The organism is Mesorhizobium sp. M0408, from assembly GCF_040321495.1.
Lineage (GTDB): Bacteria > Pseudomonadota > Alphaproteobacteria > Rhizobiales > Rhizobiaceae > Mesorhizobium.
On the sequence record NZ_JAMYRO010000021.1, the window covers coordinates 57,672 to 102,284 of the forward strand.

Annotated in this window: 43 protein-coding genes (1 of these 43 cut by a window edge); 25 read left to right on the forward strand and 18 right to left on the reverse strand. The window is 62.8% G+C overall.

All coding sequences use genetic code 11. The annotated features are described in order from the left end of the window. From NKI67_RS23430 to NKI67_RS23460, 7 genes are all read left to right on the forward strand, one after another. On the forward strand, nt 1–2,377 hold the final stretch of the coding sequence (locus NKI67_RS23430; protein WP_352647037.1) for an alpha-2-macroglobulin family protein. It extends 3,098 nt beyond the left edge of the window; 2,377 of the gene's 5,475 nt are visible here — the last part of the coding sequence; its start codon lies off the left edge, out of view; the stop codon is at nt 2,375–2,377. A 214-nt stretch (nt 2,378–2,591) separates the two neighbouring features. Further along, nucleotides 2,592–4,682, forward strand: a complete 2,091-nt coding sequence (pbpC, locus tag NKI67_RS23435; RefSeq protein ID WP_023675842.1) for a penicillin-binding protein 1C — start codon at nt 2,592–2,594, stop codon at nt 4,680–4,682. A gap of 42 nt (nt 4,683–4,724) precedes the next feature. Then, complete coding sequence (locus tag NKI67_RS23440) at nt 4,725–5,423, forward strand: M15 family metallopeptidase (protein WP_352647040.1); 699 nt, start codon at nt 4,725–4,727, stop codon at nt 5,421–5,423. 218 nt (nt 5,424–5,641) lie between these two features. After that, nucleotides 5,642–6,670 carry a sulfate ABC transporter substrate-binding protein gene (locus NKI67_RS23445; protein ID WP_023675840.1) on the forward strand — a complete coding sequence of 343 codons (1,029 nt, stop codon included), beginning with the start codon at nt 5,642–5,644 and terminating at the stop codon, nt 6,668–6,670. Nucleotides 6,671–6,688: 18 nt separating this feature from the next. Further along, nucleotides 6,689–7,540: a sulfate ABC transporter permease subunit CysT gene (gene cysT / locus NKI67_RS23450; protein ID WP_023675839.1), complete on the forward strand. Its 852-nt coding sequence runs from the start codon at nt 6,689–6,691 to the stop codon at nt 7,538–7,540. Then, nucleotides 7,533–8,417 carry a sulfate ABC transporter permease subunit CysW gene (cysW, locus tag NKI67_RS23455; protein WP_352571774.1) on the forward strand — a complete coding sequence of 295 codons (885 nt, stop codon included), beginning with the start codon at nt 7,533–7,535 and terminating at the stop codon, nt 8,415–8,417. The genes cysT and cysW overlap by 8 nt, the downstream gene beginning before the upstream one ends. 131 nt (nt 8,418–8,548) lie before the next feature. Continuing rightward, nucleotides 8,549–9,589 (forward strand): sulfate/molybdate ABC transporter ATP-binding protein, encoded by a 1,041-nt coding sequence (locus NKI67_RS23460; protein ID WP_352647042.1) that lies wholly within the window; start codon nt 8,549–8,551, stop codon nt 9,587–9,589. 14 nt (nt 9,590–9,603) lie between these two features. Here the strand turns inward: NKI67_RS23460 and NKI67_RS23465 are convergent, their stop codons facing one another. Then, the gene (locus NKI67_RS23465; protein ID WP_502894632.1) at nt 9,604–10,002 is read right to left on the reverse strand and encodes a type II toxin-antitoxin system VapC family toxin; all 399 of its coding nucleotides are present in this window, start codon (nt 10,000–10,002) and stop codon (nt 9,604–9,606) included. Then, nucleotides 10,002–10,274 carry an antitoxin gene (locus NKI67_RS23470; RefSeq protein WP_352571771.1) on the reverse strand — a complete coding sequence of 91 codons (273 nt, stop codon included), beginning with the start codon at nt 10,272–10,274 and terminating at the stop codon, nt 10,002–10,004. The genes NKI67_RS23465 and NKI67_RS23470 overlap by 1 nt, the downstream gene beginning before the upstream one ends. Nucleotides 10,275–10,559: 285 nt before the next feature. Here NKI67_RS23470 and NKI67_RS23475 point away from each other — a divergent pair, with 285 nt between their 5' ends. Together NKI67_RS23475 and NKI67_RS23480 are read left to right on the forward strand one after the other, a co-directional pair. Further along, nucleotides 10,560–11,546, forward strand: a complete 987-nt coding sequence (locus tag NKI67_RS23475; RefSeq protein WP_352571770.1) for a sulfate ABC transporter substrate-binding protein — start codon at nt 10,560–10,562, stop codon at nt 11,544–11,546. Between the two features lie 247 nt (nt 11,547–11,793). Continuing rightward, nucleotides 11,794–12,243: an RrF2 family transcriptional regulator gene (locus NKI67_RS23480; protein WP_352571769.1), complete on the forward strand. Its 450-nt coding sequence runs from the start codon at nt 11,794–11,796 to the stop codon at nt 12,241–12,243. Here the strand turns inward: NKI67_RS23480 and NKI67_RS23485 are convergent. From NKI67_RS23485 to NKI67_RS23515, 7 genes are all read right to left on the reverse strand, one after another. Continuing rightward, nucleotides 12,240–12,719, reverse strand: coding sequence for a gluconokinase (locus NKI67_RS23485; protein ID WP_352571768.1), 480 nt, complete (start codon nt 12,717–12,719; stop codon nt 12,240–12,242). The genes NKI67_RS23480 and NKI67_RS23485 overlap by 4 nt on opposite strands. A gap of 71 nt (nt 12,720–12,790) precedes the next feature. Beyond that, complete coding sequence (locus NKI67_RS23490) at nt 12,791–13,777, reverse strand: ABC transporter permease (RefSeq protein WP_352647045.1); 987 nt, start codon at nt 13,775–13,777, stop codon at nt 12,791–12,793. Next, complete coding sequence (locus NKI67_RS23495; protein WP_023675830.1) at nt 13,774–14,754, reverse strand: ABC transporter permease; 981 nt, start codon at nt 14,752–14,754, stop codon at nt 13,774–13,776. Before NKI67_RS23495 ends, NKI67_RS23490 begins: the two co-directional genes overlap by 4 nt. Next, the gene (locus NKI67_RS23500) at nt 14,751–16,292 is read right to left on the reverse strand and encodes a sugar ABC transporter ATP-binding protein (protein ID WP_352647047.1); all 1,542 of its coding nucleotides are present in this window, start codon (nt 16,290–16,292) and stop codon (nt 14,751–14,753) included. Before NKI67_RS23500 ends, NKI67_RS23495 begins: the two co-directional genes overlap by 4 nt. Before the next feature lie 79 nt (nt 16,293–16,371). Next, entirely contained in the window at nt 16,372–17,496 is a 1,125-nt protein-coding gene (locus NKI67_RS23505) for a sugar ABC transporter substrate-binding protein (protein WP_352571765.1), read from the reverse strand. Between the two features lie 296 nt (nt 17,497–17,792). Then, complete coding sequence (gene gntR, locus NKI67_RS23510; RefSeq protein WP_352571764.1) at nt 17,793–18,821, reverse strand: HTH-type transcriptional regulator GntR; 1,029 nt, start codon at nt 18,819–18,821, stop codon at nt 17,793–17,795. 173 nt (nt 18,822–18,994) lie between these two features. Further along, nucleotides 18,995–20,227, reverse strand: a complete 1,233-nt coding sequence (locus tag NKI67_RS23515) for an MFS transporter (protein ID WP_352647049.1) — start codon at nt 20,225–20,227, stop codon at nt 18,995–18,997. A gap of 174 nt (nt 20,228–20,401) precedes the next feature. Here NKI67_RS23515 and NKI67_RS23520 point away from each other — a divergent pair, with 174 nt between their 5' ends. The 5 genes from NKI67_RS23520 (at nt 20,402) to NKI67_RS23540 (ending at nt 24,154) form a co-directional block, all read left to right on the forward strand. Next, nucleotides 20,402–20,689 (forward strand): DUF3175 domain-containing protein, encoded by a 288-nt coding sequence (locus NKI67_RS23520; RefSeq protein ID WP_352505533.1) that lies wholly within the window; start codon nt 20,402–20,404, stop codon nt 20,687–20,689. A gap of 119 nt (nt 20,690–20,808) precedes the next feature. Beyond that, nucleotides 20,809–21,720, forward strand: a complete 912-nt coding sequence (gene iolE, locus NKI67_RS23525) for a myo-inosose-2 dehydratase (protein WP_352505532.1) — start codon at nt 20,809–20,811, stop codon at nt 21,718–21,720. Between the two features lie 199 nt (nt 21,721–21,919). Then, on the forward strand, nt 21,920–22,126 hold the full coding sequence (locus tag NKI67_RS23530; RefSeq protein WP_023675823.1) for a LacI family DNA-binding transcriptional regulator: 207 nt from the start codon (nt 21,920–21,922) through the stop codon (nt 22,124–22,126). A gap of 4 nt (nt 22,127–22,130) precedes the next feature. Continuing rightward, nucleotides 22,131–23,597, forward strand: a complete 1,467-nt coding sequence (gene mocR, locus NKI67_RS23535) for a rhizopine catabolism transcriptional regulator MocR (protein WP_245274662.1) — start codon at nt 22,131–22,133, stop codon at nt 23,595–23,597. Between the two features lie 191 nt (nt 23,598–23,788). Beyond that, complete coding sequence (locus tag NKI67_RS23540; RefSeq protein WP_031211544.1) at nt 23,789–24,154, forward strand: GFA family protein; 366 nt, start codon at nt 23,789–23,791, stop codon at nt 24,152–24,154. Nucleotides 24,155–24,185: 31 nt separating this feature from the next. On the opposite strand, the gene NKI67_RS23545 is transcribed toward NKI67_RS23540, so the two are convergent. Together NKI67_RS23545 and NKI67_RS23550 are read right to left on the reverse strand one after the other, a co-directional pair. Next, on the reverse strand, nt 24,186–24,629 hold the full coding sequence (locus tag NKI67_RS23545) for an SRPBCC family protein (protein ID WP_023675820.1): 444 nt from the start codon (nt 24,627–24,629) through the stop codon (nt 24,186–24,188). A 168-nt stretch (nt 24,630–24,797) separates the two neighbouring features. Next, nucleotides 24,798–26,042 carry a DegT/DnrJ/EryC1/StrS family aminotransferase gene (locus NKI67_RS23550; protein ID WP_352647051.1) on the reverse strand — a complete coding sequence of 415 codons (1,245 nt, stop codon included), beginning with the start codon at nt 26,040–26,042 and terminating at the stop codon, nt 24,798–24,800. A 361-nt stretch (nt 26,043–26,403) separates the two neighbouring features. Between NKI67_RS23550 and NKI67_RS23555 the strand changes: the two genes are divergently transcribed. The 5 genes from NKI67_RS23555 to NKI67_RS23575 all read left to right on the forward strand — a co-directional run bounded on the left by NKI67_RS23555 (nt 26,404) and on the right by NKI67_RS23575 (nt 31,662). Continuing rightward, complete coding sequence (locus NKI67_RS23555) at nt 26,404–27,378, forward strand: polysaccharide deacetylase family protein (protein WP_352647053.1); 975 nt, start codon at nt 26,404–26,406, stop codon at nt 27,376–27,378. A gap of 67 nt (nt 27,379–27,445) precedes the next feature. Continuing rightward, nucleotides 27,446–28,414: a rhizopine catabolism ABC transporter substrate-binding protein gene (locus NKI67_RS23560; RefSeq protein ID WP_352647056.1), complete on the forward strand. Its 969-nt coding sequence runs from the start codon at nt 27,446–27,448 to the stop codon at nt 28,412–28,414. 148 nt (nt 28,415–28,562) lie between these two features. Next, nucleotides 28,563–29,678: an ABC transporter permease gene (locus tag NKI67_RS23565; RefSeq protein WP_352647079.1), complete on the forward strand. Its 1,116-nt coding sequence runs from the start codon at nt 28,563–28,565 to the stop codon at nt 29,676–29,678. A gap of 32 nt (nt 29,679–29,710) precedes the next feature. Further along, nucleotides 29,711–30,523, forward strand: a complete 813-nt coding sequence (locus tag NKI67_RS23570) for an ATP-binding cassette domain-containing protein (RefSeq protein WP_352647081.1) — start codon at nt 29,711–29,713, stop codon at nt 30,521–30,523. Between the two features lie 32 nt (nt 30,524–30,555). After that, complete coding sequence (locus tag NKI67_RS23575; RefSeq protein ID WP_352647059.1) at nt 30,556–31,662, forward strand: Gfo/Idh/MocA family protein; 1,107 nt, start codon at nt 30,556–30,558, stop codon at nt 31,660–31,662. Nucleotides 31,663–31,687: 25 nt separating this feature from the next. On the opposite strand, the gene NKI67_RS23580 is transcribed toward NKI67_RS23575, so the two are convergent. Together NKI67_RS23580 and NKI67_RS23585 are read right to left on the reverse strand one after the other, a co-directional pair. Then, on the reverse strand, nt 31,688–32,461 hold the full coding sequence (locus NKI67_RS23580) for a FadR/GntR family transcriptional regulator (RefSeq protein WP_352647061.1): 774 nt from the start codon (nt 32,459–32,461) through the stop codon (nt 31,688–31,690). A gap of 30 nt (nt 32,462–32,491) precedes the next feature. Beyond that, entirely contained in the window at nt 32,492–33,493 is a 1,002-nt protein-coding gene (locus NKI67_RS23585; RefSeq protein ID WP_352647063.1) for a LysR family transcriptional regulator, read from the reverse strand. Between the two features lie 110 nt (nt 33,494–33,603). Between NKI67_RS23585 and NKI67_RS23590 the strand changes: the two genes are divergently transcribed. Together NKI67_RS23590 and NKI67_RS23595 are read left to right on the forward strand one after the other, a co-directional pair. Continuing rightward, the gene (locus NKI67_RS23590; RefSeq protein WP_352647066.1) at nt 33,604–34,218 is read left to right on the forward strand and encodes a nitroreductase family protein; all 615 of its coding nucleotides are present in this window, start codon (nt 33,604–33,606) and stop codon (nt 34,216–34,218) included. Further along, a complete protein-coding gene (locus NKI67_RS23595; RefSeq protein ID WP_352647068.1) occupies nt 34,215–35,072 on the forward strand; it encodes an EamA family transporter in 858 nt (285 codons plus the stop codon). The genes NKI67_RS23590 and NKI67_RS23595 overlap by 4 nt, the downstream gene beginning before the upstream one ends. A 540-nt stretch (nt 35,073–35,612) precedes the next feature. On the opposite strand, the gene NKI67_RS23600 is transcribed toward NKI67_RS23595, so the two are convergent. Both NKI67_RS23600 and NKI67_RS23605 read right to left on the reverse strand, forming a co-directional pair. Then, the gene (locus tag NKI67_RS23600) at nt 35,613–35,810 is read right to left on the reverse strand and encodes a hypothetical protein (protein ID WP_352453264.1); all 198 of its coding nucleotides are present in this window, start codon (nt 35,808–35,810) and stop codon (nt 35,613–35,615) included. A 79-nt stretch (nt 35,811–35,889) separates the two neighbouring features. After that, nucleotides 35,890–36,306: a hypothetical protein gene (locus NKI67_RS23605; protein ID WP_352453263.1), complete on the reverse strand. Its 417-nt coding sequence runs from the start codon at nt 36,304–36,306 to the stop codon at nt 35,890–35,892. Between the two features lie 739 nt (nt 36,307–37,045). Between NKI67_RS23605 and NKI67_RS23610 the strand changes: the two genes are divergently transcribed. Beyond that, nucleotides 37,046–37,534, forward strand: coding sequence for a nucleoside deaminase (locus NKI67_RS23610; protein WP_352647071.1), 489 nt, complete (start codon nt 37,046–37,048; stop codon nt 37,532–37,534). Nucleotides 37,535–37,625: 91 nt separating this feature from the next. On the opposite strand, the gene NKI67_RS23615 is transcribed toward NKI67_RS23610, so the two are convergent. Then, complete coding sequence (locus tag NKI67_RS23615) at nt 37,626–38,522, reverse strand: NAD-dependent epimerase/dehydratase family protein (protein ID WP_352647073.1); 897 nt, start codon at nt 38,520–38,522, stop codon at nt 37,626–37,628. 145 nt (nt 38,523–38,667) lie between these two features. On the opposite strand from NKI67_RS23615, the gene NKI67_RS23620 reads away from it, so the two are divergent. After that, nucleotides 38,668–39,606, forward strand: a complete 939-nt coding sequence (locus tag NKI67_RS23620) for an NAD(P)-dependent oxidoreductase (protein ID WP_352647076.1) — start codon at nt 38,668–38,670, stop codon at nt 39,604–39,606. Nucleotides 39,607–40,353: 747 nt separating this feature from the next. Here the strand turns inward: NKI67_RS23620 and NKI67_RS23625 are convergent. Both NKI67_RS23625 and NKI67_RS23630 read right to left on the reverse strand, forming a co-directional pair. Next, nucleotides 40,354–41,133: a FadR/GntR family transcriptional regulator gene (locus NKI67_RS23625; RefSeq protein WP_023675806.1), complete on the reverse strand. Its 780-nt coding sequence runs from the start codon at nt 41,131–41,133 to the stop codon at nt 40,354–40,356. Nucleotides 41,134–41,281: 148 nt separating this feature from the next. Next, complete coding sequence (locus NKI67_RS23630) at nt 41,282–42,271, reverse strand: sugar-binding protein (protein WP_023675805.1); 990 nt, start codon at nt 42,269–42,271, stop codon at nt 41,282–41,284. Between the two features lie 426 nt (nt 42,272–42,697). Between NKI67_RS23630 and NKI67_RS23635 the strand changes: the two genes are divergently transcribed. Both NKI67_RS23635 and NKI67_RS23640 read left to right on the forward strand, forming a co-directional pair. Continuing rightward, on the forward strand, nt 42,698–43,438 hold the full coding sequence (locus tag NKI67_RS23635) for an ATP-binding cassette domain-containing protein (protein WP_023675804.1): 741 nt from the start codon (nt 42,698–42,700) through the stop codon (nt 43,436–43,438). Between the two features lie 34 nt (nt 43,439–43,472). After that, nucleotides 43,473–44,471: an ABC transporter permease gene (locus NKI67_RS23640; RefSeq protein WP_352458732.1), complete on the forward strand. Its 999-nt coding sequence runs from the start codon at nt 43,473–43,475 to the stop codon at nt 44,469–44,471. Nucleotides 44,472–44,613 lie beyond the last annotated feature (142 nt).

A 44,613-nucleotide genomic window follows, 5' to 3' on the forward strand; every position in this document is an offset into this window, starting at 1 on the left:
GACACGTATGCCGGCGCGCGCCATCGGCGTCAAATGGCTGAAGCTCGATCCCGGCTCGCGGAAGCTTGCCGTCAGCTTGGCGCCGCCGGACAAGACCATGCCGCGCCAGCAGCTGTCGATCCCGGTGGCCGTAGCCGGCGTGCAGCCCGGCACCAACGCCTATGTCATGGTCGCGGCCGTCGACGTCGGCATCCTCAACCTGACCAACTACAAGGTTCCGGATCCGGAGAACTGGTTCTTTGGCCAGCGCATGCTCGGTCTCGAGGTTCGCGACATCTATGGCCGGCTGATCGACGGCTCGCTGGGCACAACCGGTAAGCTGCGCACCGGCGGCGACGGCGCCAACATGCAATCGCAAGGCAGTCCGCCGACCGAAAAGCTGGTCGCCTTCTTCTCCGGCCCGGTCCAGCTCGACGCCGACGGCAAGGCGCGGATCGACTTCGACATTCCGCAGTTCAACGGCACCGTGCGCGTCATGGCCGTCGCCTGGACAAAGGAAGCAGTCGGCCATGCCCAGTCCGACGTCATCGTTCGCGATCCGGTGGTGATCACCGCCGGCCTGCCGCGATTCCTGGCGCCCGGCGATTCCGCCGTCATGCGGCTCGACATCGCCGACACCGACGGCCCCGCTGGCGACTACAAGCTGACCATCGACACGACGGGCGACCTGTCTACCGGCAGTGCCGCCTTGCCTGAAAAGCTGACGCTGGCCAAAGGCAAGCGGCAGACGCTGACCGTGCCGTTGATTGCGCAGACCGCGGGCAACGCCTCGATCACCATCAAGCTTGCGCATGCCGACGGCACCGCCGTCGAGCAGACGCTCTATGTGCCGGTGCGCCCAGCGCAACTGCCTGTGACCACCCGCATGGTCGTCGACCTCAAGGGCAATGGCGGCGCGCTGCGCGTCGACAAGGAACTGCTGGCGGCAAGCCTGCTCGATGGCGCTTCGGTCAGCGTCGGCGTTTCGCAGGCGGCTGCCTTCGATGTACCGTCGCTGCTGATGACGCTCGACCGCTATCCCTATGGTTGCGCCGAACAGACCACCAGCCGCGCCATGCCGCTTCTCTACGTCAACGAGATGGCTTCCGGCATCGGCATGGCCAGCGACCCCGATCTGCATGGCCGCGTCCAGGACGCCATCTACAAGGTGCTGAGCTATCAGGCCTCGGCCGGCAGCTTCGGCCTGTGGGGTCCGGGTTCCGGCGATCTGTGGCTCGACGCCTATGTCACCGATTTCCTCACCCGGGCGCGCGAGCAGAAATACGACGTACCGGCCCTGGCGATGAACCAGGCGCTGAGCAATCTGCAGAACGCGATCGGCTACGATCAGGACGTCCAGGATCGCGGCAGCGAGATCGCCTATGCGCTCTATGTGCTTGCCCGCAACAAAAAGGCCTCGGTCGGCGATCTGCGTTATTATGCCGACACCCAGCTCGAAGCCTTTACCAGCCCGATGGCCGTCGCCCAACTGGCGGCGTCTCTCGCGCTCTACGGTGACACCCAGCGCTCGGAGGCAACCTTCCAGGCCGCGCTGCAACTGGCCAAGTCGACGCCCGAATATGACTATTACCGGTCCGACTATGGCTCGCCACTGCGCGACGGCGCGGCGATCCTGGCGCTTGCCGCGGAAAGCAAGCCGGTGCCGACCATCGTGCCGGCGCTGATCCAGCTGGTGACCAGGGAACGCGCCGACGCCAGGTGGACCAGCACACAGGACGAGTCCTGGATGCTGCTGGCCGCCCGCGCGCTGAAGGCCGGCAATGATTCGATCGCGCTCACCGTCAACGGCGCACCGCATGCCGGCGGCTATTCGGACCAGATCGCCGGTGGCGACCTGGCCGACAGTCCGCTGACCATCGTCAACACCGGCAGAAATCCGCTGCAGGCGGTCGTCACCACCGTGGCCTCGCCGATCCAGCCTCTGCCAGCCGGCGGCAACGGCTTTACCATCAGCCGTACCTACTACAAGCTAGACGGCACAGAGGCCAACGTGACGGAGGTCAAGCAGAACGAACGCTATGTCGTCGTGCTCAAGGTTTACGAGCAGAACACCTGGCCTTCGCGACTGCTGATCACCGACCTGTTGCCGGCCGGCTTCGAGATCGACAATCCGGGCCTGGTCTCCAGCGCCCAATTGACGAACTTCTCCTGGCTGGCGCAGACTGATGCCGCCCATCTCGAATTCCGCGACGACCGTTTCGTCGCGGCTTTCAATCCCAACGACGGCGATGGCGACCCCAACATCACACTCGCCTACGTCGTGCGCGCGGTGACGCCGGGCACCTACGCCCACCCGGCGGCAACGATCGAGGACATGTACCGGCCGCAATATTCGGCTCGCACCGCCACCGGCATGATGGAGGTCAAGGCGCCGTAAGGCAAAAAATAGCGGATAGGAATATGGCGATGGCGCTGCCCCTCATTGCCCTGCCGGGCATTTCTCCCCGTATAGAGACGGGGAGAAAGAGCCATGCGCCGAAGTTTTCGCCGAACTTTAACGTCGCAGAAAAGGCGCCAAGGGTCGCGACAGCCCCCTTCTCCCCGTCACTAAACGGGGAGAAGGTGCCGGCAGGCGGATGAGGGGCGGCGCCATGCTCTCCAGAAAATTCCTGCGCCGAGCGGCCATCACGGGCATTTCCTTGGTCGGTCTCGCTGCAATCACCGCCGCCGCCCTCTGGCAGCTCGACCGCGCTTTTCCGCCGCCGCTGCCGGCTGCTTTGGCGGTCTCGACCGAGGTGCAGGACCGAGACGGCCAGCTGCTGCGCGCCTTCGCTACGCCGGATGGCTACTGGCGGCTCGCTACCAGCCTGGACCAGGTCGACAAGCAGTTCGTCGACATGCTGGTCACCTATGAGGACAAGCGTTTCTGGGATCATCAAGGCGTCGACGTGCTGGCACTGGCGCGTGCCGCCGGCCAGTTCGCGACCAGCGGCCATATCGTCTCCGGTGGTTCGACGCTGCCGATGCAACTCGCCCGGCTGATCGAACCGCGCGACAGCCGCAGCCTCGGCTCGAAGATCAAGCAGATGCTGCGCGCCCTCCAGATCGAACGGCGGCTTTCCAAGCGCGAGATCCTCGAACGCTATCTGACGCTGGCGCCCTATGGCGGCAATCTCGAAGGTGTGCGCGCGGCTTCGCTTGCCTATTTCGGCAAGGAGCCGAAACGGCTGACGGTCTCGGAGGCGGCCCTGCTCGTCGCTTTGCCGCAATTGCCGGAAAAGCGGCGCCCTGACCGCAACCTCGACGTCGCCCATGCCGCCCGCGACCGCGTCCTGACCCGCATGGTCTCGGCAGGCCTGCTCGGCGAACGTGAGGCCGCGCGTGCCGCGCTCGACGATGTGTCGGGGCTCCGGCGGACCTTGCCGGCGCTCGCTGCCCATGCGGCCTATACGATGCTGTCCAAGGCCATTCCCGGCCAGAAGCTGCAACTGACGATCCGCAAGAGTGTCCAGGAAGGGCTGGAGCAGGTGGCCAAGGATGCGGCCGCCAGGCTCGGCCCTCGCCTCTCGGTGGCCATGGTACTGGCCGATGCCCGTACCGGCGATATTCTTGGTGAGGTCGGCTCTGCCGATTTCTTCGATGCCAGCCGTTCGGGCTGGATCGACATGACCAAGGTCGTTCGCTCGCCTGGCTCGACGCTGAAGCCGTTCATCTACGGCCTCGCCTTCGAACAAGGCCTGGTGGCGCAGGAGATGCTGATCGAGGACAGCCCAGCCGATTTCTCCGGGTATCGGCCGAAGAACTTCGACATGGGCTATCAGGGCGATGTCAGCATCAGGCAGGCGCTGCAATTGTCGCTCAACGTGCCGGCGATCCGCGTGCTCGACGCGGTCGGCCCGGCCCGGCTGATGGCACGCTTTCGCCAGGCCGATGTGACCCCTATCCTGCCCGTCAACGAAGCGCCCGGCCTGGCGATCGGCCTCGGCGGCGTCGGGGTGACCCTGCGCGACCTGGTCCAACTCTATGCCGGCCTTGCCAATGGCGGCAAGGCACACACGCTGCATGACGGCACCGAGCCGGCGAATGCCGAACGCTCGACCACCACCATCCTCGACGGGCAGGCGACCTGGCAGATCACCGACATCCTGTCAGGCGTCAAGCCTCCCCAGGGTGCCGCCCAACGCGGCATCGCCTACAAGACCGGCACCTCCTACGGCTATCGCGACGCCTGGTCGGTCGGCTTCGACGGCCGCTACGTGCTCGGCGTCTGGGTCGGCCGCCCGGACGCCGGCGCTGTGCCCGGCCTGTCCGGCTATGTCTCGGCTGCGCCCATCCTGTTCGAAGGTTTTGTCCGTTCCAGCCTGGCCGCCGTACCGCTGCCGAGCCAGCCATCCGGCGTCCGGCGTCCGAAGCGCGAGGAGCTGCCGGTGACGCTGACGCGCTTCGGCGCCGGCGCCGATGGGCTGGTACAGGCGACGCCGACCGAACCTGCGCCAACCATCATCTTTCCGCCCGACGGCGCTCGCGTCGATCTCGGCACTTCCTCGGCCGACCCCTCGCCGCTGGTGCTCAAGCTGCAAGGCGGCCGCGCACCATTCCGCTGGCTGGCCAACGGCAAGCCGCTGGTCGGCATCGACCGGCGGCGCACCGCGACCTGGCAGCCGGACGGCGCCGGCTATTCGACCCTAACCGTGATCGACGCGGCGGGACGCGCGGCCAGTGTGAAGGTTTTCGTCGAGTGAAAGTTTCCCTTGAATAATTTCCGGCAGGTGATTCAGGGGATTGTGTTTTACGTCTTGCTTTCGGCCGCCGGTACTTTCTCGGCGTCTGCTGACGCGCTGCCCGCCAGCTTTGTTCGGCTAGCCGACATCGATCCCAATATCCGGCAGGATATCCGCTATGCCGGCCTCGAAAATTTCCTGCATCGCAAGGTAAGCGGCTACGATGCGCCGATATGCGTCCTCACCAGGCAAGCGGCGCAAGCGCTTTCGGCAGTGCAGAAAGCGATTGCCGCCGAAGGACTGACGCTGGTCGTGTTCGACTGCTATCGCCCTGCGCGGGCTGTCTCCGACATGGGTGACTGGACAAAAACGAGTGGACCACCGGACCCGCAATGGTACCCAAAGGTCAAGCGCAAGGATCTCATCGCCAAGGGCTATATCGGCGAACTGTCCACCCATTCGCGCGGATCGACGGTCGATGTCGCGATCGCGCGAGCCGACCGCAAGAGCGCTCCGAAACCGGCCTGCGGCGCGACCGATGCCGACACGCTCGATTTCGGCACGGGTTTCGACTGTTTCGATCCAGCGAGCGAAACGGCTCACCGATCCATAGCCAGTGAAGCGGCGGCTAACCGCAAAAGACTTGTCGAGGCGATGCGTGCCGGCGGCTTCAAGAATTACGCCCGCGAATGGTGGCACTTCACGCTGGAGAACGAGCCGTTTCCAAAAGAGCGCTTCAACTTTCCCGTTACCGCCGAATAGCCGGCCGAAACCTTCGGGCGCGACGCAGCCATTGCCGAAAAGCTAGCCGTCTCTAGATAATCGCGTCGGGAGCGCGATCATGGTCCATGCGGGGAAAATAGTTTCTCGCATCGCCGAAACTAGGCGAAAAATTGCTTCAATAGGCCAAAAAAGGCAACATTGAATGCATCTAAATTCTATCAATTCGGTAGATTGGCGCGAGTTCAACGGAGGCGGAAATGACCAAACCTCATTTCAGGAAACTGCTCGGCGCACTGGTCGCCACGTCTGTCCAGTTCGGCACGCTCGGTTTCGCGTTTGCCGACACCACCATTCTCAACGTGTCCTATGATCCGACGCGTGAGCTCTACAAACAATTCGACGAGGCCTTCACCGCCCACTGGAAGGCCGAGACAGGCGAGACGGTCACCGTCCAGCAGTCGCATGGCGGGTCGGGCGCGCAGGCTCGCGCCGTGATCGACGGCCTCGACGCCGACGTGGTGACGCTGGCGCTCGAAGGCGATATCAACGCCATTGTCTCGAAAGCGAAGAGGATCAATCCCGACTGGCGGACGAAATTCGAAAACAATTCGGCGCCCTACACCTCGACCATCATCTTTCTCGTCCGCAAGGGAAACCCCAAGGGCATCCATGACTGGGGCGATCTGGTCAAGGACGACGTCCAGGTGATCACGCCGAATCCCAAGACCTCCGGTGGTGCGCGCTGGAACTATCTCGCCGCCTGGGCCTATGCCAGCGCCAAGGATGGCGGCGACGAGGCCAAGACCAAGGAATTCGTCGGCAATCTCTATGCGCATGTCCCGGTTCTCGACACCGGTGCGCGCGGCGCAACCGTGACCTTCGCGCAAAAAGGGCTGGGCGACGTGCTGCTCGCCTGGGAAAACGAGGCCTATCTGGCGCTCGACGAGTTCGGCGCCGACAATTTCGATATCGTCTACCCGCCGACCTCGATCCTGGCCGAGCCGCCGGTCGCCGTGGTCGACGCTAATGTCGACGCCAAAGGCACGCGGAAAGTTGCCGAAGCTTATCTGAGCTATCTCTATTCCAAGGAAGGCCAGACGCTCATCGCCAAAAACCATTATCGCCCTTCGAAGCCCGAGTTGGTGCCGGCGGAGGACTTGGCCAAGCTGCCTGAGATCAAGCTGATCACCATCGACGACCCGCTTTTTGGCGGCTGGAAGAAGGCACAGCCTTATCATTTCGGCGATGGTGGTATATTCGACCAGATCTACAAACCGGCCCAGTAGCATTTAGATCAGGACGACATGACCACAGCACCCGCCAAGGCGGGGTGGCGATTCAGGCAGCCGAGCGTCATTCCGGGTTTCGGATTGACGCTCGGCTTCTCGCTTGCCTACCTCACCCTCATCATCCTCATCCCCCTGTCCGGGCTGATCTGGCGCTCGGCGGCGCTCGGCTGGACCGACTTCTGGGCGATCGTCACCGACCGCCGCACCATCAACGCGCTTGAAATCAGCTTCGGCACCGCCTTCATTGCCGCCGCCGTCAACGTCGTCTTCGGCACGATCGTCGCGTGGGTGCTGGTGCGCTACAGCTTTCCAGGCCGCCGCATCGCCGATGCCATGGTCGACCTGCCCTTCGCGCTGCCGACGGCGGTTGCCGGCATCGCGCTGACCACGCTTTACGCACCGAATGGCTGGATCGGAAGCCTGCTGACGCCGCTCGGCATTAAGGTCGCGTATACGCCGCTCGGCATCGTCATCGCGCTGGTCTTCATCGGTCTGCCCTTCGTCGTGCGCACCGTGCAGCCGATCATGGAGGAGATCGACAAGGAGGTAGAAGAAGTGGCCGCCACGCTCGGCGCCAATCGCTTCCAGATCATCAGCCGCGTTCTACTACCCGGACTGGCGCCTGCCATCGTCACCGGTTTCGCGCTGGCCTTCGCGCGCGGCGTCGGCGAGTACGGTTCCGTCATCTTTATCGCCGGCAACCTGCCGTTCAAATCCGAGATCGCGCCGCTTCTGATCGTCATCCGGCTGGAGGAATATAATTACGCCGCGGCGACCGCGATAGCGGCGATCATGCTGGCGCTGTCCTTCGTCATGCTGCTGGTCATCAACCTGGTGCAGACCTGGAGCCGCAAGCGCTATGGCTGACCCGGAGATCAAATCCTACGCGCCGCACCATGAAAGCCAGTCGCCGGCGGTGACCGAGAGCCGCACGGCGAGAACCGTGCTGATGATCGTGACCTTTGCCTTCCTCGGCATTTTCCTGCTCCTGCCGCTGATCATCGTCTTCAAGGAAGCTTTCGCCAAAGGTATCGAGGCCTACACACAGGCGCTGAGCGAACCGGACACGCGCTCGGCGATCCGCCTGACGCTTCTGGTCGCGGCGATCTCGGTGCCGCTCAATGTGATTTTCGGCATCTCCGCCGCATGGGCGATCGCCAAGTTCGAGTTCAAGGGCAAGGCGTTCCTGACCACACTCATCGACCTGCCCTTTTCGGTCTCGCCGGTCATTTCCGGCCTGGTCTATGTACTTCTGTTCGGCGCGCAAGGCCTGCTCGGCGCCTGGCTCAAGGCGCATGGCATCGTCATCCTGTTTGCCGTGCCGGGCATCGTGCTGGCCACCGTCTTCGTCACCTTCCCCTTCGTCGCCCGCGAATTGATCCCGCTGATGCAGGAACAGGGCAATGGCGACGAGGAGGCTGCCCTGTCGCTCGGGGCCAATGGCTGGCAGGCGTTCTGGTACGTGACGTTGCCCAACGTCAAATGGGGATTGCTCTACGGCGTGCTGTTGTGCAATGCCCGCGCGATGGGTGAGTTCGGCGCCGTCTCGGTCGTGTCGGGCCACATACGCGGGCTGACCAACACCATGCCGCTGCATGTCGAAATCCTTTATAACGAGTACAATGCCGCCGCCGCCTTTGCCGTCGCTTCGCTGCTTGCCGGCCTGGCGCTCGTCACGCTGGTCTTGAAAACACTTCTCGAGATGCGCTACGGCGCCGAGATCGCCGCGACGCGCGGACACTGACAAATGCATGTCGCCCAAAAGTGTGTAGCGGTTTTTGGACAACGACATGCATAAAACAAAGATTTAATGTCGCCCAAAAGTGGGAACCGGTTTTGGGATAACGGCATGCATCAACTACAAAAGGGATTTGCATGGAAGTTCGCGTTGCCAACGTGCGCAAGGAGTTTGAGCGGTTTCCGGCCCTCCGCGACGTTTCGCTCGACATCAAGTCGGGAGAACTGATCGCCCTGCTGGGACCTTCCGGTTCCGGCAAGACGACGCTGCTCAGGCTGATTGCCGGCTTGGAGCGGCCGACCCGCGGAAAGATCTTCTTCGGCGAAGAGGATGCGTCCCAAAAGTCGATTCAGGAGCGCAATGTCGGCTTCGTCTTCCAGCACTACGCGCTGTTTCGCCATATGACGGTCGCCGACAATATCGGCTTCGGACTCAAGGTCCGGCACGGGCCGTCACGCCCGTCGGCGAAGGAAATTCGCCGCCGCGCCTCGGAACTCCTCAACCTCGTTCAGCTTTCCGGTCTGGAAAAACGCTATCCGGCACAGCTTTCGGGCGGCCAGCGCCAGCGCGTGGCGCTGGCCCGCGCCATGGCGATCGAACCGGCCGTGCTTTTGCTCGACGAGCCGTTCGGCGCGCTCGATGCGCAGGTGCGCCGCGAACTGCGCCGCTGGCTGCGCGACATCCACGACGCCACCGGCCACACCACGGTCTTCGTCACCCATGACCAGGAAGAGGCGCTGGAGCTTGCCGACCGCGTCGTAGTGATGAGCCAGGGCCGCATCGAGCAGGTCGGCACCGCCGACGAAATCTACGACACTCCGAACTCGCCCTTCGTCTACGGCTTCATCGGCGAATCGAGTTCGCTTCCGGTCAAGGTCGAGGACGGCCAGGTCTGGATCGCCGACCGGCCGATCGGGCTTTCCGCGCCGCACGCACCGCAAGGCGAAGCGACGCTGTTCTTTCGCCCGCACGACGTCGATCTGGTGGAAGAATGCAACGGCTGCATCGCCGGCACGGTCGCCGCCAGCCGCCGCGTCGCCGGCACCAGGCGGGTCGAGCTCGAAATCGGCGGCGAACGTCAGCGGGTCGAGATCGAATTGCCCGTCGATCATCCGGCGGCGCAGAAAAGTCGCGTGGCTTTTAGGCCGCGGCGCTGGAAGCTTTTTCCGGCTGCTTGATCCTCTATCAGGCGCTACAACAGCCAGTTCTCGACCTTCAGGCCTTTGATCCGGTTGAACTCCCCGGTGTTGGCGGTCACCAGGGTAGTTCCAAGCGCACGGGCGTGGGCAGCAATAAAAAGGTCATTTTGGCCGATGGTCTGGCCCCTGCCTTCCAGTTCTGCGCGAATCGCGCCGTACTCGGCATCCACCGGCACATCGAGCGGCAAGACGGGAATCTCAGCCAGCAATTCCTCGACCTTCTTGTGCAACTTGGCTGATCTTTTCTTGACGCAGCCATATCGCAGTTCCGACGCGACCACGATGCTGGTACACACGGCGGCGTCTCCCACGCGCAGGACAGCGCTTGCGGCTTTCCCGGCCGGATTTCGGATCATGTCGCTGACAATGATCGTATCCAGCATGAACCGCATCAAAAAAATTCCTCTGATTTGACAGGCATATCCTCGACTTCGGGAAAGTCTTCCTCGGCACCGGGCGGCGCCTCTTTCGCCCATTGCGCGAGCAGCGCCGTGAGGCCAGGTTTGCGGACCGGCTCGATGATCAGGCGGTCGCCTTCACGGCTGATCAAGACCCTTTCGCCGGGAAGTTCGAACTCGACAGGAATGCGTACCGCCTGGCTGCGATTGTTACGAAACAGCTTCGCCTCTTTCGGCGGGGTTGTTGAATGGCGGCGTTGGGGCATGGCGATGGCTCCTTGTATATACCGCTTGTATATGCCAGGCAGCGCCGCGATGCATTCGTCTTGCCACCGCGTTAGCCGGCCGGGAATCTTCGTGCACGCGAACCACGCCGGCACCCCTTCCAAGCTGCGCGGAAGACCCTTCTTGAAAGAAAAAACTAGAAATCGCCCACAACGGGACTACTTTTTCTCGCGATAATGTCGAGGGGCCGCTCTGCGTGCCTCGTCGCGCAAGATGCCTTGCCGCTATGGTCCGGCAATAAGCGTACCGCATTGGAGCCCTGTTTCATGAAGCGATTTTTGCTTGGCGTCGCCACATTGGCCGGCCTCTTCCTCGCATCCTCCCAAGCCTGGTCGGCCGACAGATTGCTGAACGCCTCTTACGATGTCGGCCGCGAACTGTTTGCGCAGGTCAACAAAGCGTTCGTCGCCGGGCACCCCAGTGTGACCATCGATCAGTCGCATGCCGGAACTTCGGCGCAGGCGCGTGCCATCGCCGAAGGCCTCGGCGCCGACGTCGTCACCTTCAACCAGGTCATCGACATCGACTTCCTAGTCAAGAAGGGCCTCATCTCCGCCGACTGGCAGAAGGACTTTCCCGACAACGCCTCGCCTTTCTATTCGCTGCCCTCCTTCCTGGTGCGCGCCGGCAATCCGAAGCACATCAAGGATTGGAGCGATCTCGTGCGCGACGACGTGCAGGTGATCTTCCCCAATCCGAAAACCTCGGGCAATGCGCGCTACACCTATCTTGCGGCCACCGCCTACGCCAAGGAAGCTTTCAAGGACGACGACGCCAAGGTGAAGGAGTTCGTCACCAAGCTGTTCAACAACGTGCCGGTTTTCGACAGCGGCGGGCGCGCCGCGACCACCACTTTCGTGCAGCGCGAAATCGGCGACGTACTCATCACCTTCGAGTCGGAAACGCGCGGCGTCCGCAAGGAGTATGGCGAGGACAAGTTCGAGCAGGTAACGCCTTCGGTCAGCCTGTTGGCGGAATTTCCGGTGGCGATCGTCGACACCGTTGCAGACGAGCATGGCACGCGCGATCTCGCCAAGACCTATCTCGACTTCCTCTATACGCCGGAGGGCCAGGACATCGCCGCCCGCAACGGCCTGCGGGCCCGGGACGCGGCGGTCGCCGCCAAATACAAGGCTGAGTTTCCCGACGTCCGCCTGCTGACGGTGGAGGACGTCTTCGGCGGCTGGGCCAAGGTCCAGGCCGAGCACTTTGCAGCGGGCGGCCTGCTCGACCAGACTTATGGCAGCCGCTGAGGCGATCTTCCAACTTTGACAGAAGCCGGCTTTGCCGGCTTCTTTGCTTTCGCGCCGCGAACGGTGATTTCTGGCACTTTCCGGGCGCATTCCGTCCAAAACGTTACAAAGAATCAACGCGTTTGTGCCTACCGTGAGAACGGACGGCTTGTTTTCGCGAACGGCTTCGCGTGATCAAACCGTCATGATTTGCACACAAACAGCCGCCAGACGCGGGTGGTTGGGGCTTCATGGGTTGACTCGGGGCATGCTTACCAAAAAAGGCAAATACGGCCTCAAGGCCCTCGTGCATCTGTCGGGCCTGCCGGTCGGCCAGCTCGCATTCGTCAACGACATTGCGGTCGCCAATAACATCCCCAAGAAATTCCTGGATGCCATCCTGGGCGAGTTGCGTAACGCCGGCTTCGTCCAGAGCCGCAAGGGCAAGGAAGGCGGTTACCGCCTTGCCCGGCCGGCTTCCGAGATCAAGATCGGCCATGTCGTGCGTGTCCTCGACGGGCCGCTGGCGCCGATCCCCTGCGCCAGCCGCACGCAATACCAGCGCTGCGAGGATTGCGACGAGGCGATCTGCCAGGTTCGGCACATGATGCTGGAGGTCCGGCAGGCGATCGCCGAGGTGCTGGACAACCGCAGCCTCGCGGCCATGCGCGACGCCGACAATGACGATTTCCCAGTCGAACTGACGTCGCAAATCTAGCGCGCGAGCAGGCTCAAGGCAGTCGCGACGGTGTCGGCGACCGGACGCGTGCCATCCAAGGTTATCGCCGCCTCGTCCGCCGCTGGCGCCTCGAGCGTGGCGAACTGGCTGTCGACCAGGCTTGCCGGCATGAAATGACCCTTGCGATTGCCGACGCGCTGTTTTGCTGTTGCCGGGTCGATCTCCAGGTAAACGAAAACGATATCCGGGCAAAAGCCGCGCAGGCGATCGCGGTAGCTGCGCTTCAGCGCCGAGCAGGCGGCGACCACACCTTGCCCGCTTGCGACCGACGCGGCCATCCGCAGGCCGATCGCGTCGAGCCAGCCCTCGCGCAGCGCGTCGGTGAGCGGCTGGCCGCTCGCCATGCGCGCGACGTTTTCGGGCGGATGCAGCCTGTCGCCTTCGATAAAGAGGGCGCCCAATGCCGCTGCAAGCGCTTCGCCGACGACCGACTTGCCGCAGCCGGCAACGCCCATCACCACGATGGCGGGTATCGTTCGAACAGTGCTCGCCGGCTTATATGCCACGTCTTTACCGGTCATGCAGGTCAGCGGCTTGCCGGCGCGCGGCCATAGAGCAGCAGCATGGCGACGATGACGACGCCGTAGATGATCTGCCGTCCCGCCTCCGGCATCTGCATGACAGAGAGAATGGACTGCAAGAGGGTGATCAGGATTACCCCGGCGACAGTGCCGAGATAGGAGCCGCGCCCGCCGAGGATCGAGGTGCCGCCGAGCACCACCGCGGCGATCGACGGCAGCAGATAGGCATCGCCCATCGACTGTGCCGCCTTGGAGGCATAGCCGGCCAACAGCACGCCGCCGAAGGCGGAGAGCCCGCCCGAAACCGCAAAGGCGATCATCACCACGCGCCTTGTATCGATGCCGGAAAGATAGGCGGCACGCTCGCGATTGCCGATGCCGTAAACGGTGCGGCCGAAGCCGGTGCGGGTCAGCACGAACACCATTGCGGCGCCGATCAGCGCCCAGATGAGGACGGCGTTGGGCACGGCAGGAACGGCAAAGCCGGTCGCCAGATAGCGCATCGCACCGGTCGCCGAATCCTGCGGCGAGAAACCGCCCGTGTAGACCACCATCAGCCCCTGCGCGACGGCGTTGGTGGCAAGCGTGATGATCATCGAGGGAATGCGCAGATAGGCGACGCCGATGCCGTTGACGATGCCGATCAGAACACCGCAGAAGATGCCGAACGGAATGGCAAGCGCCACGCCGACGGTACCGTATGCGGCCGCGGCGCAGGCCATCATCGCGCCGGCCGCCACCGACCAGGGCACCGACAGGTCGATCTGGCCGAGCAGGATGACCAGCATCATGCCGGTCGCGATGACGCCGAGAAACGACGCCACCTTGAGCTGCTGCAAAAGGTATTCAGGCGACAGGAAGCTGCGCGAATAGAGGCTGCCGAGGAACAGCAGCAGCACGATACAGGCGAACGCCGTCAGCACCGCCGGGTCGGCGCGGCGGAGGAATTTCGGCATGCGGCCGGCGAGACCACTCACAATCGTTTCGCTCACAGGAACCACTCCAGCCGGTTGCGGACCCGAAACAGGGCGAACGCGCCGAGGCTGACCGCGATCAGCAGAATGACGCCCTGGAACAGGGGCTGCCAGAGCGGATCGAAATCGAAGACGAACAGCAGGTCGCCGATGGTGCGGAAGGCAAGCGCGCCGAAGATCGCGCCGATGGCGCTGCCCTTGCCGCCGAACAGCGACACGCCGCCAAGCACGACCGCGGCGATCGAAAACAGCGTATAGGCGTTGCCGCTGGCATAGGCCGCATCGCCGGTATAGGTGAAGAACGTCAGGAACAGCCCGCCGATCGCGGCAAGCAGACCGGCAAGCGCATAGGCGGCGAACTTTCCACGCCGGATCGGCACGCCGGACATGTAGGCCGCCATCTCCGAGGAGCCGGCTGCATAAGCGGCGCGGCCTAGCACCGACCGGCTGAACGGCACCCAGACCACGAGCACGACCGCCAGCAGCGTCACCAGACTCGCCGGCACAAAACCAAACAGGCGACCGGTCAGCGCATCGGCGAGCCCTTCATTGACCGAGCCGCCGGGAAACGGCCGAAGCAGCAGCGCGATGCCGAAATAGACCGCGCCGGTGGCGATGGTGGCTACGATCGGCTGCAGGCGTCCATAGATGACGATCGCACCGTTGATTGCCCCGCACAGCAGCCCGGTGCCGAGCACGGCGAGGACGCCGAAGGCGGTCTCGATGCCGGTGCCGACGACCAGCCACGAGGCCAGGCAGTTGGTCAGCGTGAAGATCATGCCGACCGAGAGATCGATACCGGCGGTGATCACCACCAGCGTTTGCGCCATGGCGACGAAGGCGAGCAGCACACCCTTGTTCGAGGCCGTCTGTACGACATTGGCGGTGAAGCCCGCCGGATGGTTCGAGGTGTAGATGACGAACATGACGACGAAGATGCCGAACGCCAGCAGCGTTCCGCGCTGTTCGGCAAGCCAGTAGCGCCAATCCTTCACGCGTCCGCTCCTTGCCTTGGCATCTCTTCATGAATGTTGAGCGCGCTGGCGATCAAGGCCCGCTCGGTGATTTCGGCGCCGACCAGTTCACGCTTGACCGCGCCGTCATAGAGCACCAGCACCCGGTCGCAGCAGCCGATCAGCTCGTCATAATCGGTCGAATAGAAGAGGATCGCCGCGCCTTGATCGGCAAGCTTGCGCATCAACTGGTACAGTTCCTGCTTGGTGCCGACATCGATGCCCCGCGTCGGGTCGTTGAGCAGGATGATGCGCGGCTGCCGCATCAGCCATTTGGCGATGACGACCTTCTGCTGGTTGCCGCCGGACAGCGCGCCGACCGGAATGTCGAGCCCGGCGGTCTTGATCGCCAGGAGACCGACCATGTCGTCGATCAGCCGCTGCTCGGCGGCGCGATCGATGATGCCGGCCCTGGACAGCCGATCGAGGGCGGCAAAGGAGAGGTTTTCGCGCACCGTCATCGGCAGCATCAACCCTTCCGTCTTGCGGTCCTCCGGGATCAGCGCCATGCCGATCCGGTCATCGCGCGCGGCGGCCGGGCTGGCGATCCGCACCGGCCTGCCGTCGATCAGGATCTGGCCTGACAGGCCGCGCAGCACACCGAAGAAGCCGAGCAGCAATTCGCGCTGACCCTGGCCGTCGAGGCCGCCGAGGCCGACCACCTCGCCCGCCCCGACCGATAGCGAGACATCGTGCAGCCGATCCGTCCAGGACAGGCTGCGCGCCTCGAGAACCGGCGTGGCTGCGGCAGCCGCCCGCGCGGGCTTGGGCGGAAAGATGTGGCTGTATTCGCGCCCGATCATCAGTTCGACGACCTCGTTGTCGCTCTTGGTGCCGGCGGCGTAGCTGGCGACATTGCGGCCATTGCGGAACACCGTGCACTGGTCGGCCAGCTCGGCGATCTCGTTCATGCGGTGCGAGATGTAGAGCAGCGCCAGCCCTTCCGAACGCAACCGCTTCAACACGGCAAAAACCCTGGCGACGTCAGCCGCGGTCAGCGCCGAGGTCGCCTCGTCGAGGATCAGGATGCGTGGCTTGCGCGCCAGTGCCTTGGCGATCTCGACCATCTGCCTTCTTGAAAGAGGAAGATCCTTGACCAGCGCCAGCGGATGGATATCGGAGGCGCCGGCGCGAGCAAGGGCTTCTTCGGCGATGCGGCGCTGCGCCTTGCGGTCGATCATGCCGAAACGCTTCGGCGGATCGGAAATGACGATGTTGTCGGCAACGCTGAGTTCGGGGACGAGCGACAGTTCCTGGAAGATGCAGACGATGCCGGCCTGGTTGGCGGCGGCCGGCGAAGCGAAGGTAACTTCGCTTCCGTCCAGCATCATGCGGCCCTCGTCGGGCGCAACGACCCCCGCCATGACCTTGATCAGCGTCGATTTGCCGGCGCCGTTCTCGCCGAGAATGGCGTGGATGCTGCCTGGAGTGACCGACAGTTCGGCCTTCTCCAGCGCCCGCACGCCGCCATAGCGCTTGGATATGCCTTCCATGCGGAAGAGCGGAACCGCACCGTCCATCGGCCCTCCCCAGGCGCTTGGCAATCAGGATGTCGAGCGCCGACGCCGCGGGATTCCCGCGGCGTCGGGCTGTCGGAGTTTACTGGTTTTCCTTGCTCTGGCCCATGATTTCCTGCGCCGTGAAATTGATGCCGCAGGTCGGGAAGGAATTGCCGACGAAGAAGTTGTCGGATTGGTCGGGGAAGAAATCCTGGCCTGCCTTGAAGTTCGGATCCTCGACGATCGCCAGCGGCAGCTTGACCGCTTGCGGCACGACCTGGCCTTCAAGTGCTGCAATCGCCGTCTTGATGGCAACCGCGACCTGAGCCGGGCCGGTGCCGGCCGACGAGCATTTCAGGCCGTCAGCGGCGAACTTGGCGCAGAATTTGCGGAAGCCGTTCTCCGTCTCGCCGCCGAACGGCACGAACGGATGCTTGGCATCGATCATCGCCTGCACGATGCCGGTATCGCCGCCCTGTCCGGTAATGCCGTCGAAGGGGCCGTTGGTGGCAATGGCATCGGCCGTAGCCTTTTGCGCAACGCCGTCATCCCACTTGCCGACGACCTCGGTGACATCCCATTTCTTGCCGGAAGCGTCGAGAACCTCGTGGATGCCGTTATGGCGATCGGTGTCGACGGACGTGCCGGCGACGCCGCGCACTTCCAGCACCTTGCCGCCGTTCGGCACGTGCTTGACCAGCCAGTTGGCCCACAATTCGCCAAGGCCTTTCTGGTCGACATTGACGTTGATGGCATCCTTGGTGTCGAGGATGTTGTCGAAGGCGACCAGCACCACGCCGGCTTCCTTGGCCCGCTTGATGACAGGACCGAATGCGGTCGGGTTCTGGGCGTTGACGACAATCGCGTCATAGCCGGAATCGATGAAATTGTTGATCGCCGAAATCTGGGCCGGCACGTCTTCGCCGGTCGAGACCACCTTGAATTCCTTGAGCTTGGCCGCGACGTCCGGCTGCGCTGCATAGGCCTTTGCCGTCTGCACCATCTGGATGCGCCAAGTGTTGGCGATATAGCCGTTGGCCAGAGCGATGCGGTACGGGCCGTCTTTCTTGGGGAACTTGAAGAACTGCGTATCGGCCGACCAGGGCGCGAAGCAGTCAGGCTCGGCCGATGGCCCCTTGACGATTTCAGGATCGGCGATCGCCGACGAGCTCAGCATGACGAAAGCAGTGGCGGCAACGATACCGCCAACGAGTGACTTGATCATCGATATTCCTCCCAGTTGCAGTTTTGTTTGTTGTTACGCCGATGAATTTGCGCGTTTCCGGCCCGGCACCTCCCGCCGTACCCGTCGCGCGTTCAGGTGGCCGAATGCCGACCCGATCCCCTCCTTTGCTGCCCGGCTAGTCCCACAAAAACTATCATATTATACATAATAAACAAGCATGAGCTGTCGCTTATGTATAATAAACAGCCTCCCATCGTCGGGGCGAAGTATCGCCCGGCGATAACTGGTAGCGCTACCATGACGTAGTGTAAAGCGCCATTGCGTCGAAGCTCGCTTCAGCGCGCCGTGCTCTCACGTCGCTTGAGTTCGAAGCCAAGGTCGACGACCCGCTGCTCTGGCCTGTTGCCTTCGATCGCCGCAAGCGCCATGGCGACCGCCCGCCGGCCGATCTCGTAGCGGTAGGTCCGAACGCTGGTGACCGACGGAAAGGCCACCTCCATCATGTCGAGATCGTTGAAGCCAACGATACCGATCGTCTTCGGCACGGCGATCGAAGCGCGGTGGCATTCGAACAGCACGCCAAGGGCGATATCGTCATTGTTACAGAACACCCCATCGAGGCTCGGCACCTTGGCCAGCGCGTCGCGGAACAATTCGCGGCCGAGGGTGACGCTGGAGGGCACCGGCGTCGTGGTGGTGAGCCTCGGATCGAACAGGCCGGCCGCCTCCATCGCCGCGCGATAGCCGGCAAGCCGCCGCTGCGAACGCGGATCCATGCGCGCACCGATGAAGCCGATCCGGCGATAGCCTGCCTCGATCAGATGTTCCGCAGCCGCCTTGCCGCCCTCGAAATGCGAGAAGCCGACCATCATGTCGACCGGATCGGGCCCGGTCTCCATCACCTGCACCACCGGACAGCCTGCCGTTTCCAGCAGTTTTCGCGACGCCGGCGTCTGGTCGATGCCGGCCACGATCAGCGCCGCTGGGCGTTGCGGGCCAAACACCTGCAGCAGCCGCTCTTCCTCGAGGCCGGAATAGTGGGTGTTGCCGAGCTGAATCCGGAAAGGGCCGTCCGACAGGCTGTCGTAGATGCCGCGCACCACTTCGGCAAAGACGTTGTTGGTAAGCGACGGCACCAGAACGCCAAAGACCTCGGCGCGCGCCGAAGCCAGCGCCCGCGCATTCGGGTCGGGCACATAGCCGAGCTCGTTCACGGCCGACTCGATCTGGCGGCGCAGATCTTCCGAGACACGCCCCGGCTCACGCAGGGCGCGCGATACGGTAATGGCGCCGACGCCGGCCTTGCGGGCGACATCGGCGATGGTCGGGCGGCCGCCGCCGCGGCGCGAGCGCGGCTTGATCACCGTACTCGTCCGGACGCCGGGCAACCGCCCACACGCGACCGTGAAACGATGTTCAGCGTTTTTGAAACTGCTGCCATGCCAAACTGGCCCGTTGCCACACCTTGTCTGGCGTCGCGCAGCCTTCGGCTGTTGTCAAGCGACGGCCGGAGAGACTGTATCCGTACCGCTGTGCTTCAGGCCGCCACAGCAGCGCTGCGCCGGGCCTTCCACAGCAGCAGCAGCATGGCCAAAATATTCAGCAGGTTCCAGGCAATGCCGTTGAGGAACGCGGCGGCATAAGAACCGGTCAGATCGTAGATCCAGCCCGACATCCAGCCGCCGATCGCCATGCCGAAAATGGTCGCCATCATGACGATGCCGACGCGCTGGCCAGCCTCCTTGGCTGGCATATATTCGCGCACGATGATCGCATAACAGGGCACGATGCCGCCTTGCGACAGGCCGAAGACCAGCGAGACGACATAAAGCGAGGCAAGCCCGTCGAACGGGATATAGAACAACAGCGACAGGCATTGCAGCACCGAGCCGATCAGCAGGGTTTTCACGCCGCCGATGCGATCGGCAAGGAAACCCGAGCCAAGCCGGCTGACGACGCCCGCCGCCAGCATGATCGACAGCATATCGGCGCCATGCGCCACGCCGTAGCCGAGATCCATGCAATAGGCGACGATATGGACTTGCGGCATCGACATCGCCACGCAGCAGCCGAGCCCGGCCACGATGAGCAGCGCCTGCAAGGCCGCCGGCGACAGGGAGATCGGCTGGACCACGCGGCTGCCCGGCGATCCCGGAGCCGCCTGGGGCGGTGCGCCGCGCCGGAGCAGCAGGATCAAGGGCACCATGGTGACCAGGCAGACGACGCCGATCGCGGCATAGGTGAAGCGCCAGCCTTCGGTCTGCATGACATAGGGCATCGCCGTCGGCCAGATCGCTCCGGCGAGATAGTTGCCGGACGCGGCAGCCGTCACCGCGACGCCGCGGCGACGGTTAAACCAATGCGAGATATCGGCGATCAAAGGGCCGAAGATCGCCGACGAGCCGACGCCGATCAACAGGCCCTGGACGAGGGTGAACTGCAGGATCGAACTGGTCAACGACGCCAGCATGAAGCCGGCGCCAAGTGTAATCGCGGCAATCAGCGCCGGGATCCAATACCCCATGCGGTCGATGGCGCGGCCGAACAGCACATTGCCCGCGGCAAAGCCGATCATGGTCGCGGTGTAGGGCATCGAGGCAGCGGCGCGATCGACGCCGAATTCTGCCTGCACGGCAGGCAGCACCACGACCACCGCCCACATGCCGACCCCGCCGATCGTTGCCAGCAGCATCGAGACGCCGAGCCGTATCCAGGCATAGGCACTGTCGATGCCGGAACTTCCTGCCTGGCTTGAGACGATTGGGGTCAAGAGCGTTTCCTGTCCGCAGTTCTTGAATCGGCGGTTCTGACCACTATCGGCGCATTCGCATCGCCGAGCAGCGCCACGACAGGCAAATCCGTGGCTCCAGCGATTCGGGCCGAAGTGGAACAGGGGTGCGCCATAAGGCGTTTTCCGGCAACGACCTAGTGGAAGGAGTTTGCCATGACCGCGCAACGGAAATGGTCCGCCGACGTCACCGAGCACAGTGACGCGCTGGACCTCGAGGAACATATCTTCGAATCCCACGATCCAAGGAAAATCGCCGCCTCGTTGAAGCGATCGGCCGAGCACAGCGACCGACGCAAGGCAGGGCCGTTTCAATCCGCCATGTCGATGCTGAATTTCTACATCAACCGCGCCGGCAAGAACCTGCCGGCGGCGCAGAAGGAAGTGCTGGAGGACGCAAAGGATGAACTGCGCGTCCTTTTTGGCCGCCCAAAGGAAGACTAGAATCGGTCACCATTAATTGGTTCTGCCAAATTCGGCTGAACTGGACCTAGTGACAGGGCCTCTTTGTCGCCAGTCTGCAGGCTCGGCTTGTCTTCCCAAGCCCGCAAAAGCCTGGCGTCATGACGGTCAAGATCGGCATCAATCCCATCACCTGGAGCAATGACGACGTTCCGGCGCTTGGCGGGGATACGTCCTTGGAGACTTGCCTGTCGGAAACGGCGCTGGCCGGCTACCGCGGCACCGAACTCGGCGGCAAATTTCCGCGCCAGGCTGAAGTGCTTGGGCCGCTCCTGTCTTCCTATGGCCTGGAACTCGTTTCCGGCTGGTATGATGGCCGCATTCTCGACCGCACGGTCGACGAGGAATTCGCGGCGATCACCCCACATCTTCAGCTGTTGCGCGACCTTGGCGCCAGGATCGTCGTCTACGCCGACACCTCGCGAGGTCGCCATGACGGCATTTTCGCACCGATCTCCGAGCGTCCGCGCCTCGCCGACAGGGACTGGCCGTCCTATGGCAAGAAACTGACCGCCCTCGCCGACCGCATGGCTGCATTCGGGGTCGGCATGGCCTTCCACCACCACATGGGCACCATCGTCGAGACGGACGATGAAGTCGACAGGCTGATGGCGGCGACGGGCCGAAGCGTCGGCCTTTTGTTCGATACCGGCCACTGCCTGTTTTCGGGCGGCGACCCGCAATCGCTGCTGCAACGGCATCTCGACCGTATCGTGCATTTCCATTGCAAGGACGTTCGCAGGGCGGTGCTGGAACGGGCACGCCGCGAGGACATGAGCTTCATGGCGGCGGTAATGGACGGCATTTTTACCGTGCCCGGCGACGGCTCGGTCGATTTCCTGTCATTGCTGAAACCCCTCGCTGCGCGCGGCTATGAAGGCTGGCTCGTTGTCGAAGCCGAGCAGGATCCGGCCAAGGCGCATCCGCTGACCTATGCCAGCAAAGGCTATTTCTCGCTGCTCGCCACCGCCCGCGAGGCCGGCTTCGAAGTGGCGACTCGGAAGGCAGGCTGACCGGCCCGCATTGCGAGCCGGAGGAACATAATGGGCGCGCGCCTCGATGGGGTTAGCGACGCGAAAGCGCCCGGCGATCCGCGCCGCCTTGCTCCCTGCGCGGCGCGGATCGCAGAATCCCGGCTCTGGATTAAAACCCCGACTTTCAAGCTTGAGGCCGGCCGGAAGCCGTGCCTTGATGCAACCGAGGAGGAGCGACATGGCTTTCGAAGCTGCGCTTGGCATGGAACGGCTTTGCACCATCCGGGAGATTGCCGAGAAGGCGGAACTTGGCGCCGCCACCGTGCATCGCGCGCTGAAGAACAGCCGCGAGATCCGCCCCGAAACCAGGCGACTGGTGCTCGACACTGTCTGCCGGCTCAACGAGGAAAAGATCGCCCGCGCCGCCCGGTCCGTCGGGGGATAGTGCCGTGGCCGACCACATGCGCCTTTCCCTCGACATCATGTCGGTCGACCGTGCTTCGGAAGAACCGATGCATCGTCAGATCTACGGCGCCTTGCGACGCTTCATCCTTGACGGCCAGATCCCGCAGAACACGCTGCTGCCGTCGACGCGCTCGCTGGCCGAAGATCTGAAGGTCGGGCGCAACACGGTCATCGCCGCCTATGACCAGCTCCTTGCCGAAGGTTTTATCGAGGCGCGTGCCGGATCGGGCACCTGGGTGGCGCCGATCCAGCAGAACCGCCCCTTGGCATCCCTGCGCGCCGGACTGGCAGCGCCGCAAAAGCTGTCGCGGCGCGGTCAGACCATCGTCAACGGCCCGCAACCGCCGCGTAATGCCGGCGTCATCAATTTCCATCCGGGCGTGCCTGAAACGGCATCGTTTCCGTTCACCATCTGGTCAAGCCTTCTGGTGCGCAATGCACGCAGCCGCGACGAGAGCCTGCTTGGTTATCTCTCCTTTGCCGGCCACCCCGGCCTGCGTCAGGCCATTGCCTCGACCATCGGCCTGTCGCGCGGCATCAGCTGCACCGCCGACCAGGTGATCATCGTCACCGGTGCGCAAGCAGCACTCGATCTCGTCTCGCGCGTGCTGATGGACGAAGGCGACCATGTCTGGATGGAGGAGCCCGGCTATCTCGGCGCCAAGAGCGCCTTTCTCGCCAGCGGCGCCAGGCTGGCACCGTTGAAGGTCGACCGGCGCGGCTGGCATCTTGCCGATCCGGAGCTGCCGCCGCCGCGGCTGATCTATGTGACGCCATCCTGCCAGTGGCCGTTCGGCACCATCATGCGCATCGAGGAGCGATTGCAGTTGCTCGACATCGCCGAACGCAACGGCGCCTGGATCGTCGAGGATGACTATGACGGCGAATACCGGTTCCGCGGCCGGCCGGTGCCGGCGCTGCGCGGGCTCGATCATGCCGACCGCGTCGTCTATATCGGCAGCTTCGGCAAGACGCTGATCCCGGCGCTGCGCATCGGTTATCTGATCGTGCCGCGCGAATTGTCGGTGCCCTTCGACCGGGCGGTGAGCATCACCGGTCAGTTCGCGCCGCTGATCCTGCAGGCAACGGTCAACGACTTCATCACCCAGGGCTATTTCGCCACGCATCTCAAACGCATGCGCCGGCTCTATGCGCGCCGGCAGGCGAACTTCGTCAAGCTATGCCAGGAGCATCTGGCCGAATGGCTGACCGTCACGGAAAACGATTCCGGCATGCAGCTGCTGGCGAGCTTCGTCAGGCCCTATAAGGACAGCGACGTGGTTGCCGCGGCCGTCAAGGAAGGGCTCGACGTCCAGGGCATCTCGATCAACTACCATTCCACAGAACCCGAGCACGGCCTGTTGCTCGGCTATGCAGCGATGGACGAACGCCAGATCCTGCGCGCCGTGCTGGCGCTGCGCGCCGCGTTTCTAAGATTGGACAGAAGCTAGAGCCGGCTCTCCATCTCGTTCACCGCGGGGTTGAGTCAATCGCCCGCAGTGATTAGGAAGATGGGGCGTCGGTCCTTGTTTTTCGGCGTTCGCGCAAAGCGCGCTTCCCAAGGCCGAACCACCCCGAAAACCAGAAGCATGCCCACCGCCGGTACGGCGGGCACGCATTCATCTGAACCATGAGGATTGCCATGAGAACCGCATCCTGTGCCTGTGGGCAACTGAGGATCTCCTGTAACGGAGAGCCGCAGCTGGTCGCACAGTGCCACTGCCTCGACTGCCAGAAACGGACCGGCAGCACATACGGCGTCGCCGCCTTCTTTGCGCGCGACAAGGTAGAAGCCGAAGGCGACGCCAGTACCTACAGGCGATCGGCTCGGAGCGGCCATCACGTCATTTTCCATTTCTGCCCGGGCTGCGGCTCGAGCGTCTTCTGGGAGCCCGAGCGAAAGCCTGAATGGATCGCCGTCGCGGTCGGCTGCTTCGCCGATCCCGCCTTTCCGGCCCCGGCGCATGTTGGGTGGGAAGAACGGCGTCATCCCTGGGTTTCCGGTTAGCGACGCCAACCCGCCAGGGCAGCGCTTTATCTTACTGGTTGATCTCGGGTTCAACGAGCTTCGCCAGATTTCGCAGCGACTCCTGCCAGCCGAGATAGCAGGCCTCAACCGGGATGGCGTCTGGAATACCTGCCTGCGTGATATTCACTTCGGTGCCGACCGACACTTTCTTCAATGTCACGGTCACCTCGATCTCGCCGGCCAGGTTGGGGTCGTCGAACCGGTCGGTGTAACGCAGTTGCTCATTGGGCACGAGCTCGACATATTCGCCGCCGAACGAGTGGCTGTCGCCGGTGGTGAAGTTGCGGAAGGACATTTTGAACGTACCGCCGACTTTCGCCTCGAAGTGATGAACCGTGCAGGTGAAGCCGTTCGGCGGAAGCCATTTGGCAAGTGCGTCCGCTTCGAGGAACGCGCGGTAAACTTTCTCCGGGCTGGTTGTCAGAACGCGGTGCAGCCGTACGGTGCCGGGCATATCGTTAATCCTCCCTGTTGGTGATCGGTGCCCCCTAGGACGAGCGGAGCCCGGCCTATCCGACACGGGCCTGCGGATTTTTGACGACCGGTAATGCCGACCGGAATCCTCGCCCGGCCGCCGGACAAGGAACTCGGCCGCAGGGTAGCAAACCGCGTCGGATCTGGTCTAGTTCACACTGTCGAACTTCTGCAGATCAACCGGTGCCGCCTTGCGCAATTCGATATCATCGAGCGAAGCATTCTCCAGCGCCACCCGCGCCGCCGCGTCGATGTTGTGGATCATGTCCTGAATGTCGGTATCGCTGTGCGCTGGGTTCATGGCGACCATCACGGTGCGGTTGAGGATGTCGAGCGAGCGCTTGCCGAGGTCGTCGGAATAATCCAGCCGCAGGCCCTGGTTCTCGGGCAGTGCGTAAGGATTGAGCGCCGGATGATGCGCGCCTTCATGCATCAGCACCTGGTCCCACTGGGTGAAATTGTGACGGCCGGTCTTGCCGGCGACGACGCTGGGAATGGTCTTCGAAAAAGTCTGCGCCGCCTGCTCGCTCGGCAGCAGGTACATCACCTGTGCGGCACAATCGTCTTCCGCGCTGTTCATCGGTGACGGCGTCAGCCCAAGATTGCTAAGGTGGCGGGTACCGGCCAGCACCGTCTTCTTCTCGGCCCGCATCGCCTCGATGATGCCGTCCAGCCGGTCGAGTTGGACGTTGAGCATCGCCCCCATCAATTCGGAAGCACGCGCGCCGATGCCGGCGAAGGGTTTGATGCTGTCGCTTCTGCCCTGCCAGTAGAAATGGCAAGGGTCGATGGCGCAGCGCGCCCGCTCCGCCACTTTCGGGTCGCTGGTGGCGATGCCGCCGCCCTCGCCCGAGGTCATGTTCTTGAAGTAGTTGAAGGAATAAGCGCCGGCATGGCCGATCGAGCCGAGCTTGCGGCCCTCATAGCCGCCGCCGATGCCTTGGCAGACATCCTCCAGCACCAGCAAGCCGCGCTTGGCAGCAATGTCCATGATCGCATTCATGTTGCAGGCCGCGCCCCACATATGCACCGGGATGACCGCCCTGGTGCGCGGCCCGATGGCATCGCGCAAGGCGATGGGATCGATGGTCAGGCTCTCGTCGATGTCGACGATGACGGGAATGGCCCCTACCGACAGCACCGCGGTCGCTGTCGCCATATAGGTGTGCGCCGGCACCAGCACCTCGTCCCCCGGGCCGATGCCGAGGCCGATCAGGCCGGCGGCGAGCCCATAGGTGCCGCTGGCGGCCAGCGCGAAATGCTCGACGCCAAGATGCTGCGCATAGCGGGCCTCGAAGCGGTCGCATTCGCTGTCCTTGCCGTAACGAAACAGCGCGCCCGAGCGGATCACCCTGGCAATGGCTTCGATTTCCTCTTCGCCGGCGGTGTACATGACAGGCCTCCAGTCACTTGACAGTGTGGGTCACTTGATAATGTGGTCGCTTGATGGTGTGGACAGCTGTAGGCTTGTCGGCACAGTTTGAAAGAACCACTCCGCCGCTATTCGACCAAGCCATCTGCGCCCGAAAGACGGTTCCTATGACTGGTTTTGAACCGTGATTGGGGAATCGGCAGCTAAGTGTCTCAGCCGGCAGGCAAATCGTACCCATCCGAATTCGCCAAAGTGGCCCTGTCGGAACGGCAGGTTTCGGCGTTCCATTCCGGCCAGTTGGGCAAACGGTTGGTTCCATGAAATACGGGACACACTTTGGAAGACCCTCGAAACCGGCGCGCCGGCGGGAAGGCGGCCGGTCGTGAACGCCGCCGGCTCCAGCAAACGGATCGTGCTCCACGAGGACGATGTCGGCATGTGCCACGGCGCCAACAGCGCCTTCCTCGAATTGAGCGGGCTGGGCGTCTGCAGTTCCGGCGCGGTGATGGTGCCATGCCCGTGGTTCCTCGAAATGGCCGAAAGCGCCGCCGCCAACCCTGGCCTTGACCTTGGCGTTCACCTGACGCTGAACAGCGAGAAACAGCACTACAAATGGCGGCCGTTGACCGCGCCGTCGCGGGCGGCCGGCTTGACCGACGAGTTCGGCTTCTTCTGGCCGGATGTGGCGACCACGCGCCGCAAGGCGGTGCCGCAGGCGGTCGAGGCCGAGCTTCGCGCCCAGATCGACACCGCCTATCGCGCCGGCATCGACGTCACCCATCTCGACGCCCATATGGGCGCGGCATTGTCGCCGGAATTTTGCGACATCTACATCAAACTCGGGCTCGAATATCAGCTGCCCGTGCTGCTGACCAAGACCCTGTCCGCCTATTCCCCCAACGACAATCTGGTCGGCGTCACCGAGGAGGCGTTCCAGCGCGGCGTGGCGCTGGCCCGTGCCGGCGGCTTTGCCATTTTCGACGCCGCCATCCAGACGACCTGGGGCCGGCCGCGTTCCAGGCCGATCGAGCCGGCTTACAAAGCGCTCATCGAGGGTGTGCGCGAGGGCCTGACCTTCTTTTGCCTGCATTGCAACGCGCCCGGTGAACTCGAGCTGATCGAGCCGCGCTCCGCCTATATCCGCACCGAAGAGTACGAGCTGTTCCGCGACCAGGGCTTTCGCGACTGGCTCGCCGCACAGCCGATCGACGTCATCGGCATGAAGCCGTTGCGCGAGGAGCTTCGCGCAGCACTCTCGGCCGGGCGATTATCAACAACAGCCCGCGGCAACAACGCGGGCGAACAGCGATTGGCGTCGGCAAAGGCCCGCAAAGCGGCCACCCGATCCGCAACGTGAGCCGATCGTCGCGGCCGGAAAACGGCGCCAGAGGGATTGGAACTGCAACGATAAATGGGAGAATAAGATGAAAACTCTTCTGAAAGTGGCATTGGGCGCCTTCGTCTCGGCGGGCCTGGTGACAGGCATTGCGCATGCCGCGGGCCTGAAGGATCCGAAGGACGTCCGCATCACCTTCGTAGTGCATGGGTCGGCGTCCGATCCCTATTGGTCGGTGGTCAAGCGCGGCGTCGATGACGCGGCCGCCCTTACCGGCGCCAAGGTCGAATATTACGCGCCGCAGGTCTTCGACGTGGTCGAGCAGGCCCGGCTTCTGGACGCCGCCATCGCCACCAAGCCGGACGGCATCGCCGTCTCCATCGCCGACGCCAATGCGCTCGGCAAATCGGTCAAATCCGGGCTTGCCGCCAATATTCCCATGGTGGTTCTGGATTCCGGCGAGAAGGAAGGCGCCGAGCTCGGCACGACGCTCTATGTCGGCACCGTTTCCGAATATGATTCCGGCAAGAAGGCCGGCGAGCGGCTGGCCAAGGAAGGCACGCTCAAGGTCGTCTGCATCAACCACGAGGTCGGCAATGTCAGCCTCGACCAGCGCTGCCAGGGCCTCAATGACGGGCTGAAGCCCTCCGGCGGCGGCACCGAGGTTCTGGCCGTGGCGCCGGATCCCGCCGACGTCCAGCGCCGTACCGAGGCCTATCTGTCGGCGCATCCGGATACACAGGCGGTCTTTGCGCTTGGCGCCACCGCCGCCAATCCGCTGATCCCGATGTTCCGCGACAAGGAACTGTTCGGCAAGCTCAAGCTCTACACGTTCGACATCAGCCCGGAGGTCCTCGATTCTGTCGTCGCCGGCGAAATGGGCTTCGGCATGGACGCCCAGCAATATCTGATGGGCTATTTGCCGGTGATCTATCTGGTCGAGCAGGCAACGCACGGCTTCTGGCCGCAGAACAACGCCTATACCGGACCGCTGTTCATAGACTCGCCGGAAAAAGCCAAGGCGATCCTGGCGCTCGCCAAAGAGGGCATCCGCTAGGCAAGCGCTCCGACGGAACGGGAGAATGCGCCAAGCGCTCTCCCGATGCGTTCGAAGATTGCGAATTGAGCGATTGGAGAGCCTAATGGCGGTCGTGGAAGACAAGGCGATACCTCCGGGCGAACTGAAGGCGACCGACCGCTTCGGGATGACGTCGAAGCGGGCCGCCGGCGCCGACGAGCGGCTGGCCAGCACCGGCAAGCTGACCCAGTGGCTGCGCCGGCCGGAAGCCGGTGCCGCCGGTGGGCTGCTTGCGACGATCATCATCTTTGCGCTGCTGCCGGGCGCGGCAAACCTCTATTCGCTGCAGGGATCGATGACTTTCCTGACGCTGTCGGCGGAGCTCGGCATCGTCGCCACCGCGGCAGCACTCCTCATCATCGCCGGCGAGTTCGATCTTTCGGTCGGCTCCATGGTCGGCTTTGCCGGTGTCGTCATCGGGCTGACGGTGAAGTACTGGGGCCTGCCGCTATGGGGCGGCATCGCCTGCGCCTTCGCCGTTGCCATCCTCACCGGCTATCTCAATGGCCTGATCGTGGTGAAGACGCGCCTGCCCTCCTTCATCGTCACGCTCGCCACGCTCTATATCCTGCGCGGATTGTCGATCGGCATCACCCGCGCCGTCACCGGCCGCACCCAGATCCCCTACATACTCGAAGGCGCGCCGGACCCGGCGACGGCCGGCGTTTTCAACGGCCATCTGCTCACCGGCCTGTTCCGCTGGATGGGCGCGCAAGGCTGGATCGCCACCCGCAGCGACGGCATTCCCTTCGTCGCCGGCATTCCGATGTCGATCGTCTGGTGGCTTGGCCTGACGGCGCTGGCCGGCTACGTGCTTACCCAGACGAAATACGGCAACTGGATCTTCGCCACCGGCGGCGACCTGATTGCAGCCCGCAACGTCGGCGTGCCGGTCGATCGCGTCAAGATCAGCCTGTTCGTCTACACCGCCTGCGCGGCGACGCTGCTTGCCACCATCCAGGTGATGGAGGCGGGCTCCGCCGACACCACGCGCGGCCTGCTCAAGGAATTCGAGGCGATCATCGCCGCCGTCATCGGCGGCGTGCTGCTCACCGGCGGCTACGGCACCGTCTATGGCGTGCTGTTCGGCGCGCTGATCTTCGGGCTGGTGCAGATGGGCATCTTCTACACCGGCATCGACACCGACTGGTTCAAGGTCTTCCTCGGCATCGTCATCCTGATGGCCGTGCTGGTCAACAACTACATCAGGCTGAAGGCGCTCGGCCGCGGAGGTGGCAAATGACCGAACCGGCCCAAATGACCGAACCGGCCCAAATGACCGAACCAGCAATGGAACTGCGCGGCGTCAGCGTCAATTTCGGCTCGGTGCGCGCCCTCCAGAACATCGACATCAAGGTCTATCCGGGCGAGGTCCACTGCCTGCTCGGCGATAACGGCGCCGGCAAGTCGACGCTGATCAAGGTCCTGTCCGGCGTCTATCGGCCGAGCAAGGGCGAAATCCTGGTCGACGGCAAGCCGGTCACTTTCCGCAGCCCGCGCGACGCGCAGGAGCTCGGCGTGGCAACGGTGTTCCAGGACCTCGGCATGATCTCGCTGATGTCGATCACCCGTAACTTCTTCCTCGGCCGCGAGCCGACCAAAAGCAGCCTGCCCTTCTCGCGCATCGACAAGGAGCGCGCCAACACCATCGCCAGGCAGGCGATGGCCGATATCGGCATCGACGTGCGCGATCCGACGCAGGCCGTCGGCACGCTGTCGGGCGGCGAGCGCCAGTCGGTGGCGATCGCCCGCGCCGTGCATTTTGGCGCGCGCGTGCTGATCCTCGACGAGCCGACGTCCGCACTCGGCGTCCACCAGGCGGCGATGGTGCTGAAGTTCATCATCGAAGCACGCATGCGGGGTTTGGCCGTGATCTTCATCAGCCACAACATCCACCATGCCTATCCGGTCGGCGACACCTTCACGCTGCTCAACCGCGGCCGCAATCGCGGCACCTACGCCAAGTCCGAGATTTCGCGCGACGAGGTCATCTCGATCATGTCGGGCGGCGAGGATCTGAAAGCCGTCGAGGCGGAGATTGCCGGCCTGCTCGCCCAGATCGGCAACCGGCCGCCTGCGGCGCCTTGAGCTGACAATCGGACATTGCGGGGAATGATCCAATGAGCAGGATACGCGTCGGGGTCGTCGGCGCCGGCATGATCTCGCAGGTAGAGCATATCCCCAATCTGCTGCGCCTCGGTGAATTGTTCGAGGTCGTCGGCGTCGCCGATCCCTCGAAGATTTCGCGGCAGTTCGTCACCGACACCCATGGCATTGCCAATTTCGAAACGATCGACCAGCTCTTCGACCAACGCCTCCACGCGGTGGTGATCGGCTCGCCGGACCCGCTACATCACGAACAGGTGCTGGCGGCGCTGGCGGTTGGCCTGCATGTCTTTTGCGAAAAGCCGCTCTGCTATTCGCTGGCGGAAATCCTGGAGATCGTTGCCGCGCGCGATGCCGCCAGGAAAATCGTTCAGGTCGGCTATATGAAGCGCTTCGATCCGAATTACCGGCTGGCGCTCGGTTCGCTGCCCGGAACATCGAGCACGCTGCGCGCGGTCTCGGTGGAGGTAAACGATCCCGACGCCTGGCCGTTCATCGCCCATCAGCCCTACAGGCGCGGTACCGATATCCCAAAAGACATGATCGCCACTGTCGCCGCCAAGCAGAAGCGCCAGGTCGAAGAGGCCGTCGGCGTGCATCTGACCGATCTCGCTTTCCGTGGATTTACCGGCGCTTACAGCTCGGCCTTGATTCACGATGTCAATGCCGTCCATGGCCTGCTCGATGCGCTCGGCGTGCCGGACGGCGAGGTCGTCGGCGCGCAGATCTTTGCCGATGGCGACGGCGGCCAGGGCGCCGTCAAGCTGCTGGACGGGCAAGCGCTGTGGACCATGACCCACCTCGCCGTACCCAAGCTCGCCGAGTACAAGGAGCGGATCACGCTGTTCTTCGACGATGCCAGCCTGGAGCTCGAATTCCCCTCGCCCTGGCTCAACCATCAGCCGACCCGGCTGACGGTGACGACCTCGGACGGTCACACGCTGTCGAAGAAAGATTTGCGTGCCGGTTACGCCGAAGCCTTCGTCGAAGAGATGCGTGGCTTCTGGGCAGCGATCGTCAATGGCGATGCCGTCGTCAACCCAGCCGAACACGCCGCCCGCGACCAGGCGCTGCTGATCGGGCTGACCCGGCGGCATCTCGCGACCGCACCCTTCGACTGAGCACTCCACCTGTAGCCGAACGGCGCTATCTGGACTTGATGACGCTGTCGGTATTGGCCAGCAGCTTGCGCACCGCATTGCGCGCCGCGTCCGGCCGCTGCAGGCGGATGCTCTTCTCGATTGCCTCATGCAGCCTCTGCGCATGCTGCAAATCGTCGAGTTCCCGCGTGGTATAAGCAAATAGATGATCGAATGCCGATTCGATCAGCACGCCGAGCGGCACCAGCAGATCGTTGCCCGAGGCGCGCAGGATGGCGAGATGAAAACGCGTGTCGGCGCGCGTCCGCTCCTGCAGGTTGGTCGCCTCGCCCATCTCGCGGCAGGCCTGGCTGATCTCGGCCATCTGCTCGTCGGTGCGCCGCATGGCGGCAAAGGCGCTGGCTTCCGGCTCGATGATGTGGCGGAACTCCTGCACGGTCCTGAGGAACACCTCACGATCCGGCGAGGTCGCGTACCAGGCCAGCACATCGCGATCGAGCAGGTTCCAGCGCTCCTTAGGCTCGACCCAGCTGCCGATTTTGGGACGTGACGACAGCAGGCTCTTCGCCATCAGCATTTTTATGGCTTCGCGCACCGCCGAGCGGCTGACGTCGAACGTCTCGGACCATTTGGCTTCGTTGGGCAGGATGGTTCCTGGCGGATAATCGCCGCGCACGATCCTCAGTCCGATTTCGTTGGCGAGCGACGCGTGAACGCTCGACCCCGGTATGCGCGCCGCATCGGCCCGGCGAATACCGCTCGTGCGTTCGGCGAACGCCTCGGCCGCTATCTTTCCCTTATTCGGCTTCGCGTCCTGCATAGCTCCACAAAGTCCGGATTTGGAGGCGTGTCAAGGAGATGAAATCGCCGGCAATATCTCAGCTTGATTTTCCGCATCCGTCGCCTCGCCGACACCGCGCTTTGCCGAGCGTTCACGCTGGGACGGCACGAACGGCTTCTCTTTGTCCCGACTGAATTCCTCGATCAGGAAATCAAGGAAGACACGGATTTTCGGGGCAAGATGCTGCCGTGCCGGATAGACCGCGTAGAGCGTGGTTTCGACCTTTTCCCAGTCATCCAGAGCCGATTGCAGCCGGCCTGCTTTCAGGTCGCTCTCGACATAGGGATAAGGGATCAGGCTGACGCCGAAGCCGGCACGCAGCGCATCGCGCACGGCAAGGCTTGAAGAAACCCTGTATCGTCCGTCGATGGCGATCCGCTCGGCGCGGCCGTCCTTGCGGAATTCCCATATGTCCGCATGCCCCGAGAGGCTGAACCGGATGCAATTGGCCGCCTTCAAATCGGCAGGCGTCTTGGGCCGGCCATGCTCCTCGAAGTAGGACGGAGCTGCGCAAAGCACGTGCGGCATGACCGCAAGCTTTCTCGCGACCAAACTGGAATCCTCGAGATTGTCGCTGCCGCGAATGGCCAGGTCAAATCCCTCCCGCACGATATCGACGCGCCTGTCGTCAAGATGCAGATCGAGCTTCAAATCGGGATAGCGCGATAGAAACGCGGGAATGGCAGCCGAAAGCCGCGTCAATGTGACAGTCATCGGCGCGCTGACCCGCAACGTGCCGCTCGGCGCCGTCTTGATCGGGCCGAGCACCTGGTCGGCCCTGGCCAGCGCATCGAGCCCCTGCGTGACATGCTCCAGGTAGATCCTGCCCTCTTCGGTCAGCGCCATGCGCCGCGTTGTCCGGTTGATGAGCCGCACCCCCAGATGCGCCTCCAGTTCGGCGATGTTCTTGCTGACCGCGGGAGGAGAGAGACCGAGCCGCCGTCCAGCTTCGGCAAAGCTGTTCAGTTCCGCCACCTGGCGGAAAACCTGCAACGCCGTCAGGCGATCCATCGCACCATTCTCTTCCAGTAAATAATGTCTTGCAATTGTTGCATATTATCGCTCCTTGGTAAATTCTCTATCTGCTTCCCGAACGACTTTCTCAGTTTCGGAATGACATGATGACCAACCCCGCAATTTCCCTTATCGAGCGGCGCATGTCGGCCAATCGGTTCGATGCCTCGCACGAATTGACGGACGCCGAGATCGAGGAGCTGGCACGTCTCGCAACGCGCGCGCCAAGCGCCTACAACCTTCAGAATTGGCGGTTCATCGCGGTGCGGACGCCGGAGGCAAAGGCACGATTGCGCAGCCTCGCCCATGGCCAGGCCAAGGTGCAGGAGGCAGCCGTCACCTTCATCATCTGCGGCGTACTGCCCGACCACGCTGCCCTCGATGCCAGGCTCCGTCCGTTCGTCGAAGCCGGCTTCATGCCGGCGGATATGGCTTCGGGGTGGCGGGAGGGCGCCCGCGCCCAATATGCCGATCCTCTAGCGGCCCGCGACGAAGCCGTGCGCTCGGCAACGCTTGGCGCCGCAACGCTGATTTTCGCGGCCGAAGCGCTGGGGCTCGTCTCCGGTCCGATGGCAGGCTTCGATGCCGAAGGCGTGGCCCGCGAGTTTGGCCTTGCGCGCAATGAAATGCCGGTGATGCTCATCGCGGTCGGCCGCGCCGCGCCCGGAAACTGGCCGCAAAAGCCGCGCCGCCCTCTTGCCGAAGTTCTGGAAATCTTTTGAAGACGCACCGTTCCGATCTGCTGCTTACAGCCATCGCACCGGCGATATGGGGCAGCACCTATATCGTCACCACGCAGTTCCTGCCGAACTTCTCGCCGATGACGGTCGCAATGCTGCGAGCCCTGCCCGCCGGATTGCTGCTGCTCGCGATCGTTCGGCAACTGCCGACGGGCATCTGGTGGCTGCGCAGTTTCGTCCTCGGAGCCCTCAACATCTCGATCTTCCTGAGCATGTTGTTTGTCGCCGCCTACCGGCTTCCGGGCGGGGTCGCGGCGACCGTGCTGTCGGTCCAGCCATTGATTGTAATTTTCCTCGCTGCTGCCCTGCTTGCCAGCCCTGTCCGCCGGTTGGCGATTGTCGCCGCCCTCGTCGGGATCGCCGGTGTTGCATTGCTGGTGCTGACCCCGAACGCGACGCTCGATGCGGTCGGCGTTGCCGCCGGCCTCGCCGGGGCGGCCTCAATGGCCTTCGGCAGCGTGTTGAGCCGCAAGTGGCAGCCGCCTGCATCGCTGCTCGCCTTTACGGCATGGCAACTGACTGCCGGTGGTCTCCTTCTCGTTCCGGTGGTCCTGCTTTTCGAACCACCCATCCCGTTCCCGACCGCGGCCAACCTGCTCGGGCTGGTGTGGCTAGGGCTGATCGGCGCGGCGCTGACCTATGTCCTCTGGTTCCGGGGCATTGCGCGACTCGAATCTTCGGTGGTGTCATCGCTGCTTTTCCTCAGCCCGGTGACCGCCGTGCTGCTTGGATGGGTATTCCTGGGTCAGACGCTGACCTTGCCGCAGATCGCCGGCGTCGTTTTCGTCATCGGCAGCATCTGGCTGGCTCAACGGCCTAGCCGCAACGAGGCTTGAGCCTGCGCGGGAGTGAGTCAGTTTGAAATTCGCTATGCGAAAGCGTCTGCCGCCGTTTTCTCCCATAGGTGAAACCACCTATATGCTTAGCGGAAAGCATATTAGGCTAGACCATGAATCCAGCGCAATTGTCAGTCGCCCTGCAGCAATTTAGGGATGAGGCAACTGCCTCGAATGAAAGAGCGCTCCCTGATAAATGGATCGCGCTAGGAGACAGAACCGAAACGGTGCCGAACCTGGACAGAGGCCGTTCTCTCCCAGAAGTTTGGCCCTACGAAGTGGCGGGATGCGGTAGCGTCTCGAAGGGAGGCCATTCGGAATCCAACGGGGTCCTAAAACCAGAAGCGCCCCGCCCACGTGATCGGCAACGCGTCCGCGTCATGCGCATTGCTACAGGCGAGGAAGCCGACGAAGTCATTGACGACGGCAAAGACCCAGCAACGAAGGCGCTTGGCGCGAAGGGTGGCAAGAAGCGTGCCGAGAACATGACACCGGAACGGCGCGCTGAGATCGCGAAGAAAGCGCCCGCGAAGCGATCGGCTAATCGCTAGGCACTGCTTTCTGAGCTTGCTTCAGCGCATCGAGCTTGGTGGCGTCAAAGAAAATAGTGGTCCCAGAAACTTCTTCATAGTGATTGATCGTTTGTTGAATCACTTGCCCAAGCAATTTCAGCGTCTTGTGAGACATCACAATAGCTACTTGTTCGTAAATCTTGCCGTCGCTGCTCTCATCTTCCACCCCGAATGTTATGCTCGAGTCGTTGTCGGTAAACCGGATACCGATTGAGCTCGCCGGTACGAACCTAAAATCTGGCGCCCTAGTAGGCAACGGTCATCTCCCTAACTTGTGTTGAGGTTTTCTGCATTGGCGCGCTTATTTCTCTGCGACTAGTAGTCGCCTCATATCTAGCCAAAAAAGCATGCGTTCGATTGTTGGATTGCTCAGCTCCGATCTTCTCGAATCGTATCTTTGGCACATAGCCAAGGGACAATGCGATGTCAGAGATTGTGTCTGACTCAAGATTACAGGGAGCAGAGAGCCATCTCGTTATCTGCTCTGGGCGTTTGTCGAGCTTTCTTGCAATATCCGCCTTGGTGATGTCACTTTCGTGAAAGGCTTCGAGTAACTGATCATTGATCTCGCCACGAAAATTTTCCCTAAAGTACGCTATCCAAAATTTTGCAATGTTAGGTTCTTTGATCGCGCTCATCAGCCGCGTTAGTGAGATAGTCATCCAAATTACCTCCTGATACTGGATTATATGTTACAAACAGAGACCGCCAGACCGCTTTGCAGCGCCTTATCTCTTCACGCCATACAGGCCATCTAATATATCCATCTGTCACCCATTGAAGGCTGAAAAGATCGCGTGATGTACGTATGTTTGTTGCGATGAACACATCCGTCATGGCAAAGCGGCCAAATATTCTCGTGCTCGGTCTATCTCTCTTTCGGAGCTCCCAAACTTCGTCGTCGACAGGGTTGAGAATCTTAATATCGACATGTCGATTGCTGTCGCTTCCGACCGTAACCCTTCTGCCTTTTGTGAAGCCATCAATCCAAGCGCGCAATTGACCAGCATTTTCCTCATCAACGCTATATGCGGTGTCCGGGTCCAATTCCTTCAGAACAACAGGCGGCGCATACACAATCCTTGGCCGAGGCCCTGGTATGATCGAGCGGACCTCCACAAGGCGGCGGTCGGCAAGACACTGCTCTAATATGAGGTCTATTGACATTAAAATCAATACATGTTCTTAAAATTGAAAGCAGGCTGACACGGAGGCGAGTCGCATACAACCCGAATTATCGCTTAGCGCTAAGCATAGAAGTTCCAGGTATCACGTCGCCTATGGAGCGCGCCAATCTCACCAACGATCTGATTCCAAATTTCAAACTGACCCACTGCCTTGGCCGCCAACTTGTGTCGGCGGATCGTTCGGCACTATGGTCAACCGGCGGAGGATCTGCCGATGCCACAACGCCCCTATGATGAGCGCCTGCTCCGTCAGGCGTTCGAAGTCGCGCGCAGGGCCCGCGATGCCGGCGAACATCCCTTTGGTTCGCTTCTGGCCGACAAGGACGGCAATGTGTTGCGCGAGCAGCCCAATGGTTACAAAGCCGGAGGGGGCGACCGCACCGCTCATGCCGAAAGGCTGCTGGCCTCGTGGGCGGGGATGAATGTCAGTCTCGAAAAGCTGGCCTCCTGCACACTCTACAGTTCGGCCGAACCTTGCGCGATGTGCTCCGGGACAATCTATTGGGCGGGCATCGGACGGGTCGTCTTTGGGCAGAGCGAACATGACCTCAAGGGGTTGACGGGCGCACATGTCGAGAACCCCACACTCGACCTGCCCTGCAGGATCGTCTTCGAAGCCGGGCAGCGTCCGACTGAAGTCGTCGGCCCGCTGCTTGCCGATGAAGCGGCACAACTCCAGGCCGAATTCTGGAAAGACAAGTAGCTCGATTGCCGCGCGGCAAACGCGTGAGCCTAGCCTCATGACGAAAAAATCGGGGCTGGCCCAGTGGCGGCTCCGCGTCAGGTGCGCCCGGTCAGGCCGTCTTGACGTATTTCCGCCAGCTGTGCTCCGGCCGGAAGCCGAGCATGTCCCGCGCCTTGCGGTTGGAGAGCAGCGTCTCGTATTCGCCAAGTTCACCCTTGACCGGCACATCGGGATAAAACCGCTTCAGCAGTTCGGCTGTCGGCAGGTCGGACGAGGTGTCATCGTTGGCGGCGTTGAACACTTGGTAGCCGAGTCCGTCCTTCTCGATGGCGCGCAGCGTGATCTGGCCGAGGTCGCGCGCGTCGATATAGCTCCAGGCGATGCGCTTGCGGAAACCCGGATCGGCGAACCATTTCGGAAACAGCGAATATTCATGCGGCTCGATGACGTTGCCGATGCGCAAGGCGTAGATGTCGAAGCCGCTGCGCAGCGCAAAGGCGCGCGCCGTCTTTTCGTTGACGACCTTGGAGAGCGCGTAGCTGTCCATCGGGTCGACGTCGTACGCCTCGTCGAGCGGAAAATGCGTCGGGTTGCGCGGTTCGTTGGCGAAGACCAGGCCGTAGGTCGTTTCGCTGGAGGCGATCACCACCTTGCGGATGCCGAGCTTCACCGCAGCCTCGATGACGTTGTAGGTGCCGAGCGCGTTGATGCGGAACACCTCGTTGTCGGGCGTGATCATGATGCGCGGGATCGCCGCGAAATGCACGACCGCATCGACCGGCTGCGAGCGCAGCGAAGGGTCGAATTCATGCAGGCCGATATAGCTCGACAGCGCATTGAACACCTGCCCGCTGTCGGTGATGTCGGTGATCAGCGTGCGCACCTTGGGATTGTCGAGCGGCTTGGTGTCGATGTTGAGCACCTGGCAGCCCTGCTCGACCAGATACTGCACGACATGGCGCCCGGCCTTGCCGCTGCCGCCGGTGAACATGATCCGCTTTGTCATTTTGCTCTCCCTGGAATTCATGTGTATTGTCAGACAATATCGAACTCTGCAATCGCCTGCCATGGCATGCGGCAAAAACCCGCTTCAACAATTCGCCGGCAAGGTGCAGCGCCGTCATCCATCACTGCAAATAGGACGAAACGACATGAACACGACCGCCGCGAGCGAAAAGATCGGCTTCATCGGGCTTGGCCTGATGGGGCACGGGATCGCGAAGAACATCGTCGACAAGGGTTATCCGCTGACGTTTCTCGGCCGCAAGAACCGCAAGCCGGCAGAAGACCTGCTCGGCCGCGGTGCCAAGGAAGCGGCGACCTCGCGCGATGTCGCGGCGGCATCCGATATCGTCTTCATCTGCGTCACCGGCTCGCGCGAGGTCGAAGCCATCATCCGCGGCCCAGGCGGCCTCAAGGAAGGCCTGAAGCAGGGATCGGTTGTCGTCGATTGCTCGACCTCTGATCCCGTTTCGACGGTGGCGCTGGCCGCCGAACTCAAGGGGCTCGGCGTCGATTATGTCGATGCCCCGCTCAGCCGCACCCCGAAGGAGGCTTGGGAAGGCACGCTCGACGCCATGGTCGGCGCCCCCGATGCGGTCTTTGCCCGGCTGAAGCCGGTGCTCGAAACCTGGGCCGGACGCATCGTCCACATCGGCGACACCGGCGATGGCCACCGCATGAAGCTGCTCAACAATTTCATTTCGCTCGGCTATGCCGCGATCTATTCCGAGGCGCTGGCGCTGGCGCAGAAGGTCGGCATCTCGCCGCCGCGCTTCGACAGCGTCATCCGCAACGGCCGCATGGATTGCGGCTTCTACCAGACCTTCATGCGCTGGACGCTGGAAGGCGACCGCGACGCGCACAAATTCACCATCGCCAATGCCTTCAAGGACCTCACCTATCTCGAGTCCATGGCGGGTGCTGCCGGCATCGCCAACCCGCTCGGCAACGCCACCAAGAACGCCTTCGCCGGCGCCTTCGCGGCCGGCCCCGCCGACCAGTATGTGCCGATGCTGGCCACGCATATCGGCAAGGTCAACGGCGTCGACCTCATGCCGACCAGGGATGGCAAGAAGCAGACGATCTGAGGCTTGTGCGATACGCCCGGTACACTGCCTTCAATCGAGGCCGGCGCTGCCCCTCATCACCCTGCCGGGTACTTCTCCCCGTATAGTGACGGGGAGAAGGACGCCTTCGCCAATGATTTCGCCAACTGCCTGCGTTGCAAGCCAACTGCCTGCGTTGCAAGAACAGCCCCTTCTCCCCGTCACTATACGGGGAGAAGGTGGCGGCAGCCGGATGAGGGGCAGCACCAACCTATATGACAAATCAATAGCGCAACCGGGCAGATGACGTCGTCGGTGTTGTCGAAAAGTCGGTGCATTGCAACACGCAACGTCCGATCGAAGAGAAAGCCAGAAACAAAAAACCCGCCTCGGTGGGCGGGTCGTTGGAGCCAATTAGCACCATACCGAAATTAGTAGCATAGCTGCCGGCACAAAGCAAGAACAAAATATGCCCCCCGGTCGCACAAAGCTCAACGGTGTCGACGTCATGCCGGCCAAGGATGCGAAAAATGCAGACGATCTAAGCGCATGGGCAATGCGCACGGCGCGCTATTTTTCAATCAACGCCAGCGCCGCCCCTCATCGCCCTGCCGGGCACTTCTCCCCATATAGTGACGGGGAGAAGGACGCTTTCGCTGATGATTTCGCCAACTATTTCCATTGCAAAAGAGTGTGCCAAGATCGCGGCCAGCCCCTTCTCCCCGTCACTATACGGGGAGAAGGTGGCGGCAGCCGGATGAGGGGCGGCGCCGGACTTTGCGGTATAAATCACCGCCGCGACCGGCCGATAACGTCGTCGGTGTTGGCAAGAAGCCTGTGCACCGCGGCACGGGCTGCAGCCGGTCGCTGCAGGCGGATGTTCTTCTCGATCGCCTCGTGCAGTGCCTGCGCCCGCCGCTGATCGCTGGTCTCGCGGGTGACGAACTGGAACAAATGGTCGAGCGCCGATTCGATCAGCACGCCGAGCGGCACCAGCAGATCGTTGCCCGAGGCGCGCAGGATGGCGAGATGAAACCGCGTGTCGGCGCGCGTGCGCTCCTGCAGATTGGTCGCCTCGCCCATCTCGCGGCAGGCCTGGCTGATCTCGGCCATCTGCTCGTCGGTGCGTCGCATCGCGGCAAAGGCGCTGGCCTCCGGCTCGATGATGTGGCGGAATTCCTGCACGGTCCTGAGGAACACCTCGCGGTCCGGCGAGGTCGCATACCAGGCCAGCACGTCGCGATCGAGCAGGTTCCAGCGCTCCTTCGGCTCGACCCAGCTGCCGATTTTCGGGCGTGACGCCAATAGGCTCTTCGCCATCAGCATTTTTATGGCTTCGCGCACCGCCGAGCGGCTGACGTCGAAGGTCTCGGACCATTTGGCTTCGTTGGGCAGGATGGTTCCCGGCGGATAGTCGCCGCGCACGATCCTCAGCCCGATTTCGTTGGCGAGCGAGGCGTGCACACTCGAGCCGGGAAAGTGTGCGGCATCGGCACGCCGAACGACGGCCGGCCGCCCAGGCTCTGCCTTGAATTTGGCGGGTCGCTTTTTTGATGTCGCGTCCGGCATTGGTATTCCCCGGCAACTGCTTGTCGAAAGCCTGAACTCAGGGCACGGCAAAGCAGCGGCCTACGCTCCAAAGCAGCGTCGCCTCGTGCGTTTTTGTATGGACAGTGCGAACGGGGCGCCCGTCGAAGGGCGCCCCGAAATTGCCGACCTACTTCTGGATGCAGGTGTCGACCGTGTCCTTGGTGCATTCGTCGAGGCCGGTGAACACCGGATCGGCGACCGGCTTGCCGTCGACCAGGTCGATCATCACCGAGGGCGCCTTGTAGCCCATCTCGAACGGCCGCTGGCCAACCAGTGCGGTCACCAGCCCGTCACGAGCAATCGCCACCTCGTCGCCGATCGTGTCGGCGGCGCCGATGACAAAGGCGTTGCTGGCGATCTTGTCGGCCATCGGCTTGAACAGGTCGCGGTAGGGCTGCGGAGCGCCGAACAGCGGCCAGCCGCCCATGATGCCGAAGGCGTCGAGATCGGGATTGGCGGCGAGGATGTCGGTCATCGCCTGCACGCCCTTGGCGCCGTCGTCATTGGTGAACACCGGGCAGCCGGCAACTTCGGTCCAGCCGCCTTCGCCCGCCAGCGCCGCGAGGCCGTCCTTGCCCGACAGCGCGTCACGCATGCCCTGCGCGCGGCGCAGGATGTTGTCGGCGGCCGGATTGCCTTCGATGGTGCAGATCTTGCCGCCATTCGGCTTGGCCTTCTTGATGTATTCGCCGATCTTGTGACCCATCAGGTAATTGTCGGTGCCGAGATAGGTCTTGCGCAGCGCCGCATCTTCCTTGCTGAGGTCGGCGTCGAGGGTCATGATCGGGATCGACGGATTGGCGCTTTTGATCGTCTGCGCGATCAGCGGCGCGTTCGATGGCGAAATCGCCATTGCCACCGTATCGGGCTTGCTCAGCATGTCCTGGACGATCTGGGCTTCACCGGCCTCATCCGAGGTCGATGCCGGTCCGGTGTAGAAGCACTCATATTCCGAGCTGGCGTTTTCCTTGTTCCACTTCTCGCAACCCTGGTGGATGGCCTCGAAGAATGGATTGTCCAGACCCTTCACCACGATGACGAGCTGTTTCTTGGCCATAGCCGGCCCGGCACCCAGCGCCATGACGGCGGCGGCAGCGAGCAATAGTGATTTCCTCATGTCAGTCCTCCCTTTGAAACAAACGGACACGGCGTGCCCGCCACACACAGACCGACCCGGAGCAAGATGACAGAGGACGTCGCACTCGTGTCGCCAAGCCAGGTCGATAAGCATTTTCATATTCAGTCTCAGACCGGCACCGACAGATATCGCTGGTTACCAAATCCCTGACCGACAAACCCTCACCGATTCCTTCCGGCAACCCGGGGGCTCGGCGCAAGCTCCTCCGACACTTAGCTAATATCGCCTTGTCACCGACGTCAATGCTATTTGTCCTACAAAACTGATTTTTCGAAAGAAGCCGTGGTTGACGCCAAGGAGGCTTATGCGTAAATGGGCAAAATCGCTGCTTCCGGGAGGAACTGGGGAGAGCGAATGGCCGCGGCAGAACCGCAGGCCGCAAAGCACGGGGAGGCAAGAAGGCTGGTGGCGGTTCTCGAACTCACCAACATCTCGAAGCATTTTGGCGCCATCCAGGCGGTCAACGACGTTTCGTTGTCGATCGAGGCCGGACAGGTTGTCGGCCTGATGGGCGACAACGGCGCCGGCAAGTCGACGCTGGTCAAGATGATCGCCGGAAATTTCCCGCCGAGCCATGGCACGATGCAGATGGACGGCAAGGAGCTGATCCTGCACAAGCCGGTCGAGGCGCGCCAGCACGGCATCGAAATCGTCCATCAGGACCTGGCACTGTGCAACAATCTGACGGCCGCCGCCAACGTCTATCTCGGCCGTGAATTGCGCCGCGGCCTCGGGCCGCTTCGCATCCTCGACTATGCCGCGATGTACAAGCGTGCCGGCCAGATCTTCGCCGAGCTGAAATCCGAAACCCGCCCGCGCGACCTGGTCAAGCAAATGTCGGGCGGCCAGCGGCAGGCGGTGGCGATCGCCCGTACCATGCTTTCGCAGGCCAAGATCGTGCTGATGGACGAGCCGACGGCGGCGATCTCGGTGCGCCAGGTCGCCGAGGTGCTGAACCTGATCCGCCATTTGCGCGACCAGGGCATCGCCGTCGTGCTGATCAGCCACCGCATGCCCGACGTCTTTGACGTCGCCGACCGCGTCATCGTCATGCGGCGCGGCCGCAAGGTCGCCGACAAGACGATCGCATCGAGTTCGCCGGAAGAAGTCACCGGACTCATCACCGGCGCCATCGAACAGGTATGATTGACGCCTCAACCATGAGTAAAAAAGGTCGATAATGGCAGTCACCCTTGATCAGACGATCGCGCACAAGCAGCACACCTTGCTGAGCAAGGTGTTTGCCAGCCAGACCTTCTGGGTGGTGATCGCGGTCATCCTCGCCTGCCTGTTCCTGTCGGTGGCAACGGATTCCTTCGCCACGACCAAGAACCTCTACAACATCACCCGCAACGTCACCTTCGTCGCCATCGTGGCGCTCGGCATGACCTTCGTCATCATCACCGGCGGTATCGACCTGTCGGTCGGCTCGGTGCTTTGCCTGTGCTCGATGGTGCTGGCCGTGACCATGCATGCCGGCTACGGCATCGAGATCGGCATTGCCGCTGCGATCGCCACAGCGCTGATCATCGGCGCCTTCAACGGGGTTCTGATCGCCTATCTCGGCTTCCCGCCCTTCGTGGTGACGCTCGGCATGCTGTCGATCGCACGCAGCCTAGCCATGGTCGCCTCCAACAACACCGTCGTCTTCCAGTTCGGGCCGGATCACGACAAGCTGCTGGCGCTGGGCGGCGGCGCCTGGGTGTTCGGCATCGCCAATCCGGTGCTTTACATGATCGTGCTGGCGTTGATCACCGGCTTTGTGCTGCGCTGGACGAAATTCGGCCGGCACATCTTCGCCATCGGCGGCAACGAGCATGCGGCAACGCTGACCGGCGTTCCGGTGCGCCAGATCAAGGTCGTCGTCTACATGATCTCGGCAATGGCGGCTGGCCTTGCCGGCATCATCCAGACCGGCTGGCTGGGCGCGGTCACCACCAATCTCGGCAACGGCATGGAGCTTCAGGTGATCGCCGCCACCGTCATCGGTGGCGCCAACCTGGCCGGCGGCATGGGCACAGCCTTCGGCGCGGTCGTCGGCGCGGCGCTGATCGAGGTCATCCGCAACAGCCTCGGCCTGCTCGGCATCAATGCCTTCTGGCAAGGCGTGTTCATCGGCGGCGCCATCCTGCTCGCCGTGCTGTTCGACCGCATCCGCAATTTCAGGCGCAACGACTAACGTTCAAGCGCAGCCTCCCCCTTCTCCCCTTGTGAGACCTTTGCACAGAAGCCGATCGGTGATTCTGTGATGATGGTCGAAGCAGGGAGATTCGGGATGGCGGATCGTGTTCTGGGTCAGTTGAGTCTGGCGGACGGGCTGG

Coding starts and splice junctions, on each gene's coding strand:
- NKI67_RS23545 (WP_023675820.1), bottom strand. CDS start 24,629: ATGCCCGGCACCGTACGGCTGCACCGCGTTCTGACAACCAGCCCGGAG.
- NKI67_RS23585 (WP_352647063.1), bottom strand. CDS start 33,493: ATGGATCGCCTGACGGCGTTGCAGGTTTTCCGCCAGGTGGCGGAACTG.
- NKI67_RS23630 (WP_023675805.1), bottom strand. CDS start 42,271: ATGAGGAAATCACTATTGCTCGCTGCCGCCGCCGTCATGGCGCTGGGT.
- NKI67_RS23505 (WP_352571765.1), bottom strand. CDS start 17,496: ATGATCAAGTCACTCGTTGGCGGTATCGTTGCCGCCACTGCTTTCGTC.
- NKI67_RS23640 (WP_352458732.1), top strand. CDS start 43,473: ATGGCAGTCACCCTTGATCAGACGATCGCGCACAAGCAGCACACCTTG.
- NKI67_RS23485 (WP_352571768.1), bottom strand. CDS start 12,719: ATGGGCGTTGCCGGCTGCGGCAAGTCGGTCGTCGGCGAAGCGCTTGCA.
- NKI67_RS23530 (WP_023675823.1), top strand. CDS start 21,920: ATGGCTTTCGAAGCTGCGCTTGGCATGGAACGGCTTTGCACCATCCGG.
- NKI67_RS23565 (WP_352647079.1), top strand. CDS start 28,563: ATGACGTCGAAGCGGGCCGCCGGCGCCGACGAGCGGCTGGCCAGCACC.
- NKI67_RS23520 (WP_352505533.1), top strand. CDS start 20,402: ATGACCGCGCAACGGAAATGGTCCGCCGACGTCACCGAGCACAGTGAC.
- NKI67_RS23590 (WP_352647066.1), top strand. CDS start 33,604: ATGACCAACCCCGCAATTTCCCTTATCGAGCGGCGCATGTCGGCCAAT.
- pbpC (WP_023675842.1), top strand. CDS start 2,592: ATGCTCTCCAGAAAATTCCTGCGCCGAGCGGCCATCACGGGCATTTCC.
- NKI67_RS23605 (WP_352453263.1), bottom strand. CDS start 36,306: ATGACTATCTCACTAACGCGGCTGATGAGCGCGATCAAAGAACCTAAC.
- NKI67_RS23445 (WP_023675840.1), top strand. CDS start 5,642: ATGACCAAACCTCATTTCAGGAAACTGCTCGGCGCACTGGTCGCCACG.
- NKI67_RS23580 (WP_352647061.1), bottom strand. CDS start 32,461: ATGCAGGACGCGAAGCCGAATAAGGGAAAGATAGCGGCCGAGGCGTTC.
- NKI67_RS23570 (WP_352647081.1), top strand. CDS start 29,711: ATGACCGAACCAGCAATGGAACTGCGCGGCGTCAGCGTCAATTTCGGC.
- NKI67_RS23465 (WP_502894632.1), bottom strand. CDS start 10,002: ATGCGGTTCATGCTGGATACGATCATTGTCAGCGACATGATCCGAAAT.
- iolE (WP_352505532.1), top strand. CDS start 20,809: ATGACGGTCAAGATCGGCATCAATCCCATCACCTGGAGCAATGACGAC.
- NKI67_RS23620 (WP_352647076.1), top strand. CDS start 38,668: ATGAACACGACCGCCGCGAGCGAAAAGATCGGCTTCATCGGGCTTGGC.
- NKI67_RS23475 (WP_352571770.1), top strand. CDS start 10,560: ATGAAGCGATTTTTGCTTGGCGTCGCCACATTGGCCGGCCTCTTCCTC.
- NKI67_RS23500 (WP_352647047.1), bottom strand. CDS start 16,292: ATGGACGGTGCGGTTCCGCTCTTCCGCATGGAAGGCATATCCAAGCGC.
- NKI67_RS23470 (WP_352571771.1), bottom strand. CDS start 10,274: ATGCCCCAACGCCGCCATTCAACAACCCCGCCGAAAGAGGCGAAGCTG.
- NKI67_RS23460 (WP_352647042.1), top strand. CDS start 8,549: ATGGAAGTTCGCGTTGCCAACGTGCGCAAGGAGTTTGAGCGGTTTCCG.
- NKI67_RS23480 (WP_352571769.1), top strand. CDS start 11,794: ATGCTTACCAAAAAAGGCAAATACGGCCTCAAGGCCCTCGTGCATCTG.
- NKI67_RS23625 (WP_023675806.1), bottom strand. CDS start 41,133: ATGCCGGACGCGACATCAAAAAAGCGACCCGCCAAATTCAAGGCAGAG.
- NKI67_RS23540 (WP_031211544.1), top strand. CDS start 23,789: ATGAGAACCGCATCCTGTGCCTGTGGGCAACTGAGGATCTCCTGTAAC.
- NKI67_RS23550 (WP_352647051.1), bottom strand. CDS start 26,042: ATGTACACCGCCGGCGAAGAGGAAATCGAAGCCATTGCCAGGGTGATC.
- NKI67_RS23610 (WP_352647071.1), top strand. CDS start 37,046: ATGCCACAACGCCCCTATGATGAGCGCCTGCTCCGTCAGGCGTTCGAA.
- NKI67_RS23560 (WP_352647056.1), top strand. CDS start 27,446: ATGAAAACTCTTCTGAAAGTGGCATTGGGCGCCTTCGTCTCGGCGGGC.
- cysW (WP_352571774.1), top strand. CDS start 7,533: ATGGCTGACCCGGAGATCAAATCCTACGCGCCGCACCATGAAAGCCAG.
- cysT (WP_023675839.1), top strand. CDS start 6,689: ATGACCACAGCACCCGCCAAGGCGGGGTGGCGATTCAGGCAGCCGAGC.
- NKI67_RS23615 (WP_352647073.1), bottom strand. CDS start 38,522: ATGACAAAGCGGATCATGTTCACCGGCGGCAGCGGCAAGGCCGGGCGC.
- NKI67_RS23575 (WP_352647059.1), top strand. CDS start 30,556: ATGAGCAGGATACGCGTCGGGGTCGTCGGCGCCGGCATGATCTCGCAG.